The organism is Oceanimonas baumannii (assembly GCF_002245495.1).
Taxonomy (GTDB): domain Bacteria; phylum Pseudomonadota; class Gammaproteobacteria; order Enterobacterales; family Aeromonadaceae; genus Oceanimonas; species Oceanimonas baumannii.
The window spans coordinates 230,687-286,941 of sequence record NZ_NQJF01000004.1 but is presented as its reverse complement, the minus strand read 5'-3'; the positions used below and the strand labels follow the sequence as shown (position 1 = coordinate 286,941).

General features: G+C 56.8%; 55 protein-coding genes and 2 tRNA genes (1 of these 57 cut by a window edge). 40 read left to right on the top strand and 17 right to left on the bottom strand.

Annotated elements, in window-relative coordinates; all coding sequences use genetic code 11:
- Positions 1-51: 51 nt before the first annotated feature.
- From B6S09_RS06660 to nadA, 3 genes are all read left to right on the top strand, one after another.
- Positions 52-127: transfer RNA gene (locus tag B6S09_RS06660), tRNA-Val, on the top strand.
- Positions 128-158: 31 nt separating this feature from the next.
- Positions 159-234: transfer RNA gene (locus B6S09_RS06655), tRNA-Lys, on the top strand.
- A 128-nt stretch (positions 235-362) separates the two neighbouring features.
- Positions 363-1,424 carry a quinolinate synthase NadA gene (nadA, locus tag B6S09_RS06650; RefSeq protein ID WP_094277736.1) on the top strand — a complete coding sequence of 354 codons (1,062 nt, stop codon included), beginning with the start codon at positions 363-365 and terminating at the stop codon, positions 1,422-1,424.
- 67 nt (positions 1,425-1,491) lie between these two features.
- Here the strand turns inward: nadA and B6S09_RS06645 are convergent, their stop codons facing one another.
- The 5 genes from B6S09_RS06645 to B6S09_RS06625 all read right to left on the bottom strand — a co-directional run bounded on the left by B6S09_RS06645 (position 1,492) and on the right by B6S09_RS06625 (position 5,953).
- Entirely contained in the window at positions 1,492-1,851 is a 360-nt protein-coding gene (locus B6S09_RS06645; RefSeq protein WP_094277720.1) for a NirD/YgiW/YdeI family stress tolerance protein, read from the bottom strand.
- Positions 1,852-1,911: 60 nt separating this feature from the next.
- Positions 1,912-3,216 (bottom strand): ATP-binding protein, encoded by a 1,305-nt coding sequence (locus B6S09_RS06640; RefSeq protein ID WP_094277719.1) that lies wholly within the window; start codon positions 3,214-3,216, stop codon positions 1,912-1,914.
- Positions 3,213-3,869, bottom strand: coding sequence for a response regulator (locus tag B6S09_RS06635; protein ID WP_094277718.1), 657 nt, complete (start codon positions 3,867-3,869; stop codon positions 3,213-3,215). The genes B6S09_RS06640 and B6S09_RS06635 overlap by 4 nt, the downstream gene beginning before the upstream one ends.
- A gap of 127 nt (positions 3,870-3,996) precedes the next feature.
- Positions 3,997-4,992, bottom strand: coding sequence for a type I glyceraldehyde-3-phosphate dehydrogenase (gap, locus tag B6S09_RS06630; protein WP_094277717.1), 996 nt, complete (start codon positions 4,990-4,992; stop codon positions 3,997-3,999).
- Between the two features lie 157 nt (positions 4,993-5,149).
- Entirely contained in the window at positions 5,150-5,953 is an 804-nt protein-coding gene (locus tag B6S09_RS06625) for a DUF2989 domain-containing protein (protein WP_094277716.1), read from the bottom strand.
- Positions 5,954-6,096: 143 nt separating this feature from the next.
- Here B6S09_RS06625 and B6S09_RS06620 point away from each other — a divergent pair, with 143 nt between their 5' ends.
- The 13 genes from B6S09_RS06620 (at position 6,097) to B6S09_RS06560 (ending at position 17,205) form a co-directional block, all read left to right on the top strand.
- A complete protein-coding gene (locus B6S09_RS06620; RefSeq protein WP_094277715.1) occupies positions 6,097-7,533 on the top strand; it encodes a glyceraldehyde-3-phosphate dehydrogenase in 1,437 nt (478 codons plus the stop codon).
- Between the two features lie 102 nt (positions 7,534-7,635).
- Positions 7,636-7,914 carry a YeaC family protein gene (locus tag B6S09_RS06615; RefSeq protein ID WP_094277714.1) on the top strand — a complete coding sequence of 93 codons (279 nt, stop codon included), beginning with the start codon at positions 7,636-7,638 and terminating at the stop codon, positions 7,912-7,914.
- Positions 7,915-8,109: 195 nt separating this feature from the next.
- Positions 8,110-9,063: a YbgA family protein gene (locus tag B6S09_RS06610; RefSeq protein WP_094277713.1), complete on the top strand. Its 954-nt coding sequence runs from the start codon at positions 8,110-8,112 to the stop codon at positions 9,061-9,063.
- Complete coding sequence (locus tag B6S09_RS06605) at positions 9,053-9,892, top strand: MerR family transcriptional regulator (RefSeq protein ID WP_094277712.1); 840 nt, start codon at positions 9,053-9,055, stop codon at positions 9,890-9,892. Before B6S09_RS06610 ends, B6S09_RS06605 begins: the two co-directional genes overlap by 11 nt.
- Complete coding sequence (phrB, locus tag B6S09_RS06600; RefSeq protein ID WP_094277711.1) at positions 9,870-11,279, top strand: deoxyribodipyrimidine photo-lyase; 1,410 nt, start codon at positions 9,870-9,872, stop codon at positions 11,277-11,279. The genes B6S09_RS06605 and phrB overlap by 23 nt, the downstream gene beginning before the upstream one ends.
- Entirely contained in the window at positions 11,276-11,698 is a 423-nt protein-coding gene (locus B6S09_RS06595) for a nuclear transport factor 2 family protein (protein WP_094277710.1), read from the top strand. The genes phrB and B6S09_RS06595 overlap by 4 nt, the downstream gene beginning before the upstream one ends.
- Positions 11,695-12,426 (top strand): SDR family NAD(P)-dependent oxidoreductase, encoded by a 732-nt coding sequence (locus tag B6S09_RS06590; RefSeq protein WP_094277709.1) that lies wholly within the window; start codon positions 11,695-11,697, stop codon positions 12,424-12,426. The genes B6S09_RS06595 and B6S09_RS06590 overlap by 4 nt, the downstream gene beginning before the upstream one ends.
- Positions 12,419-13,666: an NAD(P)/FAD-dependent oxidoreductase gene (locus B6S09_RS06585; RefSeq protein WP_094277708.1), complete on the top strand. Its 1,248-nt coding sequence runs from the start codon at positions 12,419-12,421 to the stop codon at positions 13,664-13,666. The genes B6S09_RS06590 and B6S09_RS06585 overlap by 8 nt, the downstream gene beginning before the upstream one ends.
- Positions 13,663-14,382, top strand: a complete 720-nt coding sequence (locus tag B6S09_RS06580) for a DUF1365 domain-containing protein (RefSeq protein WP_094277707.1) — start codon at positions 13,663-13,665, stop codon at positions 14,380-14,382. Before B6S09_RS06585 ends, B6S09_RS06580 begins: the two co-directional genes overlap by 4 nt.
- 10 nt (positions 14,383-14,392) lie before the next feature.
- Complete coding sequence (locus B6S09_RS06575; protein WP_094277706.1) at positions 14,393-15,646, top strand: SAM-dependent methyltransferase; 1,254 nt, start codon at positions 14,393-14,395, stop codon at positions 15,644-15,646.
- Entirely contained in the window at positions 15,616-16,104 is a 489-nt protein-coding gene (locus B6S09_RS06570) for a DUF2878 domain-containing protein (RefSeq protein ID WP_094277705.1), read from the top strand. The genes B6S09_RS06575 and B6S09_RS06570 overlap by 31 nt, the downstream gene beginning before the upstream one ends.
- On the top strand, positions 16,101-16,583 hold the full coding sequence (locus B6S09_RS06565) for a chalcone isomerase family protein (protein ID WP_094277704.1): 483 nt from the start codon (positions 16,101-16,103) through the stop codon (positions 16,581-16,583). Before B6S09_RS06570 ends, B6S09_RS06565 begins: the two co-directional genes overlap by 4 nt.
- Position 16,584: 1 nt before the next feature.
- Positions 16,585-17,205 (top strand): DUF3833 domain-containing protein, encoded by a 621-nt coding sequence (locus tag B6S09_RS06560; RefSeq protein WP_094277703.1) that lies wholly within the window; start codon positions 16,585-16,587, stop codon positions 17,203-17,205.
- Here the strand turns inward: B6S09_RS06560 and yfbR are convergent.
- Positions 17,136-17,729: a 5'-deoxynucleotidase gene (yfbR, locus tag B6S09_RS06555; protein WP_094277702.1), complete on the bottom strand. Its 594-nt coding sequence runs from the start codon at positions 17,727-17,729 to the stop codon at positions 17,136-17,138. The genes B6S09_RS06560 and yfbR overlap by 70 nt on opposite strands.
- Before the next feature lie 68 nt (positions 17,730-17,797).
- On the opposite strand from yfbR, the gene B6S09_RS06550 reads away from it, so the two are divergent.
- Complete coding sequence (locus B6S09_RS06550) at positions 17,798-18,091, top strand: DUF1244 domain-containing protein (RefSeq protein WP_094277701.1); 294 nt, start codon at positions 17,798-17,800, stop codon at positions 18,089-18,091.
- A 195-nt stretch (positions 18,092-18,286) separates the two neighbouring features.
- Here the strand turns inward: B6S09_RS06550 and purU are convergent, their stop codons facing one another.
- The 3 genes from purU to B6S09_RS06535 form a co-directional block, all read right to left on the bottom strand.
- The gene (purU, locus tag B6S09_RS06545; protein ID WP_094277700.1) at positions 18,287-19,123 is read right to left on the bottom strand and encodes a formyltetrahydrofolate deformylase; all 837 of its coding nucleotides are present in this window, start codon (positions 19,121-19,123) and stop codon (positions 18,287-18,289) included.
- A 25-nt stretch (positions 19,124-19,148) separates the two neighbouring features.
- Positions 19,149-19,610, bottom strand: coding sequence for a YchJ family protein (locus B6S09_RS06540; protein ID WP_094277699.1), 462 nt, complete (start codon positions 19,608-19,610; stop codon positions 19,149-19,151).
- Positions 19,611-19,719: 109 nt separating this feature from the next.
- Entirely contained in the window at positions 19,720-20,673 is a 954-nt protein-coding gene (locus tag B6S09_RS06535) for an OmpA family protein (RefSeq protein ID WP_094277698.1), read from the bottom strand.
- A 364-nt stretch (positions 20,674-21,037) separates the two neighbouring features.
- Between B6S09_RS06535 and B6S09_RS06530 the strand changes: the two genes are divergently transcribed.
- The 8 genes from B6S09_RS06530 (at position 21,038) to B6S09_RS06495 (ending at position 30,109) form a co-directional block, all read left to right on the top strand.
- Positions 21,038-21,292 (top strand): helix-turn-helix domain-containing protein, encoded by a 255-nt coding sequence (locus tag B6S09_RS06530; RefSeq protein WP_094277697.1) that lies wholly within the window; start codon positions 21,038-21,040, stop codon positions 21,290-21,292.
- A gap of 151 nt (positions 21,293-21,443) precedes the next feature.
- Entirely contained in the window at positions 21,444-22,208 is a 765-nt protein-coding gene (locus B6S09_RS06525; RefSeq protein ID WP_166670259.1) for a M48 family metallopeptidase, read from the top strand.
- Positions 22,208-23,137 (top strand): ROK family protein, encoded by a 930-nt coding sequence (locus tag B6S09_RS06520; protein ID WP_094277695.1) that lies wholly within the window; start codon positions 22,208-22,210, stop codon positions 23,135-23,137. Before B6S09_RS06525 ends, B6S09_RS06520 begins: the two co-directional genes overlap by 1 nt.
- Positions 23,138-23,180: 43 nt before the next feature.
- Positions 23,181-23,792, top strand: a complete 612-nt coding sequence (gene bamJ / locus B6S09_RS06515; protein ID WP_094277694.1) for a BamJ family beta-barrel-assembly machinery protein — start codon at positions 23,181-23,183, stop codon at positions 23,790-23,792.
- A 144-nt stretch (positions 23,793-23,936) separates the two neighbouring features.
- Positions 23,937-24,749, top strand: coding sequence for a 4-hydroxy-tetrahydrodipicolinate reductase (gene dapB / locus B6S09_RS06510; RefSeq protein ID WP_094277693.1), 813 nt, complete (start codon positions 23,937-23,939; stop codon positions 24,747-24,749).
- Positions 24,750-25,141: 392 nt separating this feature from the next.
- Positions 25,142-26,278: a glutamine-hydrolyzing carbamoyl-phosphate synthase small subunit gene (gene carA / locus B6S09_RS06505; protein ID WP_094277692.1), complete on the top strand. Its 1,137-nt coding sequence runs from the start codon at positions 25,142-25,144 to the stop codon at positions 26,276-26,278.
- Between the two features lie 16 nt (positions 26,279-26,294).
- Positions 26,295-29,522, top strand: coding sequence for a carbamoyl-phosphate synthase large subunit (gene carB, locus B6S09_RS06500; RefSeq protein WP_094277691.1), 3,228 nt, complete (start codon positions 26,295-26,297; stop codon positions 29,520-29,522).
- A 383-nt stretch (positions 29,523-29,905) separates the two neighbouring features.
- Positions 29,906-30,109: a cold-shock protein gene (locus B6S09_RS06495; protein WP_094277690.1), complete on the top strand. Its 204-nt coding sequence runs from the start codon at positions 29,906-29,908 to the stop codon at positions 30,107-30,109.
- A gap of 62 nt (positions 30,110-30,171) precedes the next feature.
- Here the strand turns inward: B6S09_RS06495 and ansA are convergent, their stop codons facing one another.
- Both ansA and sppA read right to left on the bottom strand, forming a co-directional pair.
- Entirely contained in the window at positions 30,172-31,191 is a 1,020-nt protein-coding gene (gene ansA, locus B6S09_RS06490; RefSeq protein ID WP_094277689.1) for an asparaginase, read from the bottom strand.
- Entirely contained in the window at positions 31,192-33,027 is a 1,836-nt protein-coding gene (sppA, locus tag B6S09_RS06485; protein WP_094277688.1) for a signal peptide peptidase SppA, read from the bottom strand.
- 183 nt (positions 33,028-33,210) lie between these two features.
- Between sppA and B6S09_RS06480 the strand changes: the two genes are divergently transcribed.
- Positions 33,211-35,217: an NADPH-dependent 2,4-dienoyl-CoA reductase gene (locus B6S09_RS06480; protein WP_094277687.1), complete on the top strand. Its 2,007-nt coding sequence runs from the start codon at positions 33,211-33,213 to the stop codon at positions 35,215-35,217.
- 61 nt (positions 35,218-35,278) lie between these two features.
- On the top strand, positions 35,279-35,833 hold the full coding sequence (locus tag B6S09_RS06475; RefSeq protein ID WP_094277686.1) for an NAD(P)H nitroreductase: 555 nt from the start codon (positions 35,279-35,281) through the stop codon (positions 35,831-35,833).
- A gap of 48 nt (positions 35,834-35,881) precedes the next feature.
- Here B6S09_RS06475 and mobA read toward each other — a convergent pair whose 3' ends face one another.
- Positions 35,882-36,469, bottom strand: a complete 588-nt coding sequence (gene mobA / locus B6S09_RS06470) for a molybdenum cofactor guanylyltransferase MobA (RefSeq protein ID WP_094277685.1) — start codon at positions 36,467-36,469, stop codon at positions 35,882-35,884.
- A 156-nt stretch (positions 36,470-36,625) separates the two neighbouring features.
- On the opposite strand from mobA, the gene B6S09_RS06465 reads away from it, so the two are divergent.
- The 3 genes from B6S09_RS06465 to B6S09_RS06455 all read left to right on the top strand — a co-directional run bounded on the left by B6S09_RS06465 (position 36,626) and on the right by B6S09_RS06455 (position 39,569).
- Complete coding sequence (locus B6S09_RS06465; RefSeq protein ID WP_094277684.1) at positions 36,626-37,834, top strand: CynX/NimT family MFS transporter; 1,209 nt, start codon at positions 36,626-36,628, stop codon at positions 37,832-37,834.
- Between the two features lie 52 nt (positions 37,835-37,886).
- On the top strand, positions 37,887-38,726 hold the full coding sequence (locus B6S09_RS06460) for a DNA ligase (RefSeq protein WP_094277683.1): 840 nt from the start codon (positions 37,887-37,889) through the stop codon (positions 38,724-38,726).
- Between the two features lie 63 nt (positions 38,727-38,789).
- Positions 38,790-39,569, top strand: a complete 780-nt coding sequence (locus tag B6S09_RS06455; protein WP_094277682.1) for an NRDE family protein — start codon at positions 38,790-38,792, stop codon at positions 39,567-39,569.
- A gap of 76 nt (positions 39,570-39,645) precedes the next feature.
- Here the strand turns inward: B6S09_RS06455 and B6S09_RS06450 are convergent, their stop codons facing one another.
- Positions 39,646-40,965 carry a purine-cytosine permease family protein gene (locus B6S09_RS06450; RefSeq protein WP_094277681.1) on the bottom strand — a complete coding sequence of 440 codons (1,320 nt, stop codon included), beginning with the start codon at positions 40,963-40,965 and terminating at the stop codon, positions 39,646-39,648.
- 325 nt (positions 40,966-41,290) lie between these two features.
- Between B6S09_RS06450 and capB the strand changes: the two genes are divergently transcribed.
- From capB to nhaA, 5 genes are all read left to right on the top strand, one after another.
- Positions 41,291-43,030: a caprolactamase subunit beta gene (capB, locus tag B6S09_RS06445; protein ID WP_094277680.1), complete on the top strand. Its 1,740-nt coding sequence runs from the start codon at positions 41,291-41,293 to the stop codon at positions 43,028-43,030.
- Positions 43,031-43,057: 27 nt separating this feature from the next.
- On the top strand, positions 43,058-45,139 hold the full coding sequence (capA, locus tag B6S09_RS06440; protein WP_094277679.1) for a caprolactamase subunit alpha: 2,082 nt from the start codon (positions 43,058-43,060) through the stop codon (positions 45,137-45,139).
- Between the two features lie 108 nt (positions 45,140-45,247).
- Positions 45,248-46,189, top strand: coding sequence for a helix-turn-helix domain-containing protein (locus B6S09_RS06435; protein WP_094277678.1), 942 nt, complete (start codon positions 45,248-45,250; stop codon positions 46,187-46,189).
- Positions 46,190-46,407: 218 nt separating this feature from the next.
- Entirely contained in the window at positions 46,408-47,064 is a 657-nt protein-coding gene (trhA, locus tag B6S09_RS06430) for a PAQR family membrane homeostasis protein TrhA (RefSeq protein WP_094277677.1), read from the top strand.
- Between the two features lie 60 nt (positions 47,065-47,124).
- Entirely contained in the window at positions 47,125-48,456 is a 1,332-nt protein-coding gene (gene nhaA, locus B6S09_RS06425) for a Na+/H+ antiporter NhaA (RefSeq protein WP_094277676.1), read from the top strand.
- Between the two features lie 62 nt (positions 48,457-48,518).
- Here nhaA and B6S09_RS06420 read toward each other — a convergent pair whose 3' ends face one another.
- Entirely contained in the window at positions 48,519-49,484 is a 966-nt protein-coding gene (locus B6S09_RS06420) for a LysR family transcriptional regulator (RefSeq protein WP_094277675.1), read from the bottom strand.
- Between the two features lie 188 nt (positions 49,485-49,672).
- On the opposite strand from B6S09_RS06420, the gene B6S09_RS06415 reads away from it, so the two are divergent.
- Positions 49,673-50,611 carry a sodium-dependent bicarbonate transport family permease gene (locus tag B6S09_RS06415; RefSeq protein ID WP_243832751.1) on the top strand — a complete coding sequence of 313 codons (939 nt, stop codon included), beginning with the start codon at positions 49,673-49,675 and terminating at the stop codon, positions 50,609-50,611.
- Between the two features lie 275 nt (positions 50,612-50,886).
- Here B6S09_RS06415 and B6S09_RS18525 read toward each other — a convergent pair whose 3' ends face one another.
- The gene (locus B6S09_RS18525) at positions 50,887-51,018 is read right to left on the bottom strand and encodes a putative transporter small subunit (protein ID WP_211281087.1); all 132 of its coding nucleotides are present in this window, start codon (positions 51,016-51,018) and stop codon (positions 50,887-50,889) included.
- A 1-nt stretch (position 51,019) separates the two neighbouring features.
- Positions 51,020-52,699, bottom strand: coding sequence for a sodium:solute symporter family protein (locus B6S09_RS06410; protein ID WP_243832752.1), 1,680 nt, complete (start codon positions 52,697-52,699; stop codon positions 51,020-51,022).
- A gap of 424 nt (positions 52,700-53,123) precedes the next feature.
- On the opposite strand from B6S09_RS06410, the gene purE reads away from it, so the two are divergent.
- Both purE and purK read left to right on the top strand, forming a co-directional pair.
- Positions 53,124-53,618, top strand: coding sequence for a 5-(carboxyamino)imidazole ribonucleotide mutase (gene purE / locus B6S09_RS06405; protein ID WP_094277673.1), 495 nt, complete (start codon positions 53,124-53,126; stop codon positions 53,616-53,618).
- Positions 53,615-54,682: a 5-(carboxyamino)imidazole ribonucleotide synthase gene (gene purK, locus B6S09_RS06400; protein WP_094277672.1), complete on the top strand. Its 1,068-nt coding sequence runs from the start codon at positions 53,615-53,617 to the stop codon at positions 54,680-54,682. Before purE ends, purK begins: the two co-directional genes overlap by 4 nt.
- Before the next feature lie 60 nt (positions 54,683-54,742).
- On the opposite strand, the gene B6S09_RS06395 is transcribed toward purK, so the two are convergent.
- Positions 54,743-54,964 (bottom strand): hypothetical protein, encoded by a 222-nt coding sequence (locus B6S09_RS06395; protein ID WP_094277671.1) that lies wholly within the window; start codon positions 54,962-54,964, stop codon positions 54,743-54,745.
- Positions 54,965-55,115: 151 nt separating this feature from the next.
- On the opposite strand from B6S09_RS06395, the gene B6S09_RS06390 reads away from it, so the two are divergent.
- Both B6S09_RS06390 and B6S09_RS06385 read left to right on the top strand, forming a co-directional pair.
- A complete protein-coding gene (locus B6S09_RS06390) occupies positions 55,116-56,213 on the top strand; it encodes an efflux RND transporter periplasmic adaptor subunit (RefSeq protein WP_094277670.1) in 1,098 nt (365 codons plus the stop codon).
- A protein-coding gene (locus tag B6S09_RS06385) for an efflux RND transporter permease subunit (protein ID WP_094277669.1) crosses the window boundary here: on the top strand, positions 56,210-56,255 show its beginning. Its footprint extends 3,017 nt past the window's final position; the window shows 46 of its 3,063 coding nt (coding positions 1-46); its start codon is at positions 56,210-56,212; its stop codon lies beyond the right edge, outside the window. Before B6S09_RS06390 ends, B6S09_RS06385 begins: the two co-directional genes overlap by 4 nt.

Below are 56,255 nucleotides of genomic sequence, written 5' to 3'. Positions count from 1 at the left end.
CTTTTAATCAATTGGTCGCAGGTTCGAATCCTGCACGACCCACCAGTTCCCGGACGCTTAGCTCAGCCGGGAGAGCACCTCCCTTACAAGGAGGGGGTCACTGGTTCGATCCCAGTAGCGTCCACCATTCATGAAAATGAATAAGCCTCCGTTTATACGGGTCGTTAGCTCAGTTGGTAGAGCAGTTGACTTTTAATCAATTGGTCGCAGGTTCGAATCCTGCACGACCCACCATCCTCTGCGTTTTTCTTACATCATATTCCTATTCGTTTTTTCATCTCGTTAACATAGATTTGGGTTGCTTCGTCTTCGGCGGTATAATACCCGGAGTTTGTTATTGAATGGAGCATTGGCACATCGCCATGACTGAAGCCGCTGATATTGTCGAGTTTGACTACCCCTTTCCAGCCAAGCCGGCCCCGCTGAATACGGAGCAACAGCTTGAACTTAAAAATGAAATCAAATCCCTGCTGAAAGCCCGTAATGCAGTGCTGGTGGCGCATTATTATACTGATCCCGAAATTCAGGCGCTGGCCGAAGAAACCGGGGGCTGTGTGGCGGACTCCCTGGAAATGGCACGTTTTGGCAAGGAACATGAGGCACAGACCCTGATTGTCGCCGGCGTGCGTTTCATGGGAGAAACTTCCAAGATCCTCAGCCCGGAAAAAACCGTGCTGATGCCTACCCTGGAAGCGGAGTGTTCACTGGATCTGGGGTGCCCGGCCGATGAATTTGCCGCCTTTTGCGATGCGCACCCGGATCATACCGTAGTGGTATATGCCAATACGTCGGCAGCGGTCAAGGCCCGGGCTGACTGGGTGGTCACCTCCAGTATTGCGCTGGAAATTGTAGAGCACCTCGACAGCGAAGGTCATAAAATCATCTGGGCACCGGATCGTCACCTGGGTGCCTATATCGAAAAGCAGACCGGTTGTGAAATGCTGCGCTGGCAGGGGGCCTGTATTGTACATGATGAGTTCCGAGCCAAGGCGTTGAAAGAGCTGAAGGCTCAGAACCCGGATGCTGCGGTTCTGGTTCACCCGGAGTCACCACAGTCGGTAGTTGAGCTGGCCGATGCCGTGGGCTCCACCAGTCAGCTGATCCAGGCCGCGAAGGAGCTGCCTCAGAAAAAGCTGATTGTGGCCACCGATAAGGGTATTTTTTACAAAATGCAGCAGGCCTGCCCCGATAAGGAAATGGTGGAAGCCCCCACCGGCGGCAATGGTGCCACCTGTCGCAGCTGTGCCCACTGTCCCTGGATGGCAATGAACGGGCTGGTGGCTATCCGTGATGCGCTGAAAGAGGGCGGTGAGACCCATGAGATACGGGTTGATGAAGCTACCCGGATCAAGGCCATGATCCCGCTGGAGCGGATGCTGAACTTCGCCCGTGAACTGAAGATGAAGGTGAAGGGGAATGCCTGATCTGTCAGAGCATTAAAAAAGCCGAAGGCCTTGGCCTTCGGCTTTTTGTTATGTCGCTAGCGGTGGATTATGGGGCCAGCTCAACCCGGTCGACATCCAGCTCGGTTTCATTCCAGTCTTTGTCAATTTCTCCCCACAAGATCAGGGGTGTGTCCGGAGTTGCCTGAACGCCCCCCCAGTCTTCATTGTCGATTTCCACTATCAGGCTGCCACTGTCATCCTTAAAGCGATACTTCTCGTCACCCAGCGATTCGGTGATCACGCCAGTCAGGCGAACCTGGCTGTCGTCTCCCAGCTCCAGGGCCTGGGAAACACTGACTTGCTCGGTGCGGTCGGGTCCGGTGAAGCCACCAGTAGCGGCCATGGCGGTGCCAGCCAGCAAAGAAAATGTGCCTGCAAACAGCGTTACGATAAGAGATTTTTTCATCATCATGCTCCGTTGTGGTTGGTATAAGCCTGATAATAAGGATTAAACCTTAACGTAACCTTAAAGTGTGATGCTGAATCTGACACTGAGCCCTTGGGTGCCATCCTGACGAGCCCGAAATTCAAGGGTGCCGTTATGGGCCCGTGCTATTTGATGACAAATAGCCAGCCCCAGTCCGAGCCCCTGACTTTTGCTGTCGAGCCGGGTATGCCCCTGGTTCATGCTGGTGCGAAGTGGCTGGGGAATGCCGGGGCCGGTATCATTGACCTCCAGTACCATGGTGTTACTTCTATGATAAAGGGCAACTTCCACCTGTATTCCGGCCGGACAGTGCCGGCTGGTATTGGTCAGCAGGTTATCAAGCAGAATACCCAGCAGGGTTGGCTCAACCCGGGCCTGTATGTCCTCCAGCCGGCTGCTCAGGGTCAGCTGACCGGGAGCAAGCCGCCGGCTGAAGTGCTCCAGTACCGGTTCCAGTATCGGTTTTACCGGCATGCAGTCGAATTGATGATGCCAGCGCCCCTGGTCGAGGCGTACCAGCAGCAGCAGTTGCTCAACGACTTTGGCCATACGATCAATTTCTGCACGAATGGCGGGTGTATCCGGCTGGTCACAGGCCAGTTCCAGCTTGAGGGTGGTCAGCGGGGTGCGTAATTCGTGAACCAGATCGCCGGCAAAACGACGCTCACGTTCCAGCACATCGGCGATATCGGCCATTAACTGATTAATTCGGTCGCTCAGTAATGCAACTTCCCTGATAGGAGAAGCCAGTCTTAAGGGGGCCAAATCATTGGCTGAGCGCTGTTCCAGCTGACGTACCAGGTGGGAGAGGGGCCAGAGTATCAGACCAACCAGGGCAGCCAGAAGCAGCAAGGTGAAGCCGCTGCCTGCCAGCGCCGGTGTAATGATATCTTCGGCAATTTCTCCTTGCAGTTCCCGGTACAGATCATTGCGCCGTAGCAGCTGCACCAGTATGGTCTTGTGCCGGTATTGCCGGCCACTCCATTCGTGTCCGTCAAACTGAAGTTTCACTCGTCCGCTGTCAATGCTGGCTGGCCATTGCTGATAGCTCAGGTTACTGATCAGCTGTTGTCGTTGTAGATCCGTTACCGTAATCAGCAGGGTTTCTTCATCGTCGTGCCTGAATGTACGTGCAAGCAGGCTCTGCAGCTCGGTATCAGACATGGCTCCGGGGGTAGCAGCCATCAGCCGTGCGATTACTTCAGCCTGATGCTTAAGATCTTCATCGAGCAGATCCCGGAATTCGTGGTCGGCCACCCTGTAGGTAAGATAGATGCTCAAACCGGATCCGAACAGGATGGCTACCGCCAGGGTCAGCGCCAGATAACTAAGACGCAACTTCATAATGAGGCCAGCCGATAGCCCTGACCGCGAACCGTGACCACCCGCTCACGGCCAAGGCGTTTGCGTAACGAATGAATATGTACATCGAGGGTGTTGGAATCACCGCCATTGCCGGTACCGTACCATTGCTGCAGCAGACGTTCCCGCGGCACGACCCGGCCTTTGGCCATGATAAGAGTCTGCAACAGTCTGTGCTCCATGGGGGGAAGAGTGAGCGGGTCACCGGACAGGATGAAGGTATCGGTATGGGGGGTGTATTCGAGTGCGCCAGCTGTTATTACTGGGTGGGCAGAGCCGGCGCTGCGGCGTAATAAAACACGAATACGGGCCAACAGTTCATCGGCTTCAAACGGTTTGACCAGATAGTCGTCAGCGCCGGTATCCAGCCCCTGAACCCGTTCATCCAGCTGATCCCGGGCCGACAAAATTAATACTGGCTGGGTATGTTGATGACGGCGGAATTGCTGCAGCCAGTGCAAACCATCACCATCCGGCAAGCCCAGATCGAGCAGCACCAGATCGGCATCGGTCACGGCAAGGTACTGTTTTGCCGCAGACAGGGTTCTGACCCACTCGAGCCGGTAATGGGGCTGTAACAGTTTAAGCAGTGCTTTTCCCAGTGCCAGATCATCTTCAATCAGCAGTAACAACATGGTGGTTCCTGTGTATCGGGGCAGTATTCAGGATGGAATCATTCACACCATCATGGTACTGCAGAGTGAGGTCAGGTATGTAAAAAGCGGCCTTAAAGGCCGCCTGTTGCTGAAACCGGTGTCGTTGTTACCTGGAAATATGGGCGATCAGATCCAGCACTTTGTGGGAATAGCCCACTTCATTGTCATACCAGGCAACCAGTTTGACGAAGTTATCATTCAGTGCAATGCCTGCTTTGGCATCAAATACTGCTGCACAGGGCTCACCCAGGAAGTCGGTAGAAACCACGGCGTCTTCGGTGTAGCCGAGAATGCCGTTCATTTCGTTTTCAGATGCCGCTTTGACCACCGCGCATATCTCTTCGTAGCGGGCGGCTTTTTCAAGACGCACGGTCAGATCAACCACAGAAACATCTGGCGTCGGTACCCGGAATGCCATGCCGGTGAGTTTGCCCTTGAGGGACGGAATAACTTTGGCGACGGCTTTGGCGGCACCGGTGGATGAAGGGATGATATTTTGCCCAGCCGCACGGCCGCCACGCCAGTCTTTTGCTGACGGACCATCGACGGTATTCTGGGTGGCCGTAGTGGCATGCACCGTGGTCATCAGGCCTTCGGCAATCCCAAAATTATCATGAATGACCTTGGCCAGGGGAGCCAGGCAGTTGGTGGTGCATGAGGCATTGGAGACAATATCCTGACCGGCATAATCAAGGTGGTTTACACCCATTACAAACATGGGCGTCGCATCTTTGGAAGGACCGGTCAGGACTACTTTTTTGGCGCCGGCCTGAATGTGCTTGCGGGCGGTTTCATCGGTAAGAAATACCCCCGTGCCTTCGGCCACGACGTCTACGCCTGCTTCACCCCAGTTCAGATTGGCGGGATCCCGTTCCGACGTTACCCGTACAGTCTTGCCGTTAACAATCAGCTGGCCGCCTTCCACTTTCACATCCCCCTGAAAGCGGCCATGAATGGAATCGTATTTCAGCATATAGGCCATGTAATCAATATCGAGCAGGTCATTAATGGCAACCACTTCAATATCGTCCCGCTCGCAGGCAAGGCGAAACACGAGACGTCCTATGCGACCAAACCCGTTAATACCTACTTTAATAGTCATATGTTCACCTGAAATATCATGGAAAAATCGGCTTATAAAGATGATGGTAGTAAAGTTACAAAGTTAACGATGCCAGTCAACGGCATGCGCGCTTGAAACTTATCCCTGATCATTATTTTTGAAAATTTATTTCAAAGGGCCGGGTGTCCCAGGTGACTCAGTGTCCGGAGGCAGCCTGGTACCGACCCTGGTGCAGCTGTTCCTTCAGCATTTCTGCCCGCTCTATCATGGCCTGCTGCTGTTGCTCACTAAAGCGGGCATAAGGTTCCATCTTATTCCAGTTTGTCATGTCGTCATCATAAAACTCATTAAGGACCCGGCTCCAGACCCAGGCCTCTTCATAGCGGCGCTGGCTGATATAGAGACTGGTCAGACTTGCCAGCAGATCGCTGTTAGGCCGGATCCCCGCGGGGGTCAACTCCAATGAGCGTTGCAGGGCACGCTCTGCCGCCGGGGGATCCTGATGCAATAAAAATCCGGCCAATGCCTGTTGCAGATCAGGCTGCTGCATTTCGGGTCTGGCTGCCTGCGCGATAAAGTCACGGCGGGCCATCCTGTCACCATGATGCTCCCAGCGCCATAATTGCAAATAGGGATAATCGGATGACGCCGTGCTGCCTTCCAGCCGGGCCAGTTCGGCATCAATGTCAATAATGGTCTCTACTTTGGTATTTTTACGTTCATGCCGTTTGGTATATTGCATATCCAGCAGGGGCTCCAGGCAGCGCTGATAACTGTCCAGAGCGCTCATTATCAGATAACGGCTGGCGTCACCGGGGCGTTCGGCATTTTCATAACGTGCTTCAACCAGTTTGTCCCGTTCTTTGCTACACCAGCTGTCGGTATGTAAATCGGCACAAAACTGAGGGAAGCGACTGCACAGGCCGTTGTTGCGATCTCGCTCACAGCCTGTTAATAAAAAGGTTCCCGTAAGCAGGAATAACAGGGTTTTGGTTCTCATTTCGGTCTTTTGGTGCTCGGCTCCGGTCTGGTAATCATACCCCCTATCCACTAAAATGCCCTCGCCTGAAAGCTTATAAGCAGCAAGTTTTATGTTTGCTGTTCATTCCAATAACGGTTACGTGAATTAAAAGGATCCGGTCGATGACCCATGAGAGTTACCTGTCCGCCTGGCAACAGAGCCAGGAACTGGCAGAGTCCATGCAGCCCCTGATTGGCAAACTGTATCGCAACCAGGGCGTGGAAACCTGCGTCTATGCCCGCCCCCTGCTGAACGCTTCTACCATTGACATTCTCAAGGCTCACCGCGTGGTGCGTCGTCACGAAGGCCAGCCGCTGCCGGTCAGCCAGAGCTACCCGGTGCTGAAAGCGCTGAGTGAGATGGAACTGGCCCCGGCCAGCATCGACCTGGGCAAACTGGCGGTTCGTTACTGGAAAGATCATCAGGACGAGTCCGGCCTGGCCGACTTCCTGAACGCCGAGCTGGCTCCGGCCCTGAACGCCGACAGCGATGCCAAGCCTACCGATGTGGTGCTGTACGGCTTTGGCCGTATCGGCCGCCTGCTGGCCCGCCTGCTGATCGAGCGTGCCGGCAGCAACAACGGCATGCGCCTGCGCGGCATCGTGGTTCGTGGCAACGGCGACGATCTGGAAAAGCGTGCCAGCCTGCTGCGTCGTGACTCCGTACACGGTCCTTTTAACGGCTCCATCGAAGTGGATGCCGACAACAACGCCATTATCGCCAACGGCACCTACATTCAGGTGATCTACGCCAACAGCCCGGAAGAGATCGACTACACCCAGTACGGCATTCACGATGCCCTGGTGGTCGACAACACCGGTAAATGGCGTGACGAAGCCGGCCTGGGTCTGCACCTCAAGGCCAAAGGTGCCGCCAAGGTGCTGCTGACCGCGCCTGGCAAGGGCGATATCAAGAACATCGTGTTCGGTGTGAATGACAACATGATCCAGCCGGAAGACCGCATCATGTCTGCTGCTTCCTGCACCACCAACGCCATCACCCCGGTACTGAAGGCGGTAAGCGACGCCTATGGTGTGAAGAACGGTCACGTTGAAACCGTGCATTCCTACACCAACGATCAGAACCTGATCGACAACTACCACAAAGGCGATCGCCGTGGTCGCAGTGCCGCTCTGAACATGGTACTGACCAGCACCGGTGCGGCTTCCGCCGTGGCCAAGGCGCTGCCTGAGCTGAAGGGCAAACTGACCGGTAACGCCATTCGCGTACCGACTCCGAATGTGTCCATGGCCGTGCTGAACCTGAACCTGGAAAAAGCCACCACCGTGGAAGAGCTGAACGAGCACCTGCTGCAGGTTTCTCTCGACTCTCCGCTGCACAACCAGATCGACTACAGCACCAGCAGCGAGCTGGTGTCTACCGACATGGTGGGTTCTCGCTTTGCCGGTATCGTTGACTCTCTGGCCACCATCGTTGAAGGTGACCGTGCCGTACTGTACGTATGGTACGACAACGAATTTGGCTACAGCTGTCAGGTTATCCGTGTGATGCAGAAAATGGCCGGTATCGAACTGATGGATCTGCCCGCGCGCGGCTGATCGCATTTTTGCAAACCGGTAACGAAAAGGGGAGGCTGATGCCACCCCTTTTTTTGTTTACGGTGGTAGATTAGGCACTATTCAAAAGCAGGAGGATCCTTCATGTCATCGTTTCAGCAAGCCATTGCCGCCATGCCCAGAGAAGTGTATGAGCGGCTTAAAACCGCCGTTGAGCTGGGAAAATGGCCCGATGGTTCGGTACTGACTCAGGAGCAGAAAGAAAACAGTATGCAGGCGGTCCTGGCCTGGCAGTCCATGCACAATGATAATCCCGAACATATGACCATTGGCAAGGGCGGTGAGCTGGTGATGAAAACCAAGGCCGAGTTGCGGCGCCAGTTTCGTGATGAAGAAGAAATTATGCGCAGTAAATTAAATTAAACCTTGTCGCCCGGGTGTATCCCGGGCAATGTTCTGCTTATCCCCAATCCCCAATCCCCAATCCCCAATCCCCAATCCCCAATCCCCAATCCCCAATCCCCAATCCATTTTTCTGAGATATTTTATTGTACAAACTTGATCTGTTTGTACAACTAGCGCTATGTTAAATGGCATGGTTGTACAAGAGAGTTAGATATGTACAAGTTTGATCCCCATATTATCCGGATTGGTATCAGTGGTTGCCTGACAGGCCAGAAGGTACGCTTTGATGGCGGTCATAAGCGCTCGGACTTTTGCACCGAACAGCTGGCTGAATTCGTGGAGTTTGCACCGGTTTGCCCGGAAATGGCCATTGGCCTGGGAACACCGCGCCCCAGTATCCGATTGATAGGAGGGGAGGGACAGGTGATTGCCCAGACAGCAAAGGGGGAAGATGTCACCTCTGCATTGCGTGACTATGGCCGCACTATGGCTGCCCGGTTTGAAGGACTGAGCGGGTATGTATTGTGTGCCAAGTCGCCCAGCTGTGGCATGGAACGGGTGCGGGTCTATCACCAAAGCGGGCAGGGTAATGCCAAGGAAGGAGTGGGCATTTACGCTGCCGAAATTATGAAGGCATTACCACTGCTGCCCTGTGAAGAAGACGGCCGGCTCAACGATCCTGTGCTGCGGGAAAATTTTGTGAATCGGGTTTATGCCCTGCACGACTGGCAGTGCCTGTTATTCAGAGGGCTTACTCCGTCACGGTTGATCGCATTTCACAGCCGCTACAAGTATCTGTTGATGGCCCATCACACAGACAGCTATCAGGAACTTGGGCGATTACTGGCAGACTTGTCGGAAAACCCGGAAGAAAAGGCTGAGCAATATATTCATGGTCTGATGAATGCCTTGCGTATGCGGGCCAGTCGCAAGGGACACACCAATGTGCTGCAGCATCTGCAGGGCTATTTTAAACGTCAGCTCAGTTCCCGGCAACGTCAGGAACTGGCCCGAACTATTCATCAGTACCGGGAAGGCATTCTGCCACTGTTGGCACCCATCACCTTGCTGCGCCATTACCTGGAAGAACATCCCAACGACTACCTGCGCCAGCAGGTATATCTTAATCCGCATCCGGAGGCATTACGACTGCGTTATGGCATCTGAGCCCCAGTACCCCATTCGGGAAGTATCCCGTTTAACCGGTATTAATCCGGTAACCCTTCGCGCCTGGCAACGCCGCTACGGTCTGCTTAAGCCGGCGCGTACCGATAAGGGCCACCGGCTCTATTCCGATGAAGACATTATCCTTATTCGCCAGATCCTGCATTGGCTGGAGCAGGGGGTCAGCATTGGTCAGGTAAAGGGGTTACTTAACCATCCTCAACCGGTGGAAGAAGGTTCCAACTGGGAGCTGGCCCGGCAAAGCTTGCTGGCAGCTGCATGTGAGCTGAATATCGGGCGGCTGGAGGCTGAGTTGAATGAACTGGCCAGTCTGTATCCGGCCGAGTTGCTGCTGCGCCATGTTATTCGTCCCTGGCTGCTGAATCTGACACAGCTGGAGAGGCCCGATGCTCAGCTGATTGAGCAAAGTGCCACAGCTTTGTTGGCCAGAGTATTTACCCAGTTGTTGACCATCAAGACCGGCCTGCGAGTGGCGGTGGCACGGGCGGGGCAGTGTCATGAGCTGGCCGGCCTGCTGACCTGTTTTGAATTACAGGGGCTGGAATGCCGCAGTGTCTATCTTGGCCATCCTGAGCCACTGCAGTTACCCCTGTCAGCCGGCCGTCTGCAATATGATGCGCTGATTGTGGTGCTGGGAGGAGGGCTGACTCAAAGCTGGTTCTCCGAGCGTGTGCACTGTTGGCCCGAGCATTGTTTCTTTACCGGTGAACTGGGGCAGGTTTATGCAGAGCAGGGCTGGCTTGAATGTCCTTATGAAACGACCGTCAGCGAGCTTGCGAGGAAACACGATGCAACATTTGGTCTGGTTTAGAAACGACCTGCGTACCGCCGATAATCCGGCCCTGCATGCTGCCATGCAGGAAAGCGACAGCGTGCTGGCGGTTTATATCGATTGCCCCGGACAGTGGCGCGAGCATGGTAACAGTCCCATTCAGCGGGATTTCCTGAGCCGTAACCTGCAATCGCTGAGTGAGGCGCTGGCAGAACTGGGTGTCTCTTTGTCAGTGCTGGAGTGTGATCGTTTTGACGAGGTGCCGGCACTGTTATCGGCTTTTGTGAAAGAGCAGGAAGTGGATGCTCTCTATGCCAATCGTGACATAGGTATTAACGAGCGTCGCCGTGACAAGGCCGTGCAACAGCAACTGAATATTCCGTGCCGGGTGTTTAACGGCGACTGCGTGATAAACCATGGCAGCATTGCTACCCAAAATGGCGAGATGTACAAGGTATTCACGCCCTACTCCAGGGCCTGGCTGAGTACGCTCAAAGCTCAGGGATACCGTTTGCTGCCTGTGCCGGAGGCGATGAGCAGGGCATGCAAGGCCGTTAAGGTGGCGTTGTCCGGAGAGATGAAAGACAGCAGCGACTGGCATGCCGGTGAACCGGCTGCGCAGCAGGCTCTTGCCCATTTTTGTGCGGAAAGTCTGGCCGGATACGGAGAGCTGCGGGACTATCCGGCTGTAGAGGGGACCAGTCGTCTTTCTCCTTATCTTGCGCTGGGCATACTGTCTCCCAACCAGTGTTTGGCAGCCATTGAGGCTGAGTTGGGCGCATTACCCTTTGGCAAGGGAGAACAGGGCTTTAGCTGGCTGAATGAAATTATCTGGCGGGAATTTTATCGCCATCTGCTGGTGGCTTTTCCCCGGCTCTCCATGAACCGGGCTTTTAAGCCCGAGACCGAAGCACTGCAATGGAGCCAGGGAGATGATGTGTTCAAGGCCTGGTGTGAAGGGCAAACCGGTTATCCCATTGTAGATGCGGCCATGCGCTGTCTTAAAAGTACCGGCTGGATGCATAACCGGTTGCGCATGATAGTGGCCAGCTTTCTGACCAAGGACCTGCATATTGATTGGCACCGGGGCGAAGCCTGGTTCATGGCCCACTTGATCGACGGCGAACTGGCTGCCAACAACGGCGGTTGGCAGTGGGCGGCAGGTACTGGTGCCGATGCCGCACCTTATTTTCGCGTGTTTAATCCGGCGACCCAGAGCGAACGGTTTGATGCCAGCGGCGATTTTATCCGCCGCTGGGTGCCTGAACTGGGAGACGTGCCGGCAAAATACATTCATGCGCCTCACGGTTGGCTACGCGAACACCGGCGTGAAAGCGACTACGCATCACCTGTGGTCGATCACGCCCGGGCACGAAAATATGCCATTGCCATGTTCGATGCTTTGAAGGACAAGGAGGAGTCATGAGCCCGGCTCTTGATGCGTTTTGCCGACTGTATCAAAGCTTGTCACCTGAGCAGCTGCAGGAGCTGCGTCATGTGTATTCCGATGATGTGCTGTTTGCAGACCCGGCTCACAATATCCGTGGCATCGATGCCCTGGTTGCTTATTTCGAGGGCTTGTTTGAACGGGTGCAGCAATGTCGTTTTGACATTATTCAGGTCATGGAGCAGGACGGTGAGGCCTATGTGCGCTGGGAAATGCACTTTACTCACCCTCGTCTCAATAGTGGACGGCCGGTTAGTGTCCCCGGTGTTAGCCACCTGTGTTTTGCCGAGAGTGTGTATTACCACAGAGACTTCTTCGATCTCGGTACCATGCTTTACGAGCGCTTGCCGTTACTGGGCAATTGCATTCGTGCGCTGAAACGGAGGCTGAATCCATGAAGCGGGTATTGGTTACCGGTGCCAGCTCCGGCATTGGCCTGCAGCTGGCCACCGACTACCTGGCTGACGGCTGGCAAGTTGTGGCCTGTGGCCGCAATAAAAGCAAGCTGACTCAGGCGCTACCCGGTGAAGGGGTGGAATACGGTGTGTTTGACATTAATGACCGCGAGGCTGTCAGGATGGGGCTGAGCACGGTGGCTCCGGTGGATCTGGCCATTCTCAACGCCGGTACCTGTGAATATGTGGATGACGCCCATGCCTTTGATGCTGACCTGTTTGAACGGGTGGTGCAGGCCAACCTGATTGGTACTGCCAATTGTGTCGCGGCGGTGTTGCCGCGTATTAAAACTGGTGGTCGGCTGGCGCTGGTGAGTTCTGCGGTCACTTTTGTTCCGCTTACCCGGGCCGAAGCCTACGGTGCCTCCAAGGCCGGAGTGGATTATCTGGCCCGCACTCTGGCAGTGGATCTGAATTCCTCACAAGTGGCTGTGAGCCTGGTACGGCCGGGTTTTGTGGATACGCCTCTGACGCAGAAGAACGACTTCCCCATGCCTGGCCGTGTCAGCCCGGTGCAGGCCAGCCGGATCATTCGTTCCGGTCTTGCCAGAGGTAAACATGAAATCACTTTTCCCTCTGCGTTTATTGTCACTCTGAAATTACTGTCGTGGCTGCCTTACGGATGGTGGCTCAGCCTGGCCCGTCGTATGAAAGGGAATACTTATGAGTAATATTGCAGTGATAGGCAGCGGTATTGCCGGTCTGACATCGGCCTGGTTGCTGAGCCGGCAACACAAGGTGACCCTGTTTGAAGCCAATGATTATCTCGGCGGTCACACCGCCACGGTGGACGTGTCATTGAATGGCCGAACCTATGCGGTAGATACCGGGTTTATTGTATTCAACGACCGTACTTACCCGCGTTTTCAGCAGTTACTGGCTCAGGCCGGGGTTAAGGCCCGGCCTGCTGAAATGAGCTTCAGTGTGCAGCAGGCGGCGACCGGACTGGAATATAACGGCCATACCCTCAACACCCTGTTTGCTCAGCGGAAAAATCTTCTGAACAGCCGTTTTTACCACTTCTTGCTTGAAATTGTCCGTTTCAACCTGTTGTGCAAGCGGGTGCTGAAGCAAGGCTCTCTCAATGATGGAGATACCTTGGGGCGTTTTCTTGCGCAATATGGCTTTTCTGACTTCTTCGCCGGCCATTATGTACTGCCCATGGTGGCAGCTATCTGGTCATCGTCGCTGGCTGACAGTCGTGATTTTCCGTTGGCCTTCTTTCTGCGTTTTTTCAATCATCACGGCTTGCTCAACCTGGTGGACAGACCCCAGTGGTATGTGGTGGAAGGAGGTTCACGCAGCTATATACCTGCTCTGGTACAGGGCGTGCAGGAGATACGCCTTAACACTCCGGTCCAGTGGGTACAGCGGGTGGAAAATGGAGTAAAGATCACCACTGCTGCCGGCAGCGAGCACTTTGACGAGGTGATAATGGCCTGCCACTCGGATCAGGCCCTGGCGATGCTGGCCGATGCTTCTGAGGCAGAGCGGAAAGTGCTGGGTGGCCTTGAGTACCGGAATAACGAAGTGGTGTTGCATACCGATATTCGTCTGCTGCCAGCAGAACGCAGGGCGTGGGCAAGCTGGAATTATTATCTCGATGGCGGCGAAGACGCGCTGCCTGCGGTCACCTACAACATGAATATTCTGCAGGGTATTGAAGCCGGTGAAACGGTGTGTGTGACCCTGAATCGCAGTGAAGCTATTGCCCCCGAATGCATTCTTCGCCGGTTTACTTATGCTCATCCGGTTTATAACCGCGATGCCATTGTGTCTCAGCGCCGGCGCCAGGAAATATGTGGCCATCGTCATACTCATTTTTGCGGGGCTTATTGGTACAACGGGTTCCATGAGGACGGTGTGCGTAGCGCCCTGGACGTATGCGAACGTTTTGGGGTGCATCTATGAACCTGAACAGTGCCATTTATACCGGGGTGGTGCGACACCGGCGCTACCGTCCCCGTGCCCATGCCTTCAGTTACGGTCTTTATATGCTGGCGCTGGATCTGGATGAGCTGGCTGAGCTGGCTGCTGTCAGCCGCTGGTTTGCCCTTGAGCGTTTCGCCCCCCTGAGCTTTCGCCGCAGTGACTACCTGGGTGATCCCAAGGAGCCGCTCAAGCAATCGGTATTGGCGGAAGTAGCCCGCCTTGGTGGCGAGATCAATAACCTGAACCGCGTGAAGATGCTCGGGCAGGTACGCTGCTTTGGTATCTATTTCAGCCCGGTGAACCTGTTTTTCTGCTACCGGCAGGGCGAGGCCCGTTATTTGCTGGCGGAGGTGCACAACACCCCCTGGAATGAACGCCATTGTTATCTGGTGGATTTGAAGCAGTCCGGCGTTACCGAGAAGGCGTTTCATGTCTCTCCGTTTATGAGCATGAACATGCAGTATCACTGGCGGATTGTTCCGCCGGCAAGGCGGACTCTGGTTCACATAGAGAACCGTAATCCTGAATTGTTATTTGATGCCACGCTGGCCCTGCGTCGAAACCCATTCAATGCACTTGCGCTGAAAGCAGCACTGCGGCAGTGGCCGCTGATGACACTGACAGTGGTACGCGGCATTTACTGGCAGGCTCTGAAATTGTTTTTAAAACGAATCCCTTACCATTCACATCCTTGAGGACGCCAAGATGGAAACAACCCTGACCCTAGCAGCCCCCCGCCGTTTGGATCGATGGGCCCGTAACCTGGCATTTTCCTTATTACCGGGGCTGAAAAATGCCGGACTGACTGTACTCGATGGTGATGATCATTTTTTCTTCGGTGATGCACGCTCGGCATTGCAGGCAGAAATTCAGGTAGTGGAACCCCGTTTTTATCGCCGTTTGCTGAGCGGAGGCAGTATCAGCGCCGCTGAAAGTTGGGTTGAAGGGGACTGGTTCAGCCCGGATCTGACTAGTCTGATACGGCTGTTTGCCCGTAATACCCACGTGATGGATCGGCTGGAACGCCGGCTGGGCTGGCTTACCTGGCCCTGGCTACGGCTGTCACACTGGCGGAACCGCAATTCAAAAGCGGGTAGCCGGGCCAACATTGCTGCCCATTACGATTTGGGCAATGACATGTATGAACTTTTTCTCGATCCGCAAATGCAGTATTCATCAGCGGTTTTTCCAAGAAACGGCTCGTCGCTGGAGCTGGCTCAGGAGTATAAGTTGCGGCTGATCTGCTCCCGGCTGGAGCTGAAGCCGGGCGATCATTTGCTGGAAATTGGTACTGGCTGGGGTGGGCTGGCCTGTTATGCCGCCCGTCATTATGGCTGTCGGGTCACGACCACCACTTTGTCTGAAGCGCAGTTTGAGTATGCCCGCGTCCGGATTAAGCGTGAGGGGCTTGAAGACAGGGTGACGCTGTTGCTAAAGGATTACCGGGAACTGACCGGCCAATATGACAAGCTGGTATCAGTGGAGATGATTGAAGCCGTTGGCCATGAGTATCTGCCGGAATATTTCCGTATGCTTGACCGATTGCTCAAGCCCGATGGTCGCCTGCTTATTCAGGCCATTACTATTGCCGATCAGCGTTACCGGCAATACCGTAAAAGCGTGGATTTTATTCAGCGTTACATTTTTCCCGGTGGCTGTCTGCCTTCGGTCGGCGAAATGTCCCGTCACCTGCGAGAGCAAACGGATATGAGTCTGGTGCGGCTACATGATTATGGCTGGCACTATGCTGAAACTCTGCGGATCTGGGCTGCACGTTTTCAGCAAGCGGCTCCCCGTCTTTCCCGTTTGGGCTACAGCGATGACTTTCAGCGGTTATGGGCTTTCTATTTTGCCTACTGTGAAGGCGGTTTTCTGGAAGGCACCATTGGCCTTGCTCATTTTGAAGCAGCCAAGCCCGGAGCGAGATCATGTCGGCATGGCAATGGACCCAACTTATAGCCTTTGAAGGCTTCTGGTTGCTGGCGGTGGCCGGACAAAATGCCTGGGCCTGGCTGGCCCTCTGTCTGCTGCTGATACATTTTTTATTCACTCCCAGCCGGCGTGCCGATCTGCGTGTGCTGTGGCTGGCCGCTTTGGGATGCGGGGTGGATGCCTTGCTGACGTTTGGCGGAGTGTTTTCCTTCAGTCACTGGCCACTGTGGCTGGGTGTTTTGTGGGCAGGATTTGTGCTGACCCTGGGCCACAGTCTCGTTTGGCTCAGACGCTTTTCTTTGCCTTGGCTGGCACTGTTCGGGGCAGGGGCGGGAGCCAGCTCCTATCTTGCCGGCTGGAAGCTGGAAGCCGTGGTTCTGCCACTGGGTTTCTGGCCATCGGCATTGATCCTGGGTGTTATCTGGTCGGGACTGTTGCCTCTGCTGGTGATGCTTGACCGACGACTGCGGAGAATTGAACCATGAAAACACTTTGTTGCATGCTGCTCTTGCTGGTGTCATCGGTAGCGGCCAGTCCCGTGGGTGATCTTACCCTGGTGGGTCAGGGAAGAATGAGCTGGTTGTTCTGGGAGCTGTACCAGGCCCGCTTTTACAGTGAAAGTGGTCATTATCAGCCGGGACAATATCCTCAGGCATTATCCTTGCGTTATCAGCGTAATATCGACAATGACGATTTGATCACCGCCACTGTGGAGGAGTGGCAGCGGTTGGGGGTGGAATGGAAACGGGAATGGCCCGGACAGCTGGCGAAAATATGGCCTTCGGTGCGTACTAATGACGAACTGGTACTCAGAGTGGATGAGGATGGCACCAGCCGGTTTTACTTTAACTGGCAACTGGTAGGTAGCATGGGGGATCCGGACTTTGCCCCTGCCTTTTTGGCCATATGGTTTTCAAGCGACAGCCGTAATCCAGGACTGACCCGGAAGCTGAAAGGGGGATGATATGAAAATATTACTGATGATACTGACTCTGGTGCTGGCTTCGCTACTGGCCTCCTGCAGCAGTAAAATCGAAGATTATGCGGGCACCACGCCGGCGCTGGAACTGGATGAGTTCTTTCGTGGAGAGCTGGTGGCTTTTGGTATGGTTCAGGATCGCTCCGGAAGGGTGTTGCGCCGCTTTAAGGTGGACATGGTGGCCAGCTGGAAAGACAACCAGGGCATATTGGAAGAAAACTTTGTTTATGACGACGGAGAGCGGCAACGCCGGACCTGGAGGCTGGAAAAGCATGCCGATGGCCGTTATACCGGCACTGCCGGTGATGTAGTGATTCCGGCTGAAGGGCGCACCCGGGGTTATGCCCTGAACTGGCGTTATACCCTGGCAGTACCGGTTGATGGCAGGGTGTGGAATATCGATTTCAATGACTGGATGTATTTGCTGGATGAAGACCGCCTTATCAACCGGGCCGAAATGACCAAGTGGGGCTTCAACGTCGGCGAAGTCACCCTGTGGATTGAGCGAAAATCCGATAGGAATGATTCACTCATACCTCAGAAGTCCGGGGTGGAGATTTCATCCAGTGAAAGAGAGAAGCTGGGCACGAATACGTCAAGAAAATAACGGATCTCATCGTTCATGCGCTCGTTCAGCATGGTGGTGAGCCGTTCCCGGGCTTTGGCAAACTCCCGGTTTCCTGCCGACAGCTCTTCTTCACACTTGAGGTAGGCGCAAAGAATGTCGGCGGACTTCACCAGATGACTGTAGTCATCTTCCCCATGGCCGCACAGTAACGGTTGATAGGCCGTGCGCAGCTCGGCGGGCAGCATGGCAAGCAGGCTTTGTTCGGCGTTCTGTTCGATCGCCTTGTAAGCGGTAGCAATCTCGTGGTTAAAGTACTTAACCGGAGTGGGCAGATCACCGGTCAGCACTTCGCTGGCGTCGTGGAACAGGCCTCGCATGGCGGCGGTCCCCGGATCCAGCTGCCCACCAAACAGGGTATTTTTTATCACAGCCAGGGCATGGGCTACCATCGCGACCTGTAGGCTATGTTCGGCCACGTTTTCAGGATCCGTATTACGCATCAGCGGCCAGCGCTGAATGAGCTTCATGCGTGCCATCTGGGCAAAAAAGTGACTGCGATTCATGCTGCTGCCTCATGAGGTTTGCGGGGCTTGCCGCTATAATGGCACTTCAATAGCCAATGGAGAAGATCATGGACAAGCAAACTCAGACCGAGTTGGAAGCTGCTGCTTTTCGTGCCCTGGTGGCCCACCTGGACAAGCGTAAGGATGTACAGAATATTGACTTGATGAACCTGGCCGGCTTTTGCCGCAATTGTCTGAGCAAATGGTATCTGGCTGCCGCCGAGGAGCGGGGCGTAGATATGAATTATGATCAGGCCCGGGAACGGGTATATGGTATGCCCTATGGCGAGTGGAAGGAAAAATATCAGCAAGAAGCGACCGCTGAGCAGAAAGCTGCTTTTGAGAAAAGCCACAAGTCATAGCTGTAAGCGGTCGGCTTTAAGCTGGGAGTCGCTTTGCATTGTCTGCAGGTACGGTACAGTACCTGCAGATTAATTGCTGGTTATCCAAAGCTGGCAGCCTAGTATTTACAAGCATGGTTGAGAGCCACCAAACACCGCCATTTCTAGCTTACGGTTTACAGCTCTCAATAGCTTTCAGCTCCCCGAAGGGGATGATTATTTAAATACCACGGTGCGGTTGCCGTAAACGAATACCCTTTCTTCCAGCACCAGGTTCAGTGCCCGGCTCAGTACCGACTTTTCTACGTCCCGGCCGGCTTTGGCCATGTCTTCAGCCGAGAAGGCATGACTGACATGCGTCACGTCCTGTTCGATAATCGGACCCTCGTCCAGATCGTCGGTAACAAAGTGAGCAGTGGCACCAATCATTTTTACACCCCGCTCATAGGCTTGCCGGTAAGGGCTGGCACCGATGAAGGCAGGCAGGAAGGAATGATGGATATTGATAATGCGTTTTGCATAACGGGCCACAAAGTCCGGGCTGAGAATACGCATATATTTGGCCAGCACCACATAGTCGGGATCGTATCGGTCAATGATTTCAATCAGGCTGCGTTCGTGCTCGGTCCGGTTCAGTCCTTCGTGGGACACGGTATGATAGGGAATGCCGAACTTTTCTGTCAGCCCCTGAAGGGTGTCGTAGTTACCGGCCACCGCCACAATATCGATGTTCATGGCACCACTGAAGTATTTCATCAGTATATCGCCAAGGCAGTGTGCTTCACGGGTCACCAGAATAACCACTCTTTTGCTGCCTGCCGGTACCAGTCGGTTCTGACCTCCTTCTGGCAATGCATCATTCAGATCAGCCAGTAACGTGACATCGTTAAAGCGGCCTTCGAGCTCAGTGCGCATAAAGAAGTGGCCATTATCATGGTCAACAAACTCATCGTTGCGCACGATATTGAGCTGATGCTTATAGCAGATATTGGTGATCTTGGAGATAAGCCCACGAGCATCGGGACAGTGGCTCAGCAGTATTTTTCGTTCCATTATCTTCTTCTTGTTGTTTAAAGTCTTAGCGCCGGTTACAGCAGTGTTTGTATTTTTTGCCGCTGTGGCATGGACAGGGCTGATTGGGGCCGGTTTTTGGTGGATTATGCAGTCCGGAGTGATACACCCAGCGGCCTTCAAAGCGAACGAAACGGGAGCGTTCGTGCAGTAACACCACCCGGTCATGCTCACGGTAGCGAACCTTGAATTCTACTTCACCTTCAGTATCGGCAGGTGTGCCACGGGAAAAGACGATGTTCAGTCCCAGCCATTCGGTACTGAGGCCTGACTCGCGCAGTGTGGCGGCATCCAGCTTTTCGAGGGTATCAGGGTGCCAGGTATGCACCAGATACTCACCTGCTCCGGTACAGTAGGCACTGTAGCGGGAGCGCATCAGGGTAAGAGGGTCTGGGGCCTCGAGCCTGCCTTCCAGAAAAGGCTGGCAGCAGTCCGGGAACGGCTGCTTACTGTCACAATGGCATTGCATCACGTTTGGAATAAAAAGAGAAAAGCAAAGTATGCCAGAATCAGAAGGAAATTGAGAAAAACAAAACGGCCCCTTGGGGCCGTTTGTGACAGACTTGGCAAAGCCAGGTTTATTCGACGATTTCAACCTGAATGCTTGCCTGGCCTTTGGCATCTACGCGACGATCGCGCTGACGCTCTTCTGCGCTTACACCCTGAGCCAGCTCACTGCCGTACCAGGCGGTCTGAATGTTTTCAGCAGCCACGCCACGCTTTACCAGATAATCTTTGGCAGCCAGCGCACGGCGCTCAGACAGCTTGCGGTTGTACTCGGCTTTACCCAGACGGTCGGCGTAACCGGCCAGTTCGATCTGGTAGTTCGGGTTTTGAGCTGCAAAGCTGGCAACTTCGTCCAGAGTGGCACGGGAGTCGGCAGATAGTGCAGAGCTGTCAAACGCGAAGTATACGGAGCCATCGGCGGTGACGGTGCGGGTTTCATACGTCACTTCAGGCTGCGGCTGAGGAGCTACCGGAGCAACAACAGGCGCTTCTGCCTTGCGACGGTTAGGGTGCAGAACGAATTCAACCATCACGTTGTTTACATCGCTCTCATAACCGTTGTCGGCCATGTCACCCACGTCTTCAATGCGGCGATAACGGGCCTGAACGTCTACCAGATCGGTTACCTGGTAGGTAATACCAAGGCCTGCCATGGGGGAAACACCCTCATGGTTAATGGCACGTACTGAACGCCATCCCCAGGCACCAGCTTCACCAAAAACTGACAGCTTTTCAGTCAGCGGTAAACGGCCGATAGCGGACAGACTGATGTTGTGAGTGCGGGTTGCGCCGCCGTTGAACAGGGTATAACCCAGTTCGGTACCAAAGTACTGGTTAAAGTTGTAACCACCAAAAGCATTAATAGCACCGGTTTCATCTTTTACTGCGGGCAGATGATCCTGAATGTCTTCAAAGTTAGCAAGACCTGCACCACCACCCAGGTACCAGTCATTAGCCATTACGCTTGAAGACATACCGGCAGCAAGTGCCATTGCTAACATTGTAGGAGCCACTGTCTTTTTCATTTTTTGTTCCTCATTCAAATGAGTTTTTTGAGAGGGTGTGCAATTGCGCATACTGATTAAGGGTATGCCAATTTCAGGATGCAAAAACTTGGCATCATCCACATACCCACGCGAAGCCAGATTAGCGTGTTTGACAAAGACTAACAAGGTGTTGGGATAAGTGACGAACGGGATTTTACAGAGTTCGTTAATGAAGAAGAAGTTTTATTCCTGGCCAACGCGGTATTCAGGTGTCGTTCAGCACGAGAGTGTCAGTTTTTTGAATAAAAATCAGCCAGCTCATAACGAGTCTGTTGACTGGTGTTAAACTGAGTAATGAACGCATATGTTTGTCGTAATATGCAGAACGAGGAGTAGCAATATTATGAATCCTGATACCAGTCTGGTCGGAAGAAAAATCCGGCAAATCCGCGAGGCGATGGGGCTCAGCCGGCCCAAGTTTGCCGAGCTGCTTCAGGTTCCGCCCACCACACTGAAAAACTATGAACTGGGTTATCGGGAGGTGGGGGGAGCCTTTCTGGTTGCCCTGTCGCAGCACCCGGAACTGCACAAATATACCCTGTGGTTACTTTCTGGCAACACAGTGCCAGAAGCCGGGCAGGTGAGTCCGGAAGTGTGACATTTTCTGACGTTTGAGGCCGGTCGCAGAGGCCTCGCTTCATATTTGAGCCCTGTTTGTCTTTGATGGCTTGTGTGCGCCGGGAACTATGCTAAAAATGTTCGCCTTTTTGTATTGCCAAGAGGTTTTGCCGGTGCGTGCCATCATTATTATGCTTGCTCTGGGTGTGCTGTCTGCCTGCACTCAGTCTCCCACCGGTCGTAATCAGGTGCTGCTGTTTTCCGAGCACGATATGCAAAGGCTGGGGGAGCAGTCTTTTGCGGACATCAAGGAGCAGGAAAAAATCAGCCGTCATGCTGGCCTTAACCGCCTGGTGCAGTGTGTCACCCGGCAGCTGGTTGCGGAGGTTCCCGGCAATGGTCAGTGGGAAGTGGTGCTGTTTGACTCAAAACAGATAAATGCTTTTGCGCTTCCCGGGGGGAAGGTGGGGGTATATAGCGGGTTGCTCAAGGTGGCAGATACTCAGGATCAACTGGCGGCTGTTATCGGCCATGAGATTGCCCATGTGCTGGCGCAGCACAGTAACGAGCGGGTGTCCCGTACTCAACTGACAAACATTGGCCTCAATGCTGCCGGTGTGGCTTTAGGGCAGTCTGGAATGCGTGAGCCGGCCATGGCGGCACTGGGCCTGGGGGTACAGGTGGGTTACCTGCTGCCTTATGGGCGAGAGCAGGAAGCCGAGGCCGATCGCCTTGGTCTGCAGCTGATGGCCAGAGCCGGGTTTGATCCACAGCAGGCTATTACTCTGTGGCGTAATATGGCCGCGGCCGGATCCGGCAGTCAGCCACCGGAAATATTGTCGACTCATCCGTCTCATGGCACCCGAATCGAAGGACTGTCGGGTTTGCTGCCTGAGGCAAACAACCTTTATATGCAAGCCCGAGCCCGCGGCGTACAACCGGCCTGTAATTACTGATGCGCTACGGATTCGATATTGGCGGAACCAAAATTGCCTTTGCCGTTTATAACGAACAGCTCACCTTGCTTGAGTCTGAGGTGTATGCCACCCCCGCACACGATTATGACGCTTTTCTGGCACTGATCACCCGCTTGGTTTTGCAGGCCGATGCCCGGTTTGGCTCGCAGGCGAATGTAGGACTGGGCTTTCCCGGGGTGCTGGACGGGCGGGGGAATATACTGGCGCCGAATGTGCCGGCCATACATGGCCGAGATCTGTTATCCGATCTGCAACAACGGCTGAACCGCGCGGTATATGGCGATAATGACGCCAACTGTTTTTTGTTGTCGGAATATCATGGCGGGGCGGTCTCCGGCAGCCAGCTGGCGCTGGGGCTGACGCTGGGGACTGGCATGGGCGGGGCATTGATTTACGAAGGACGTCTGGTAAACAGTGACCGTGCCGGCTGTGGTGAGTTTGGTCATGGGCCGGTGGGAGCCGATGTACTGCTCCGTCATCCGGGTTTACCTCTCTATCCCTGCGGCTGTGGCCGTATTGCCTGTCTGGAAACCTATGTATCCGGCACCGGTCTGGCCCGGTTGTACCGTCACTTTGGCGGGCATGAGTGTGACGGTAAGGCTATTATTGCGGCCTGGCTGCGGGGCGAAACCGAAGCGAAATGCTGTATGGACACTTATTTCGATGTGCTGGGGGCAGGGCTGGGTACCTTGATGACCCAGCTCGATCCCGATGCTGTGGTGTTGGGCGGCAGCCTGGGCGAGACAACCTGGCTGCATGAGGCTCTGGCTGAGCGCCTGCCGGCATATATGATGAAGGGTATCGAGCCGGCTCCGGTGCGGCCACCGGTATTCGGTGGTGCGGGCGGAGTGCGGGGGGCGGCATTATTGGCCGGGCAGCCGGATTTGCCGTTCAGCTCACCGGTGTAATTTGTTAGCATTGGGTTTTGCACCTAAAAACAGAGGGAATTCCATGTCGTCTTACGAGACAGTAGAACAGAAAGCCAGCTATGGCATCGGCCGTCAGATTGGTGATCAACTGGCCCAGCAGCCGTTTGAAGGGCTGAATATTGCCGCCGTACAGCAAGGTCTGGCTGACTCCCTCAACGGTGAAGATTTCGCCGTATCGCGGGAAGACATCAATGCCGCCTTTGGTGTGATCACCGAGCGCATGAAGGCCGAGCAGGCGTCCCAGTCCGCCAAGGCTAAAGAAGAAGAAGAAGCTTTCCTGGCCAGCAACGTCGCCCGTGACGAAGTGCAGCAGACCGAGTCCGGCCTGCAGTACGAAGTACTGACCGTTGGTGAAGGTGCCACACCTGCCGCCACCGACACCGTGCGTGTTCACTACCACGGGACCTTTGTAGATGGTTCCGTGTTTGACAGCTCCGTGCTGCGCGGTGAGCCGGCCCAGTTCCCGGTAAACGGTGTGATCAAGGGCTGGGTTGAAGCCCTGCAGATGATGCCGGTTGGCTCCAAGTGGAAGTTGTTCGTACCTCATCACCTGGCCTACGGTGAGCAGGGTGCCGGCTCCATTCCGCCGTGCTCCACTCTGGTATTTGAAGTAGAGCTGCTTGAGATCGCCTGATCCAGCGCAGTCTGAAAAAAACCGGCAGCTGCCGGTTTTTTTATGGGCGCTTTCTGGTCTGTTACAATTTGCAAGGCATGACCATTCTGGCAAACTGCACAGCATTCATATCATCACGCATAGCTACAGATAAGGAAATACAAAATGAGCAATCCGGTTCGTATTGCCATTGCCGGTTGTAACGGCCGCATGGGTAAGGTTCTAATTGAGTCCGTTACCAACAATGCCGGGGTGGTGCTGACCGCTGCCATTGAGCATGCCGGCTCCAGCGTATTGGGTGCTGATGCCGGCGAGCTGGCCAATGTGGGCCGGCTCAATGTCCCGGTCACTGCCAGCCTGGCCGATGTGATTGATAACGTCGACGTTATCATCGACTTCACTCGTCCGGAAGCCACCCTGGCCAATATCGCCCTGGCACAGGAGCACGGCAAGCGGCTGGTGATCGGCACGACCGGTTTCACCGATGAGCAAAAGGCCGAGATCCAGGCCGCCACCACCAGCACCGCCATGGTGATGGCCTCCAACTACAGTGTAGGGGTTAACCTGGTGTTCAAGCTGCTGGAACAGGCCGCCAAGGTGATGGGCGATTATACCGACATCGAAATTATTGAAGCGCACCACCGTCACAAGGTGGATGCACCGTCTGGTACCGCGCTCAGCATGGGTGAGGTGATCGCTGATACGCTCGGGCGTGATCTCAAGCAATGTGCTGTATACGGCCGTGAAGGCATTACCGGTGAGCGGGATCCGAACACCATTGGCTTTGCTACCATTCGTGCCGGTGATGTGGTGGGCGAGCACACCGCCCTGTTTGCGGATATCGGTGAGCGGGTGGAGATTACCCACAAGGCGTCCAACCGGCTGACCTTCGCTAATGGTGCTGTGCGTGCTGCGGCCTGGATTGCGGCCCAGCCTTCCGGTTTGTTTGATATGCAGGATGTGTTGGGACTGAAATAATCAAAAATACTGTTTGTCGTTCATACCGGCCTCGAAAAGGTCGGTATGATTTCTATTTTAAATTTTATTGTCCGTTGATTTAATTTAATTTTTTCTTATTTTTTGTTTTTATCATGATACTTTTCATCTGATGTGATGAAGCCGTTGTTTTTGTGATTCTTTTCTATCCCCTCGTTTCTTCTATGCATATATCCTGAATACTTATGCTGATGGCGATCGATTTTTAGACTTTCGATGTTTTGTAACACGAAAAAGTTTGTCGAAAACGGCGCATCCGGATAAAATAAACAGAATTTGCCCAGTATTAGCCGAGATGCAGTAAATTTTTTTTGCCTGTACCTCGGGACAGCCAGGTAAATTGTTGATTTATAAGAATTAACTTGGAGGTTGTCTTGAATTACTCAGCGCTGCTCGTATTGGAAGATGGCTCGGTCTTCCGCGGTACAGCCATTGGCGCCGACGGTTGTGCCGTTGGTGAGGTGGTATTCAACACGTCAATGACGGGATACCAGGAAATCCTTACCGACCCATCCTACGCACGCCAGATCGTCACGCTCACTTATCCTCATATAGGCAATACCGGCACTAACGCCGAAGACGAAGAGTCCGACCGGGTTCACGCCCAAGGGCTGATTATCCGCGATCTTCCGCTGATCGCCTCCAACTTCCGCAATCAGCGCACTCTGTCTGACTATCTCAAGGCTCACAACATAGTGGGTATTGCCGATATCGATACTCGTAAGCTGACCCGTATTCTGCGTGAAAAAGGCTCTCTGGCCGGTTGTGTGCTGGCTGGTACCAGCCTGGATGAAGCCAAGGCACTGGCCGAAGCCAAGGGCTTCCCCGGTCTCAAGGGCATGGATCTGGCTAAAGAAGTGACCACTGCCGCCGCCTATGAATGGCGTGAAGGCAGCTGGGAGTTGGGCTCTGGCCACCGCCAGCCCACTGACGCCGAACTGCCCTATCATGTAGTGGCCTACGACTTCGGTGCCAAGCGTAACATTCTGCGCATGCTGGTAGACCGCGGTTGCCGCCTGACCGTGGTGCCGGCTAAAACCCCGGCTGCCGACGTGCTGGCAATGAAGCCGGACGGTATCTTCCTGTCCAACGGCCCCGGCGACCCCGAGCCTTGTGATTACGCCATCGAAGCCATCAGGACCTTCCTGGAAACCGACATTCCGGTGTTCGGCATTTGCCTTGGGCACCAGTTGCTGGGTCTGGCCAGTGGTGCCAAAACCGTGAAAATGGGCCATGGCCACCACGGTGCCAACCACCCGGTGAAAGATCTGGATCGCAACGTGGTGATGATTACCTCCCAGAACCACGGTTTTGCGGTCGACGGCAATACCCTGCCCGAGAACCTGCGAGCTACCCATGTGTCGCTGTTCGACGGCACGCTGCAGGGTATTCATCGTACCGACAAGCCGGCGTTTTCCTTCCAGGGGCACCCGGAAGCGAGCCCGGGCCCTCATGAGGCAGCCAACCTGTTCGATCACTTTATCGAACTGATCAAGAAATACCGCGCATAAGGAGTAGGGTAGAGTCATGCCAAAACGTACAGACATACAGAGCATTCTGATCCTGGGCGCAGGCCCCATCGTGATCGGCCAGGCCTGTGAATTCGACTACTCCGGTGCCCAGGCCTGTAAGGCCCTCCGCGAAGAAGGCTATCGCGTCATTCTGGTGAACTCCAACCCGGCCACCATTATGACCGATCCGGAGATGGCCGATGCCACCTACATCGAGCCTATCGACTGGCAGGTGGTGCGCAAAATCATCGAGAAGGAGCGTCCGGATGCGGTACTGCCCACCATGGGTGGTCAGACCGCGCTGAACTGCGCTCTGGAGCTGGAAAAGCACGGTGTACTGGAAGAGTTCGGTGTGGAAATGATCGGCGCTACCGCCGATGCCATCGACAAGGCCGAAGACCGTTACCGCTTCGACAAGGCGATGAAGAGCATTGGTCTGGAATGCCCCCGTGCCGGTATCGCCCACAACATGGACGAAGCCTACGGCGTGCTGGATGAAGTGGGTTTTCCCTGCATCATCCGCCCCAGCTTTACCATGGGCGGCACCGGCGGCGGCATCGCCTACAACCGGGAAGAATTTGAAGAAATTTGTACCCGTGGTCTGGATTTGTCGCCGACCAACGAGCTGCTGATTGACGAATCCCTGATCGGCTGGAAAGAGTACGAGATGGAAGTGGTGCGGGATCGCAACGACAACTGCATCATCGTGTGTGCCATCGAAAACTTCGACGCCATGGGCGTGCATACCGGTGACTCCATCACAGTCGCTCCGGCTCAGACCTTGACCGACAAGGAATACCAGCTGATGCGCAACGCCTCCATGGCGGTGCTGCGTGAAATCGGTGTGGAAACCGGCGGCTCCAACGTACAGTTTGGCGTTAACCCGAAAGACGGCCGCATGGTTATCATCGAGATGAACCCGCGTGTATCCCGCTCTTCCGCCCTGGCGTCCAAGGCCACTGGTTTCCCCATCGCCAAAATTGCCGCCAAGCTGGCCATCGGTTACACCCTGGATGAGCTGCAGAACGACATCACCGGTGGTCTTACCCCGGCGTCCTTCGAACCGGCCATCGACTATGTGGTTACCAAGATCCCGCGCTTCAACTTCGAGAAGTTTGCCGGTGCCAACGATCGCCTGACCACCCAGATGAAGTCCGTGGGTGAAGTTATGGCCATTGGCCGTAACTTCCAGGAATCGGTACAGAAGGCCCTGCGTGGCCTGGAAACCGGCATGAACGGTCTTGACCCCGTGGTTGACCTGAACGATCCGGAAAGCCTGTCCCGCATTCGTCATGAGTTGCAGGATCCGGGTGCCGAGCGCATCTGGTACATCGCCGATGCGTTCCGTGCCGGCATGAGTGTGGACGGTGTGTTCAAGCTGACCAACGTTGACCGCTGGTTCCTGGTACAGCTGGAAGAGCTGGTGCAGCTGGAAGAGCAGGTCAAGGAAGTGGGCCTGGCCGGCCTGAACGCCGATTTCCTGCGCGCTCTCAAGCGCAAGGGCTTTGCCGATGCGCGTCTGGGCAAGCTGCTGGGCGTGGCCGAAGGCGAAGTGCGCAAACTGCGTCACCGCCATGAAATCTTCCCGGTGTACAAGCGGGTGGATACCTGTGCCGCCGAGTTCGCTACCAACACTGCCTACATGTACTCCAGTTACGACGAAGAGTGCGAGGCCAATCCGTCCGACAAGGATAAGATCATCGTACTGGGTGGCGGCCCCAACCGTATCGGTCAGGGCATCGAGTTCGACTACTGCTGTGTACACGCCTCACTGGCGCTGCGCGAAGACGGTTACGAGACCATCATGGTCAACTGTAACCCGGAAACCGTGTCTACCGACTATGATACTTCTGACCGTCTCTACTTCGAGCCGGTCACTCTGGAAGACGTACTTGAAATCGTGCGCGTAGAGCAGCCCAAGGGTGTGATCGTGCAGTACGGCGGTCAGACCCCGCTGAAACTGGCCCGGGCCCTGGAAGCGGCTGGTGTGCCCATTATTGGCACCAGCCCCGACGCCATCGACCGCGCCGAAGACCGTGAGCGGTTCCAGCAGGCAGTAGACCGCCTGGGCCTCAAGCAGCCCCAGAACGCGACCGTGACTGCCCTGGATCAGGCGGTAAACCTGGCCGTGGATATCGGTTACCCGCTGGTGGTACGTCCGTCCTACGTACTGGGCGGTCGGGCCATGGAAATCGTTTATGACGAGCAGGATCTGCGTCGTTACTTCAACGAAGCGGTGAGCGTGTCCAACGAATCGCCGGTACTGCTGGATCGTTTCCTGGATGATGCCACCGAGGTGGATATCGACGCGATCTGCGACGGCAAGGACGTGGTTATCGGCGGCATCATGGAGCACATCGAGCAGGCCGGCGTTCACTCCGGTGACTCCGGTTGCTCGCTGCCGCCCTACACCCTGAGCCAGTCCATTCAGGACGAGATGCGCGAACAGGTGCGCAAGCTGGCCCTGGAACTGGGCGTGGTGGGTCTGATGAACGTGCAGTTCGCGGTCAAGGGCAGCGACATTTACCTCATCGAGGTTAACCCCCGTGCCGCCCGTACCGTGCCCTTTGTGTCCAAGGCCACCGGCGTGCCCCTGGCCAAGGTGGCTGCCCGAGCCATGGCCGGCAAGTCTCTGGTTGAGCAGGGTGTGACCGAGGAAATTATTCCGCCTTATTACTCCGTCAAGGAAGTGGTGCTGCCGTTCAACAAGTTCCCCGGCGTTGACCCGCTGCTGGGTCCGGAAATGCGTTCCACCGGTGAAGTCATGGGCGTGGGTGAAACCTTCGCCGCCGCCTTTGGCAAGGCTCATCTGGGTGCTGGCAAGGCAGTGCCGAAGGAAGGCCGTGCCCTGCTGTCCGTGCGTCACAGCGACAAGCAGCGGGTGGTTGACCTGGCCGCCAGCCTGATTGAGGCCGGTTATCAGATTGACGCCACTCACGGCACCGCCGTGGTACTCGGTGAAGCCAACATCAACCCGCGTCTGGTGAACAAGGTTCACGAAGGTCGTCCTCATATTCTTGATCGCATCAAGAACAACGAGTACACCTATATCGTGAATACCGCCGAGGGTCGTCAGGCCATCGAGGACTCCCGTCAGCTGCGCCGCGGCGCCCTGGCGCAGAAGCTGTCCTACACCACCACCCTGAACGGGGCTTTTGCCACCGTCATGGCGATGGCGCACGACGCGACCGAGTCGGTGATTTCCGTACAGGAAATGCATGCCCGGGTGGCTGAAGGCAAATAAGCCATTCGTCCACACTACGGTTAAAAGGCGCCTCAGGGCGCCTTTTTAATAACTACAGTGTCTGAAGCCATGCTGATAGTTGGCCAAAGGAGCCATTTCCTGACGTGTTTTTGGCCCCTTCATGGTGGGTAAACGAGCAGGAAGCGGTATCAGCCAGAACTTGCCGCCACTATGCTGTATAAAAAACACTCAAATCTTTGTCGATAGTGTTTGACGCGCTCTCTCAACTGCCGTAGAGTACACCTCAGCAAGATTCTCAAGTCAGTGCAGCATCAGTACATTGTTGGTCCCTTTCGGTTCTTCAGTTTCCAGGCTTCCCTTATTTGATATTTATTGCGTCTTCGAGCATTTGCTCATTCATATGTTTAAAAAGGTAAGTACACATGGCTACTGGCACTGTAAAATGGTTCAACGAAGAGAAAGGTTTTGGTTTCATCACTCCGGCTGACGGCGGCAAAGATCTGTTTGCCCACTTCTCCGCGATTGTTGGCGACGGTTTCAAAACTCTGGCCGAAGGTCAGCAGGTATCCTACACCGCCACTCAAGGCGCCAAGGGTCCTCAGGCATCCGAGATCAAGGTGCTGTAATCGACTTACACCGTCGATTTTCTTAAAAAACCCGCTTCGGCGGGTTTTTTTGTATCGGCTGTTCAGCTTGCTGTTGGTGTCAGTTCGCCGCGCAGGCTTTGTCCCATCAGCGTTCTTATTTTGTCGGACGGCAGTGCTTTGCTCAGCAGGTAATGCAGTTTGGTCAGTGCCGCTTCCGTGGTCATGTCATAACCCGAAATGACCCCGGCGTCGGCCAAGGCCTTGCCGGTGGCGTAACCTTCCATGTTGACCGAGCCGCGCAAACACTGGGTGAGGTTGACGATGATCACACCCCGGGCTGAGGCCTCGGTGAGCAGGCTCAGCATGGCCTCGTTCTGGGGCGCATTGCCCACCCCGTAAGACAGCAGCAGCAGGGCCTTGACCGGCTGGCGCAGCAGATTGGCAATGACTTCGGCGCTGATCCCGGGATAAAGGGTGACCACGCCAATGGGTTGAGGCGTGATCGGGCTGACTGTCAGCGGCTTGCCACAGCCCTGGCTGAGGGTACCGGCGTCAAGGCTGATATGTATGCCGGCGTTAAGCAAGGGGGGGAAGTTGGGCGAGTCAAAGGCGTTGAAGCCGTCGGCATGCACCTTGCTGGCCCGGTTGCCCCGGTAGAGCCGGTTATTGAAAAACAGCCCGACCTCATGAATAGGGTACTCGGCGGCGATATAGAGGGCGTTAAGCAGGTTGTTGCGGCCGTCGGAGCGTAGCTCCACCAAGGGAATCTGGGAGCCGGTGACAATGACTGGCTTGTCCAGATCCTCAAGCATGAACGACAGCGCCGAGGCGGTAAAGGCCATGGTGTCGGTGCCGTGCAGCACCACGAAGCCGTCGTACTCATGGTAATGGGCACGAATGTCGTCGGCGATACGCTGCCAGTCGGCCGGGGTCATGTCCGATGAATCAATCAATGGATCATATTCACTGATGTGATAGGCCGGCATTTCCGGGCGGTGCAACTCAGGAGTCGCAGCCAGGCTGTTGGTCATAAAGCCCGCCAGGGGCACATAGCCCTTGGCGGATTTCTGCATTCCAATGGTCCCGCCGGTGTAGGCAATATAGATTTTTTTTCGGCTCACTTAAAACTCCTGGCATTCTACGCACAGCACATACTGGCCGCGAATGTCGTTAAAACGGGACAGGGTGTCCAGCTCTTTGCTCAGTTGTTCGCCAGCCGGACGCAGTACTTCAGGCAGGGTGCTTTGCAGCAGGGTGCCGGTATCAATGTTGGAGTCCAGTAGTTGCGACATCAGCAGTTCCTTAGGAGAGCGGGGCAATTGCACCGGCTTGATCCGGTATTCATTGATGCCGGCAAGTTCGGCAGCCCCGGCCAGGGCATCTTCCAGATAACCCAGCTCGTCCACCAGTCCGAGGGCCTGTGCATCGGTACCGGTCCACACATGTCCCTGCGCCGCCGCTTCAACCTGTTTCGGCTCCAGTTCACGCCCGTTGGCGACCAGCGTGACGAATTGATCGTAAGTGTGCTCTACGCCAAGCTGGATAAGCTCCTGTGCATGCTCGGGCAGGCCGGTGGTCAGCCCTGCTCCGACAAAGTCGGTGGTGCCCACACCATCGGTATTCAGCCCCAGTTTTTTCAGGGCATCTTCAAAGGTAAGAAACAGGCCAAACACACCAATGGAGCCGGTGAGGGTGGTGGGGGAGGCATAGATTCTATCGGCGTCGGCAGCAATCCAGTATCCGCCCGAGGCGGCCGTGCTGCCCATGGATACCACCAGCGGTTTGCCGCTTTCCTTGAAGCGCAGCAGAGCCGCACGAATTTGTTCGGCCGCAAAGGCGCTGCCGCCCGGGCTGTCGATGCGCAGCACCAGTGCATTCAGTTCGTTGTCTTTACGGGCACGGTCAATTAACTGGGAAAGCAGCTCGTCATTGATGGTATTGGGGGCCGGCTCGCCGCCCATGATCGCGCCGCTGGCAGTGATCAGGCCAATGGCCGGGGCCGTATTTTGCTCGGTGGGGCGGTGCGCCAGATAATGACTGACGCTCAGGCTCTGATAGGTGCCGGCACCATGATCCCAGCCCGCCACCTGGCCTATCTGCTTCAGCATGTCGTGGCGGCTGGCCAGCTTGTCTACCAGCCCCTGCTCCAGGGCATAGCGGGCCGGATCACCACCTACGGCACGAAAACGGCTCAGCAACAGTTCCTTGCCCGGGCTGATATGATCGGCGGGAATATCGCGCAAGGTGCTGACATTATCTTGGTAATGCTGCCACAGCTGGCCCAGCCAGCGCAGGGCATCTTCCCGGCTTTCAGCAGACATATCGTCCCGCAGATAGGGCTCTACAAAGGATTTGTAAGTGCCGACCCGGAACACATGGGGGGTGATATCAAAGCGTTCAAAGGCGGACTTGTAATGCAGCCGGTAGACCCCCAGCCCCTGAATGGTGACGGCACCGGCCGGGTTCAGCCAGATTTCATCGGCATGGGCGGCCAGATAATATTGCCCCTGGGTGTAATAGTCACCGATGGCATACACCGGCTTGCCCGATGTTTTAAAACTTTCCAGGGCGGCACCGATTTCATCCAGCTTGGTGAGGCTGGATTCACTCATGTTCTGCAGCTTTAGCACCACCGCCTTGATGCTGTTATCGTGACGGGCGGACGCCAGCGCACTTTTAATCTGCTCAAGGGTCAGCGGAGGTGGGGCGTCGTCACCGGCCAGCCACTTATTGACCAGCAGACGCGGGCTGCTGTGCAGATCCTGCTCCAGCACCGGGCCATTGATATCCAGGGTCAGGGCTGCGGTGGCAGGTAGGGCCGGAACCTCATCTTCACTGAAAAACAGAATAAACAGTGCAAACAGGCCGAGCAGAAAAAACAAATTAACAATCAGGGCGCGAAATACGCTCAGTACGCGTCCGAGCGTGCGAAATATCCACTTAATGGCAGACCACATAGCAGAGCCTTAAACAAGAGGGTCGAATCCGTCCATTATGGCGTCAGCATGTGCACAATGCTATGACCGGCTGTGGCATTCGAAGGTCGCTTCACGAAAAAAGCAAGTTAAACGCTTGTTTGAAAAATACGCCTGTATCTCCTAATTTGATGGTGTCGTTGTGTCATTGCCCGAGAGCCTTGTATGTCCGATTTTCCTCATTTGCTGGCCCCGCTGGATCTGGGCTTTACCACCCTGAAAAACCGGGTGATCATGGGCTCCATGCACACCGGACTGGAAGAGGCCCGGGGAGGTTTTGACAAGCTGACTGCGTTTTACCGGCAGCGTGCCGAGGGAGGAGTGGGGCTGATTATTACCGGTGGCATTGCTCCCAGTCTGCGTGGACGGCTTACTCCCAGCGGGGCCCAGTTAAGTTTTTTCTGGCAGAAACAACGTCACCGCAAGCTGACGCAGGCTGTGCATGAGGCCGGCGGTAAAATTGCGCTGCAAATACTGCATGCCGGTCGTTATGCTTTTCATCCGTTTGCCGAAGCCCCCACCGCCGGCAAGGCACCTATAGGCCGGTTTGACGCCCGTGCTATGAGCGGACGCCGTATTCGCCGCTGTATTACCGATTTTGCGCAGACCGCAGCACTGGCGCAGCAAGCCGGTTATGACGGTGTGGAGATTATGGGCTCGGAAGGGTATCTCATTAATCAGTTTTTGTGCCCGCGTACCAATAACAGAGACGATGACTGGGGGGGCAGCAGTGCTAACCGCCGGCGGCTGGCGCTGGAGATTGTGCGTGCCGTACGGGGACGAGTGGGGCAGCATTTCATTGTTATCTTCCGTTTGTCCATGCTCGATCTGGTGGAGCACGGCTCCACTCTGGAAGAAGTGATCACACTGGGGCTGGCGCTGGAGCAGGCCGGCGTCACACTCATTAACACCGGTATCGGCTGGCATGAGGCGCGTATTCCCACCATTGCCACCAGTGTACCGAGAGCCGCATTCAGCTGGATCACAGAGCGGGTAAAAAAAGAACTGAGCGTGCCGGTGGTGGCCACCAATCGCATCAATACGCCGGAGGTAGCGGAATCTATCCTGGCCTCGGGCCAGGCGGATCTGGTGTGTCTGGCCCGCCCCTTTCTGGCGGATGCCGGCTTTGTGGCCAAGGCAGAAGCCGGCACGCCGGAACGCATCAATACCTGCATTGCCTGTAATCAGGCCTGTCTGGATCAGGTATTCCAGGGGCAGCGGGCGACCTGTCTGGTCAATCCTTTTGCCTGTTATGAAACCGAACTGGTGAGCAGGCCCGCCGCCCGGCCCAAGTGGCTGGCTGTGGTCGGGGCCGGTCCGGCGGGACTGGCATTTGCCTGCACTGCTGCCGAACGGGGCCACAGGGTGACGCTGTTTGAGCAACGCCCGGAGATTGGTGGCCAGTTCAATTTTGCCCTTCGTATTCCCGGCAAGGCGGAATTTGCCGAGACCCTGCGTTATTTTCGTTATCGCCTGAATGCTGCGGGTGTCACGCTGAGACTGAACACGCAGGCGACCGTCGATATGCTGGCAGGCTTTGATGATGTGATCCTGGCATCGGGCGTGCGCCCGCGGATGCCGGACATTGACGGAATGGATCATCACAGTGTGGTGAGTTATTCCCGGGTTTTAAGCGGTGAGGTGACTCCCGGAGGCCGGGTTGCCATTATCGGTGCCGGTGGCATTGGTGTGGATATGGCACAGTTTCTGGTTGCTGCAGAGGAGCCGTTGCTGCAGGACTGGCTGGCTCAATGGGGAATTGACCGTGCGTATCAGGAGCCGGGAGCACTGATGTTACCTCACCTGCCCAAGGCGGCACGGCAGGTGTGGTTGCTGCAGCGTAAGCCGGGCGAGCCCGGACGGGGGCAGGGAAAAACGACCGGCTGGATACATAAAGCCGGGCTGCGCCAATATGGTGTGCACTTGTGGGGCGGGATACGTTATTCCCATATCGATGATGACGGCCTGCATATCAGACGCAATGGAGAGTCGGAGTGTCTGGCTGTGGATCATATTGTCCTGTGTGCTGGTCAGGAGTCTGAGCGGGGATTACTGGCAGTGCTGGAGCAGGCCGGTATGACCGTACATTTGATCGGCGGAGCTGAGGTCGCCGCAGAGCTGGATGCCCGTCGCGCCATACGCAGCGGCACCATGCTTGCGCTGAGGTTGTAGAAGGCTTTATGCCCGGGGCGCGGGCTGCTAAGGTAGCGCGGTCTCAAAACAGGAGAAAACAATGGACGCACAGGAACTGTTACTGAATCGCCACTCCAACCCCCGCCTGATTGAACCGGCCCCGGCCGGCGAACAGCTGGACATGCTGTTTCGTGCCGCCCTGCGCGCGCCGGATCATGCCGGCCTGACTCCCTGGGAATTTATTGTCTTTGAAGGCGAACAGCGCCGGGCTCTGGGTGATGTGCTTGCTGCTGCCGCCGCTGCTCAGGGAGAAACCGAAGATGCCATTAACAAGGCCCGGAATGCGCCGTTGCGGGCTCCGATGGTGATTACTGTGGTCGCCAAGGTAAAAGCGCACGACAAGGTGCCACGCCTGGAGCAGGAGCTGTCAGCGGGCTGTGCCCTGATGGCCATGCAGATGGCGGCTCAGAGCATGGGCTTCAACGGCATCTGGCGTACCGGCTGGTTTGCCTTTGATCGGGGTGTGCATCAGAGCCTGGGGCTGAATGAACAGGATCAAATCGTGGGCTTTTTATACCTTGGCACGCCTGAAGTCGAAGTACGCCGTCTGCCCGAGCGGGATCCGGCGCAGTTTGTACGTTATTTCGGCCGCTAAGCAAAAGGGATAAAGGCCATGTTACTTTAATGGCCTTTATCCTTCTTTTTATCCCCCTCTGCTTTCCAGTTCCAGCAGCGCCTGGGGCGTGTTCAGGTTGTCAAACGCGTCAGCCTCATCACTGAAATCTACCGTTATCAAGCGGTGGCGCTCATACCACAGCTGCAGCTTGCGATCCCCGCCATCCAGATAGTTGCATAACGAGGGCAGCAATGACTGATGAATAAGGGCTGTGGCGGTATGCAGCCGGGCGCCATCATCCACTACGGCGATATCATCGTGTCGGTGCACGGCGGCACACAGGCGGGCGGCCAGGTCGTCCGGCACCAGCGGGCTGTCGCAGGGCACAAATAATACCCATTCACTGGGAGCGTGGTTCAGTCCGGCCTGAAACCCGGCCAGTGGCCCGGCAAAATGATAGTCATCGTCGGGAATAACGGGAGCCAGGCCCCGGTAATGTTCCAGGTTACGGTTGGCGTTAATCAGCACCTGTCCCACCTGGGGTGTCAGCCGCCCGAGCAGGTGGCTGACCAGTGGCTGGCCCCACAGGGGCAGAAGCCCCTTGTCGGCACCCTGCATGCGCAGGCCTCGGCCACCAGCCAGGATCACGGCAGTAATATGTCGGGGATCGAGCATTATCCATTCCAGTTAAATGATTTTATTATGAATTTTAACCTGCCAGAGTATAAATCGTGAGTATCAGAGTCACACTACCGGGACATTTTAATGACTTGAGCCCCGGCATTATCACTTTTACCATGAGTGGCTTGTCATCAATAAGGTATAACAATAATGAGCACTCCCTCTGTTGCCGATGATCCCTTTTACGGGCGTCCTTTTGTTTCTGCTATGGCTGTCATGGCATTGCTGCTGGCGGCGGCCAATCTGCGTGGTGGTCTGGTGGTGGTCGGCCCGCTGGTGGAGCAAATCCGGGCCGGCCTGAACATCAGTGCCGGTGCCTTCAGTCTGCTGACCACCTTGCCCCTTATCTGTTTTGGCATTATTTCCTTGTGTGTGCCGGCGCTGTCCCGGCGCTGGGCACCTCAGACACTGGCCATCGGCGGTTTGCTGCTCATCAGCCTGGGTGTCATGCTGCGGCTGGTAGACAGCTTCGTGGTGGTCCTGCTGGGCACCTTGTTTCTGGGGGCAGCGATTGCCCTGCTTAATGTATTGATCCCGGGGCTGGTCAAGGCATTCTTTCCGCGCCGGGTCGGATTGATGACCGGCCTGTATTCCGTCACGCTCAGCATGGGTGCCGGCCTGGGGGTGTATCTGGCGGTGCCATTGCTGGAGCGGTTCGGTCACTGGCATTATCCGGTGGCGCTGTGGGCATTGCTGCCGGTTATTTGCGCGCTGTTCTGGCTGCCGATGCTCAGGGTAAAAGGAGTTGGGCGGCCGGCCCACCCGGTTAAAGTGAGCCTGTGGCGGGATAAAATGGCCTGGGCCATTACTTTTTACATGGGGCTACAGTCATTTTATTTTTATTCCATGGCCACCTGGCTGCCTAAAATTCTGCTGGAGAGCGGACTGGACGCCAACGAGGCGGGAACGGCCACCGCGTTGATCAATCTGGTGAGCATTCCGTTTAACTTTCTGGTGCCGATCATGGCGGCGCGACTGGCCAGCCAGCACCGTCTGGTGCTGGGTGTTTTTCTTGCCTCTTTTCTGGGTGTCGCCGGACTTTGGTGGCAACCGGCCGCAGCTCCTCTGCTTTGGGCCTCGCTGATCGGGGTGGGCTGTGGCGGCTCCCTCAGCCTGGCATTGTCATTTTTCGTATTGCGGGCGACGAATACCGCACAGGCCACGGCGCTTTCGGCCATGGCTCAGAGCATTGGTTATCTGCTGGCGGCCGCCGGGCCAGCAGTCCTTGGCCTCATGCGGGACTGGGAAGGTGCCTGGCAAACGGCCTTGATATTGATGCTGGCACTGCAGCTGTTGCAACTCGGATGTGGGTGGTTTGCTGCCCGGCCGGTGAAGGTGGTGCCGGATCAGGACAAATAATGCGCTTTGTTGTTAACCGGCTAGACTTTTCCGGATAACAAAGGAGCACACGATGAAAATGGTTTCCCTGGTATTGCCACTGCTGTGGCTGACGCCGTCGCTGCCGGTACTGGCAGCAGAGCCGCCGCTGCAACTGGCGGCAGAATATGCCCCGCATCATCATCCGGCTGAGTATCTGGTCAGTGAAAAGCTTGATGGGGTGCGGGCATGGTGGAATGGCCGTGAGCTGATATCCCGCAGTGGCCATGTCTTTGCGGTGCCGGACTGGTTTGTGGCGGACTTTCCCGGTACTCCTCTGGACGGTGAGCTCTGGCTGGGGCGGGGCCGGTTTGCCGAGCTGTCGGCGGCGGTGCGCCGTTATCAGCCGGTTGAGCGGGAATGGCGTGATATCCGTTTTATGGTGTTTGACCTGCCTGCCAGCACATTGCCTTTTGAGCAGCGCGCGGCCTTGCTCGAGCAACAGCTGGCGGCACTGAAGGTGCCCTGGCTGCAATGGGTGGAACAACACCGGGTGGCGGATGCTGCGGCGCTGGCCATCCTGCTCGAACAGGTGACGGAGCAGGGTGGAGAAGGCCTGATGTTACGCCACCGCACCAGCAGCTATCAGTCCGGACGAAACCAGGACTTGCTTAAGCTCAAGCAATTCCAGGATGCCGAAGCCACCGTGCTGGCGCACTTGCCGGGGCAGGGGAAATATGCCGGTATGATGGGCGCCTTGCTGGTAGAAACAGACGATGGGCGTCGTTTTAAACTGGGCACCGGTTTCAGCGATGAACAACGGCGCAATCCGCCGCCCCCGGGTTCGCAGGTAACGTACCGTTATCGCGGTGAAACGGCGACCGGTCTGCCCCGGTTTGCCAGCTTCTGGCGGGTACGTGCCGATGCGCCCTGACACTGGAGTAAGCGAGGGCAGCGGAGTAAGGTGGGGGCAGGTAGATGAATGAGGAGTCCGGTTTTGTGTTTGATTGCCCTTGACTGGCAACCCGCCAGCGGCCGCTTGCTGGTTTTGGCCAACCGGGATGAATTTTACGCCCGTCCCACGGCGGCCGCCGGCTGGTGGCCGGTGCAGCCCGGGCTCTGGGCCGGGCGGGATCTGCAAGCTGGAGGTACCTGGCTGGGTATTACCCTGCTCGGGCGTTTTGCGGCACTGACCAATGTGCGTCAGGGAGCACCACAAACCGGACGGCGTAGCCGGGGAGAGCTGGTGACCGGTTTTCTGACTGGTAAGCAGTCTCCCGCTGGTTATCTGCAGCAGGTGCTGGCCAGGGGAGAGGATTATGCCGGTTTTAACCTGCTGGTAGGGGATCTGCTCAGCAGTGAGCTGTATTACGGTGGCAACCGTCCCGGCGGTGAGCCGCGTGTGCTGAGCGCCGGTGTGCACGGCCTCTCCAATGCCGTGCTGAATACCCCCTGGCCCAAGACCGAGCAGCTCAAACACGGGCTGGCCAGGTTTGCTGCCCTTGATGACGGTACCGCACTGGCCTTGCTGAGCGATACCTCGCCGGTGCCGGATCATGCCCTTCCCCGCACCGGTGTCAGCCTGGCGCTGGAGCGCCGGCTGTCGCCTGTATTTATTTCCGGTGATGATTACGGCACCCGGGCTCAGACGGTGTTGCGCATTGAACAGGGACAGGTACGTGTGCTGGAGCAGAGCCGTGGACGGCAAGGGCGATTACTCGGTATCCGGCAGGCCGGGTGGCGGTTGCGGGAAAGGGAATGTGCTGTTCATGATTAATCGGAGGCAGGAAGTGCTTCCCGGTGAGGGGGAGTCATGCCGGGGGAGCGGCATGACTCCACCCGGCGCGTAGGTATCAGTCTCCGGTCAGGACCGGCGCAGGCTGATAGCGGGTGAACAGCCGGTAGCAGACGAAGGCACCAAGGAAGGTGACCGGAGCCGACCAGGCGGCAAAGGGTTCACCTGCTTCCATGCAGGCCACGCCCAGGCCGGCCGCCACCAGCCAGGCACTGATGCCGGCCTTGTGCAGACGCGGCGCACTTTCTTCATGACACAGCGGATGGGGCTCAAAGCGAATATGGCTGAGGGCCAGTCCGACCCAGGCCACTACCAGAATGCCCTGATAGGCCAGTGCCTGCAGAATGAAAGAGAACACGTCGGTCAGCATCAGCAGATAGACAATAGCGCCCACCAGTACTCCGCAAGCCAGCTTGGGCAGCCGCAGGCCACTGGCCTTTTCCACAAAGCTCTGCAGATTTACCGTGGCCAGGTAGAAGTTGGCGGTATTTATCCGGGTCTGGCTGACCCACACAAAGGCCAGGCCCCAGAAGCCCATCAGCTTGAGCAGCGCCAGCACCACGGACACCTCGGTCACCGGACCGTCGGTGGGAATGCTGGCGGCCAGAAAGATGCCGGCCATGCCGTTAAGTACAAAGGTGAACAGGTAAAACGGCAGCCCGAAGTTGATGGTGGCATGGTAGCCGCTGTCTTCTTTGCGGCCCAGGCGGGCATAATCGTAGGTGTACATCATCAGGATCCACACCCCCATAAAGGTGGTGAAGCAGCGCCACCAGCCGTCGGCGGGGGCGCCACCTTCCGGCCCGAGTTCCAGCCAGGCGTGGCTGTAGCCATATTCGTTCAGCGCCATCAGCACGGCGGCGGCCAGGCCAATCAGATAAAAGGGCAGTAACAGGCCGTTGAGCTTGTCCAGCCACCGTTGCACGCTGCCCAACACCAGCGGCACGCTGTACAGCACCACCAGCAGGTAGGCCTGATTCAGGCTGAGGGAGGGAAAGTATCCCTGAATGGCCACGGCGATCACCGAGCCTTCAAATACCCCGTAGTAGAGTGCGGTGGCGAAAAAAATCAGCGTGGCCAGGGCAGCCCCCGAGCGCCCCAGCAGGGTCTGGGAGAACAGCCCCACTGACAGGCCGGTGCTGATGGCATGGCGTACCAGCACGCCGTTAATCAGGGCATAACAGAAGGCGGACAGCGCCAGCCCCGCCAGGGTATTCAGGGTACCGTAGTTGATGGCCAGGGTAGCCGCGACCACCAGCCAGAACATGGCACTGCACACTGACCACCAGGCCATGGTCAGGCCAAAGCGGGGCATGCGTGCTGAAGAAGGGACTGGACTGCGGGTAAAGTCGGGATCCGGACTGGACAGGTTTGCCATGGTGAAGCTCCTTTTCGTGGCTGTTTGGGTTTAACGTTTGTTAACACCTTGTTATTAGTGCGCAGCTTAAAAGAAACCGTTAGTCACATACTTGCACCAAGGTGCCCCCGTTTTTGTGTTTCCGTGCACCAGAGAGCCGGTACTGTCGCCGCCATTCTCTGGTGTCGTGATGGCGCGGTGACGGTATGGTTGCGCTGTCAGGCAAAAGCTGGTGCGCCCAGCGTCAATTCGGGTGGGGATTGTCACTTTTATACTGGCGCTGTAAACGAGTTGTAACTGCTTGTTAACGACCCAGTTCAGCCAGTCATAAAACGGAAGGTAGACAATGGCCACACATGTAGATCCAATCACCCTGGCGGTGGTGCGCGGAGCGCTTGAAACCACCCAGCGGGAAATGACCCTCACTCTGGAAAAAACCGGCCGCTCCAGCGTGTTCAACCTGGCCCATGATTACAGTAACGCCCTGTTCGATCATTTTCCCGAGATGATCCTGCAAGGTCAGGATATCCCCATTCACCTGGGCTCACTGATCCCGGCGATGAAGGCGGTCGCCGAGCATTTTGGTGACGACATTCACGAAGGTGATGTCATCTATCACAACGACCCGGCGTACAAGGGCAGCCATATTCTTGACTGCTGTATGTATAAACCTGTGTTTTATCAGGGCGAGCTGGTGTTCTGGACGGTGTGTAAGGGCCACCTGACCGACATCGGCGGCCCTGTGCCCGCCGGCTACAACCCGGATGCCAAGGAAATTTACGCCGAGGGGCTGCGTATCCCTCCGGTGAAGCTGTGGGAAAAAGGCAAGCGCCGGGATGATGTGATCAACCTGCTGCTGACCAACATGCGCGCCCGTCGGGATCAGGAAGGTGATATCAACGCCCAGTTCGGTGCCTGTCGGGTGGGTGAGCGCAACCTGATGGCGCTGCTCGACAAGTACGGGGTGGCCACGGTGCAGGCCTGTATCGCCGAGCTGAAGGACATGGCCGATCGCCAGATGCGCACCCTGGTGCGAGAGGTACCGGACGGTGTTTACCGGGGCAGCGCCGTGCTGGAAGATGCTGGCCATGGCTTTGGTGAGATGGAGATCACCAGCACTATTACGGTGAGCGGAGATCAATTGCATATCGAAGTACAAAGCCCGCCTCAGATCCCTTACTTTATCAACTCCTACGAGGGCAACTCGCTCTCCGGTGTTTATCTGGGACTGATGATGTTTGCCCAGCTGCCACCGCCTTACAACGAGGGTTTGTACCGTTGTGTCACCGTGGATCTGGGAGCCAAAGGCACCTTGTGTAATGCGGTGGAACCGGCACCTCACGTGAACTGTACCACCACCCCGATGGAAACCCTGACCGATGCGGTTCGTATGGCGTTGGAGCAGGCGGCACCCGAGCGGGTGACGGCATCCTGGGGTCATGCCAGTGGCATTAATATTGCCGGTATTGATCCGCGCAGTGGCGAGCAATACGTCACCATGGTACTGGCCTCCATTATCTCTGGTGCCGGTGCCACTCAGGTGATGGACGGCTGGCATGCGGTGGGGCCGCTGTGCTGCTTTGGGGCGCTCAGCTCCGGCGATATTGAACTGCTGGAATACTCCTATCCCATCATTATTCACCGTTACGGGCTGGAGCAGGACAGCGGCGGGGCTGGTAAGTACCGGGGCGGTTCAGGCACCGCCTGGGAAGTGGAGCCCAGAGGTCACGACATGCAGGTGATCGCCTTTGGTGAAGGCCGGCAAATTCCTACCATGGGTGCGGCGGGAGCCGAAAACCGGCTGCTGGAGCCCAAGCTCGGCAAGCTGGTGGTTTCCCGGCCCGGTGACCAGCAGGTACACAAGCACAACACCATGCTCACCATCAAACCCGGCGAACGGGTCACCAACATCAATCCGGGTGGCGGCGGTTATGGCCCGGCCTTTGAGCGGGACCCGAATGCGGTACTGGAAGACGTGCGCAACGGCCTGGTATCGCGGGAAGCGGCTGAGCTGGAATATGGCGTGGCGCTTAACCCCGACTGTCTGAGTGTGAACTGGGCGGACACCGAGCGCCTGCGTGGCTGAACTCATTAACTGGTAAGGAAACTGATTATGCGTAGCAAATATCGTCTGGGCGTGGATGCCGGCGGCACTTTTACCGACTTTGTACTGGCAGAAAATGACGGCCGCATTCGTGTGTTCAAGAGCCCGTCCACCCCGGAAGACGGCACCATTGCCATTCGCCATGGCCTGGGACAGATTGCCGAAGCCCTTAACAAGCCGGTGAGCCAGATAGTGCAGGAGTGCGATCTGTGCATCAACGGTACCACGGTGGCGCTGAACGCCCTGATTGAGAAAAAAGGGGTCAAGGTGGGCCTGCTGTGCAGCAGTGGCCATGAAGACAGTATCGAGATCCGCCTGGGCCACAAGGAAGAGGGATACCGTTATGAAGCGGATTTCCCGCCGGCTCATATGATAGTGCCACGGCATTTGCGCCGGGGTATCGGCGGCCGTTTCCTGGCCGATGGCACCGAGCACTCTCCGCTGGATGAGCAGCAGATCCGCGAGGCGATTGCCTATTTCAAGGAACAGGAAGTGGAGAGTGTGGCCATTTCCTTTGTCTGGGCGGTGCGCAATCCGGCCCATGAGCGTCGTGCCAAGGAGCTGGTAGAAGAGCTGCTGCCCGGGGTGTTCGTCTGCACCGGCAGTGAGGTCTATCCGCAGATCCGGGAATACACCCGTACTTCCACCACTATCGTTAATGCCTACCTGAGTCCGGTCATGCGCCGTTATGTGGAACGTATTGACGACTACTTCAAGAGTCTGGGGGCCCGTTATCCGGTGCGTTACTTCCAGTCCAACGGTGGTCTGGCCATTGGTGAGGCCATGCAAGGGCGGGCGGTGAATGCCATCAACTCGGGGCCGGCTTCGGCACCCCAGGCGGGACTCTATGTCGCGCAGCCTTTCGGCATTGAAAACGTGATCACCGTGGACATGGGGGGCACCTCGTTCGATATTACCCTCACCAAGGACAGTCATACCAACCTGAGCAAGGATATCGACTTCCTGCGTTACCGTATCGGCGTGCCCATGATCCAGGTGGAAACCCTGGGGGCCGGTGGTGGTTCCATCTGTCAGGTGGATGAATATGGCATGTTGCAGGTGGGCCCGGAGAGCGCCGGTGCCACGCCCGGTCCGGTGTGCTACGGCAAGGGCGGTACCCGCCCGACGGTAACCGATGCCAACCTGGTGCTGGGTTATCTGAACCCGGATGCCGTACTGGGCGGCACCATCCGGCTGAACCGGGAAGCAGCCTGGCAGGCGGTGAAAAAACATGTGGCCGATCCGCTCGGCATCAGTGTGGAAAAGGCCGCCTACGGCATCAGCACTATTGTTAACCTCAACATGGTTAACGGTATCCGCAGAGTGTCCATCGAACGGGGCTATGATCCGCGTGACTTCGCTCTGGTGTGCGCCGGCGGTGCCGCCGGTATGCACATTACTGCACTGGCCGAGGAGATCGGCAGCCGTACCGTGCTGGTGCCCAAGGTCGCCTCGGTATTCTGTGCCTTCGGTCAGATTATTTCAGATGTGCGCTACAACTATCTGGCTTCGGAGCCCATGCCTATCCACCGGGAGGCGGATCTGTCCACCCTCAACGGCCGTTTTCATGATCTGGAGCGCCAGGGCACCGAACACCTGCTGGCTGACGGCTTCCAGCTCGGTGATATCAGCCTGAGCCGCAGTGTGGAAATGCGCTATCAGGGCCAGATCCACGAGTGTCCGGTGGAGATCCCCGGTGGCGAGATCACCCCGGAAACGGTAGAGACCATGCTGGAGGCCTTCCACCGTCGCCACGAGGAGCTGTATACCTACAGCGAGCCGGGTAACCCGGTAGAGCTGGTAAACATCGAATCGACTCTGACCGGGCGGGTGAGCAAGCCACCGGTGCAGCAGCTTGCTGCCGCGGGCAAGACCCTGCCTGATGCCCTGATTGGCCACCGGCCCATGCTGTTCGATACTGAAGGCCACTGGATTGAAACCGGCGTGTACAGTGGTGAGCGGCTGGACGTAGGGCTGGAAATCATGGGCCCGGCGGTGGTGGAAGAGCCCACCACCAATATTGTGGTGCGTCCGGGCTGGTGCCTGGTGCTGGAGTCCAATAACTGTTACCGCTTGACCCGCATGAGCTAGGCTTATTCCTTAGTCACATGGGTCTTGTGATTGCCGCCGGTCCGGGTTTACCATGGGCCGGCGGTTTTTTGACCGGACCAGACGCAATGGACTTGCCAAGGAGCGATCATGCATTCATGCCATCTGACCAACCTGCTGCCGGTACAGGAGCGGCAGGATTACTGGCGTGGGGTGATAGGAAACACCTATTTTGATTTGGCCCTGCGCTTTACCGAGCAGCAGCATTTTTACGGCCAGCTGTGGCGTTGGGATGTAGCCCCCTTCGGCATTTCCTTTCTCAGTACCTCGCCCACCTGTTACCGCCGGCTCAAGCAGCATATTAACCAGCATGAAGACCATCATTTTCTGATCACCATTCCCGAAAGACACGAAGTGCACTTCAGCCAGGAGCGGCGTAGTGTTCGCTGCCGGCCTGGCGGATTTATTCTGGAACGCAGTGACAAGCCGTATGAATTTGAATACGGCCGGGACAACAGCTTATGGGTTGTTCGGGTACCCGGCTCGCTGTTGCGGGCCCGGCTGCGGCTGCCCGAGCGTTATCTGTTCAGTGAATTTGATCGCAGCCAGGGTTTGGGGGCGGTGTTTTTCGACTATTTTCGCAGCATTACCAACCAGGTAGCCTATCTGGATGATCGGCAGGCGGCGGTGCTGATGCGCCAGTTGATCGAACTGTTCGCCCTGGCGGTGGAAGGGGATCCCCGCGCTATTTCCAGTGATGACAGCAGTCTGCGCCAGGTGCATCTGCATCGGGTAGAGCAGTACATTCGTGAGCACATGCGCGAGCCCGGGTTAAACCCCGAGCAAGTAGCCGCCGCCTGTGGTATTTCCACCCGTTATCTGCACAAGTTGTTTCAGGGGCAGGAATTCAGCGTTAGTCAGTGGATCCGTGAAATGCGCCTGCAGGGTGCCGAGGCGGAGATCCACGCCGCCGGCCCTGGCCGCACTCTGGCCGATATCGCCTACAAGTGGGGTTTTAACGATCAGGCCCACTTCTGCCGTTGCTTTAAGGCCCGCTTCGGCATGACCCCCAGGGCGGCCCGGCGAGGCTAGTACGATCTCGCTGTCCATTGCCTTGACCAAGGGCTGGAGTGGTACATTAGGCCATCAGAGGTGTACCTAATACACGCATTGTACGTGATCGGTGCTGGCGGATGTATCCTGAGTGCATGAGCCTGGTTCCGGCGCTATGCTAAACAAGGCTGGCGTGTTTTTTCAGGCATTCTGCATCGACCAGCACTGGCATTTGGCCAGCCGCGCAGGTAACCAACATGTTCTTATCAGGCCCCAATCCATCGCGCGAGCAGTCACCTGTTGAAGAACTGGCAAACAGTATCAGTCATGCTCTGGCGCTCGCCGCTATGGTGTTGGGCACTCCCTGGCTGATTATAAACAAGGTGCGTTACGGCAGTGTGGCCGATGTGGTGGGCGCCAGTGTCTTTGCCTCTACGGCCATGTTGCTGTATTTCTCCTCGGCGCTTTATCACTTGCTGCCTCCGGGCGGAGTTAAGCGGATGTGCCGGCGTATTGAGCATGCTGCAATTTTTCTGCTTATCGCCGGTACCTACACTCCGTTTACCCTGGGGGTGCTGCGGGGCACCAGGGGCTGGCTCCTGTTCGGAGTAATCTGGGGGATGGCGGCTGCCGGTATTGTGCTGAATATGATGGCAAAACGCCCTCATCCAGTGGTAGCCACCGGTCTTTATCTGGTAATGGGATGGTTGATTGTGCTGGCCGCCAGGCCGTTGTTGTCAGCCCTGTCTGCACCGGGTCTATTTTGGCTTGCGGGCGGCGGTCTGTTCTACACCCTGGGCGTGGTGTTTTTTGCCACTGATGCCAGGCTGCGCTTTGGCCATTTCATCTGGCACCTCTTTGTGATGGGGGGCACCCTGTGCCATTACTTTGCGATCCTGTGGTATGCGAGCTGAGCATGACCGGCAATCCATCACCATGGCGGACGAGCCACGCCCCTGGCGGGGAGCCCCGTTATGAAGGTTGATTTGAAAGTATCCTCCAATACAACTCGGTTGCCCAAAGTACTGGTCGATCGGCTAACAAATCCCTTTGCTCGTTTTGTTCAGGTTGAGACAACCGCCGGGGCCATGTTGCTGCTGTTCACCCTGGCCGCGTTGGTGATTTCCAATTCGCCCTGGGCCGCTTCTTTTGAGCATTTTTGGGAGTTGCCGGTCGGCTTGACCGTCGGACCGGTTGCACTTGTTCGCTCCCTGCGTGAGTGGATTAACGATGGCCTGATGACGCTGTTCTTTTTTCTGGTGGCACTGGAGCTCAAGCGCGAGTGGGTGTTGGGAGAATTGAGCCGGCCACGAGTGGCGGCCTTGTCGGTCGCTGCCGCCTTGGGGGGGATGCTAGTGCCGGCGATTATCTATCTGTTTTTTCAATATGCCCAGCCCGGCCAGCCGGGCTGGGGCACCGTGATGGCGACCGATACGGCGTTTGTGATCGGTTGTCTGGCCCTGCTGGGCTCGCGTATTCCTCAAAGCTTGCGCATGTTTCTTCTGTCGTTGGCGATTGTGGACGATATTGGCGCCATTCTGGTGGTGGCCATCGGCTACAGCAGTGACATCGACTGGCTGCTGCTGGCCTTGGCCGGGCTGGGCCTGGTGGTGATCGGGTGCATGTCGAGACTCGGTATTCGCGGTTTTCCGCTTTATGTTCTGATGGGCGGGCTTATCTGGTTCGTGGTGGATGCCTCGGGGGTACATGCCACCATTACCGGGGTCATACTTGGCCTGATGACGCCCGCTCGTCGTTGGGTTAGCGACACGCGTTTGTACGCGATTCTGAGCCAGGTGGTGGCGCATCCCTCTGACAGCGAAGGCAGTGGGGGCGGACACACCAAGGACAGGGAGACCCTGAAGATGGCAGAAATGGCCGCTCGTGAAACCCTGTCGCCGGTAGAGCGGCTGGAAATGGCACTGCACCCTTGGGTGGGGTTTGTCATCATGCCCCTGTTTGCTTTTGCCAATGCCGGGCTGGCACTGTCCTTAAACCACCTAGGGGGGCCGGTGACACTGGCGGTGTTTATGGGGTTTGTGCTCGGCAAACCGACAGGAGTTTTGCTGTTCAGCTGGCTGGCGTTGCGGTTGCGCATTGCGATTTTGCCCCCCGGGCTCAGCTGGCCTCTGCTGGCTGGTGGAGGCTTGCTTGCCGGTATCGGTTTTACCATGGCGTTGTTCATCGCCGACATGGCGTTCGATCAGAGTCTGATCGACAGCGCCAAGCTGGGGATTTTTCTTGCTTCCGTGTGTTCGGCACTGGCGGGGCTGGCAGTGTTACGCTGGTGGCCAGCCCGGATTTAAATTTCTACCTTACATTCACATTACAGCGGTTTGCGAAAGCCAGAAGAGGCCAACCGTCATGTTCATGGCGACAGGTATGGAGCGTCGCTGCCGATATGGCCCAGCAGAGCAGCCAGATCGTTATGAATGTAACGCTCGTCCACGCAGCGGGCGAGGTGCTCGTTCACAAAGTGCACGAAGTTGGCGGCGGGGTAGGGCAGGCGACGGTTACCGTGGCACACCAGATACCAGTAACTGCCAAGGGGAAACTCGGTCAGCACCGGGCGGCCCAGCCGGTGTTCGCCTTCCGCCAGGGTGTGTTCGGACAGCACTGCCAGCCCCAGACCCTGCTCCACACTCATGCGAATGACTTCATTGCTCTCTATCTGCATCACCCGTTTCAGTTGCAGGTTGCGGCTGCGTAGCCATTCTTCGAATACCAGCCGGGTAGCACTGCCCGGCTCCCGTAGCAAAAAGCGCTCGTTGAGCAGTTCGGCAAAATTCACCGGTGGTTTCTTTACCGCCCAGTGATCCGGCGGCGTGATCATCACCAGCGGATTATGAATAAAACGGCCACTCAGGGTGTGCTCACCGGTGGGAGGATGGCTGAATAAATAAACATCGTCCTGCTGGTGGCGATGGCGTTCCAGAATATAGCCCCGGTTGCCGACACTGATGGAGACTTCCACCCCCGGAAACTGGCGGTTAAAGGGCCCCAGCAGGCGGGGCAAAATGTATTTGGCAGTGGTGACCACGCCAATGCTGAAGCTGCCCCGGGTGCCCTGGCGGGCGTCTTTCAGAAAGCCACCAAAGTCATCAAAGCGGGACAGGGCATCGAAGGCGGCGTGATAGAGCTCTGTGCCGATAAAGGTGGGCTTCATCTGGCTGTCCAGCAGTGGTTCACCCACTGCCTCAGCCAGCCGCTTGAGCTGTTGTGACACCGTGGGCTGGGTCAGATGCAGCTGGGCAGCGGCCCGGGATACCGAGCCCAGCCGCACCACAGCCACGTATACCTGTAGCAGGCGAAAGGTCAGGTGACGCACATTCATTGATGATTATCTATATATAGGTCAGTTAACATTTATTGGTAACTATAGCGCTGCCGGCGCACAATGTCCCCACTTGTCAAACCCGGTTTCGGCCGGCACTCGCTTACAGTCCGTTTTCCTTCCTGCCGGCAGACTTTGCGCTCTGCCGCAGGTCCGGCTGTGCGTGTGGCTAATCAAACAGAAGAGGAATGAATATGCCGGATATAGTGGTGGCGTTTTTTGCGCTGGGGGTTGTGGCGGGGCTGGCCCGCTCGGATCTGAAGGTGCCCAAGGCGGCTTACGATACCCTGGGCATTTTGCTGATGCTCACCATCGGTTTTAAGGGCGGTCTGGCGTTGCATGGCAATCTGCACTGGCAGCTGGTACCAGAGCTACTGGCGGTGGCCTCACTGGGGGTATTGATACCACTGCTGTCTTACCCGCTGGCACGCCGGTTGCTGCGCCTGGATCAGGCCAACAGCGCCAGTCTGGCTGCTCATTATGGGTCGGTGAGTGCCGGCACCTTTGCGGTCGCGCTGGCCTATGCTCAGACCCTGCAACTGGAAATCGCCCCGGAAACCACCCTTTATCTGGTACTGCTGGAATTGCCTGCCATTATCGTGGCTATCTCTCTGTACAAGCGGCTGGCGGGGCAGGGCGGCGCCAGCCGCAGTAGCAGCGTCTGGCATGAGGCGCTCACCAGCCGGGGTGTGGTATTGCTCACCGGCGGTGTGCTGATTGGTTACTTTTACGGTCCGGAGCGGGCGGCACCGGTGAGCGAGTTGTTTATTCATGCTTTCAAGGCGCTGCTGGCGCTGTTTTTGCTGGAAATGGGCCTGTGTGCTGCCAAGGCACTGACCCCCGTGCCCTGGAAGCGCTGGCCGGTGATGCTGTTTGCTCTGGTAGCGCCCCTGGCTTTGGCCTGCCTGGGCGCGCTGGCGGCCACGGTGCTCAACCTGCCGGCGGGCAGTGCCCTTATTCTGGTGGCACTGGTGGCCAGTGCCTCTTACATCGCAGCGCCGGCCGCCATCGGGGCTTCCATTGAAAAGGCCGATATCGGCCTGGCGATGCTGGCATCGCTGGCGGTGACCTTTCCTTTTAATGTGCTGGTGGGCATACCGCTTTACGCTCGCTGGTTGGCGGCTTAGGCAGCTTATCACGTGAAACCCCGCTGCCGCTTCGTTTAACTTGCTGAGTGGTTACCAAGTATTAACTGGCGACTCGTTGTTTTGCAGGGAGGACAAAGGGTAACTGCTTCGCTGTGTCCTTCGTGCCAAGGATGGCGCGACGGAGCCTACAGGGATGTATTCACGGCGTGTCGGAGAAGCAGTGTGCTTTGTCCGACGGTGCAGGGGCTTTCAATTACCTCCTGATCAAATAAAAAGCGGACCTTAAAGGTCCGCTTTTTGCTGTCCGCAGTGGCTTACACTAGCTCGCGGTTTTCCTTTTTGGCGGCGATCACGTCTTTCCATACGCCGCGGCAAATCTTGATCAGCACCCAGAGGGTGAGGGCGGGCCAGATCAGAATGTAGGCCCCCAGGGTCAGTTCGGTCATCTCAGGACTCCTTGGCAAGGTGAGTGGGTTGGACGGCAGCCGGGCCGGCATGCTCGGAACAGTCGTCGTAGTTGTCCACGCGCTGTTTAATCAGTTCAAAGTCAAACTTCTGGTTATCCAGCAGGCTCACCACCACACACACCAGGGTGCTGACGCCATAGGCCACCAGAGAAGACAGCAGCACGGTATATTCCCGCAAGAAGCCGGTGGAGAAATACATCAGCGCCAGACCGGAGATAATGCCGGCAATAAATCCAATGTGGCGGCCAAGGAAACCAAATGCCATCAGGCCGATGACCACACCACCGCCGATGCTGGCCAGCAGTTCAAACATCATGGCAACGGCACCGGTCATTTCCAGTAATTCAAAGCGGGCCACGCAGAACATGATCAGGGCGGCAATCACCGAGGAGGTAAAGGCAAGATTGGTCACCCGGTTCCAGAAGCAGCTGGCGATCACCGGGAACACAATGGCTCCCCAGAGCGCACCCACAAACACCAGCATCACCAGAATATCGAGGGAGAAGCTGGCAAAGATAATGCCCAGCATGGTGGCCACTACCATGGTCAACCGGCCGATAAACAGCATGCGTTTGGGGCAGGCCTTGCCCTTGGCAATGTTCTTGCCATACACGTCGGCCATGATGATGGCGGACAGGGCAGACAGATCCGAGTCGGCGGTGGACGACAGCGAGCCAATCACCAGAATAAAGAACAGACCAATAAACACCGGCGGCAGATAGCTGGACACCATTTGTGGGATCAGGTTGTTCATATCCCCGTCCAGCGGCTCAACACCGTTGCTCAGCGCCATCAGGCCAATCATGCCCAAGCCAATCACGATGGCCCCGTAACCCAGGGTAGCGGTCAGGAAGGTGGGTTTGATGTGTTTTTCGTTCACGGCAAACAAGCGCTGGGAAATGGTCTGGTTACCAATGGCATAGGCCAGCACTGCGACAAAGTAGGGTGCACCTTGGTGCAGAATGGCGTCGGTAGAGAACAGGTTGGCCTGTTCGGCGGTCAGATTGTCAAACCCGTTCATGACTTCGGCCGGGCCGCCCATGGCAAACAGCACGGCGGGAATGATCACCACGGCAATGGCCATCAGGGCAATCAGCTGGGCAAAATCGGTCAGTACGGAAGCGCGAAAACCCGACCACAGGGTGTAGCTGAGTACGCCCACACCGGCAATCATCACGCCGGTCTGGAATGACAACGGTGACAGCACTGACACCAGGGCCCCGGCAGCGGTGAAGTTCACCATCAGGCTGATAATGCTGCCCAGCAGGTTGGAAAAGGCCAGGATCAGCTGGCTGGAGGATCCATGCCGGGCATGAATAACTTCGCCCAGGGTATGGGCCCTGGGAGCCAGGGCACGAAAGCGGCGGCCAAAGGGGTAAATGAACAGGATCATCAGCGCGCCCCACAGGCCATAGTGCAGCGGGCCTGACACCCCGTAGGTGTAACCTGAGGTGGCGGCGGCGTAAAAGGAAGCCGCCCAGATCCAGGTGGCGGTCATGCTGGCTGCCCCCATGCCAAAACCCACGCTGTGGTTGGACACCATAAAGGCGTCGGTATCTTCCTGCTCTTTTTTGATGAAGGTGGTAATAAGGTAAGTACCGCCGTAGAAGGCGGCCAGCAGCAGTAATACAGTGGTGCTGGAAAATTGATAGAGTTCCAAGTTCCTCTCCCTGTCTTGTAGAAAACACAGACGTGCACGGGCAAACACGCCAAAGGCGGATTGCAGGTGCAGGTTGGACGACCTGGCTGACGGCAACGGACGTATGGAACCGGCTGGGGTTCAGAAAACAAGTTGACGGTTTGTTTTGCGGTGAAGCGAGGCGCTTCTTAAAGACGTTGGCGTTAGCCTGGTATTGTGCGGTCGACGGCACGGATGCGTGCGTCAGGGTAAAGCTTCTATAGCGCCCATCATAAGGCGTTCACCTCCTTGAAAATTATACGCTTAAGCTTGAACGGCCCATACCTTAACGACTAGGTCAGGTATTGTCCACCCTTTCACTGGCCGCAAAACCGTGCTTTCGGTATAATCCGCGCTCCCCCAGATCCACCAGATATATGCTGAACGTTGTTGAACAGGAGTAGTCATGCAAGCAAAAGTTGCCGTCATCATGGGCTCAAAGAGTGATTGGCCCACCATGCAGGGCGCTGCAGAGATCATGGACAAGCTGCAGGTACCCTACACAGTGGAAGTGGTGTCGGCGCACCGCACCCCTGACAAGTTGATGGAATTCGGTGAAAAGGCCGTGGAGCGTGGTTACCAGGTCATCATCGGCGGTGCTGGCGGCGCTGCCCACCTGCCGGGCATGGTGGCGGCCAAAACCCGCCTGCCAGTGCTAGGCGTGCCGGTACAGAGCAAGGCCCTGAGCGGCCTCGACAGCTTGCTGTCCATCGTGCAGATGCCCAAGGGCGTGGCCGTGGGCACCCTGGCCATCGGCACCGCCGGTGCCTTCAACGCCGGCCTGCTGGCTTGCCAGATGCTGGCCAACCACGACGCCGAACTGGCCGAGCGGCTGGAAAGCTTCCGCAAGGAACAGACCGATACCGTACTGGGCAATCCCGATCCGCGGGAGGATGCATGAGCCGTATCTGGGTACTGGGTGCCGGCCAGCTGGGCCAGATGCTGAAACATGCGGGCATGCCCCTCGACCTGGATGTGCGTCCGGTTGATATTGAATCCGAAGAAACCTTTCCGCTGCAGTCCCATGAAAAGGTGACCGCCGAGCGTGAGCAATGGCCTGAGACCGCGGCTACCCGCCAGCTGTCGGCCCACCCGGCGTTTGTTAACCTTAATACTTTTCCCGTGCTGGCCGATCGTTATACTCAGAAATCACTGATCGACAAGCTGGAGCTGGCCACTGCGCCCTGGCAACTGGTAGAAAATGATACCAGCGCCGAGGATCTGCACGCAGCCCTGGGTGAGCGGGTGCTGCTCAAGCGCCGTACCGGTGGCTACGACGGCCGTGGCCAGCACTGGCTGCGTGAGCCGGGCCAGGATGCCATTCCCGATGACTGGCACACTCAGGCCATTGCCGAGCAGGCCATCGACTTTGATGAAGAAGTGTCCGTTGTGGGTATGCGCGGTGAAGACGGTCAGTGCTACTTTTATCCGCTGACCCTGAACCTGCATGTTAACGGCATTCTACTGGGCTCGGTGTCGCCGCTGGCGCGGCTGGCTCACCTGCAGGACGAGGCCGAGCGCATGCTCGGCACCCTGATGAACGATCTCGACTATGTGGGTGTGATGGCGATGGAGTGCTTCCGTGTCGGTGATCACCTGCTGATCAACGAACTGGCCCCCCGCGTGCACAACAGTGGTCACTGGACTCAGGCTGGTGCCAATATCAGCCAGTTTGAGGCGCACCTGCGTGCCGTCGCTGGCCTGCCGCTGATTGCCCCGACCGTGAAGAATACCAGCGTCATGGTTAACCTGGTGGGTACCGAGCGCAACAACGACTGGCTGTCGGTGCCCGGTGCCGAGTTGTACTGGTATGGCAAGGAAGTGCGCCCGGGGCGCAAGGTCGGGCATATTAACTTTTGCCTGAGCCACCCTGCCGCGACCCAGGCCGCACTCGACCAACTGGAGCCCATGTTGCCTGCGAGCTATGGCATTGTGCTCGACTGGCTGCGCAGTCAGCTGAACTGAGTACAGCAACAAACCCGGTTAAGGCCCCGCTTCTGCGGGGCTTTTTATTGGAGCTTGGCGCTACACCAGCGGTTGCCTCATTCGGTCCTGCGCGATAAGGCGAGTCACGTAGGCAATTTTGAATAATGCGGCAGTCAGTACCAGCGTTAGGTGCATAAAAACGGTGGCACCGACCGGCAATGACCGTTCACCCAGCCAGGCGATGCTGAGTGAGCCGCAGAACAGCACCAGAAACACCACCATGGAACGATTGGCCAGGGCCAGCAAACGTTGATTACTCATAGGTGGTTAACCAGATATCTATTTGTGTGCACACGACGCCTGACTGACTTCCCAGTCAATAACTGTGCTGATTTTTTGAACTGTATCAAGGCTGTCTGAGCCATGATCAACTTGATATGCTGAGAGATAACGCGGGATGAACGGAAATAACATGGCATCAACGGCTTGGCGTAAGCGGGTAACCAGTAATAAAAAGCTGGTTTGGGGAGGGGCGGTGCTGGCAGTGGTGCTGTTCTGGCTGTGGCGGGGCACGCTTTATCAGGCTGCCGAGCAGGCACCTGAAGCGGCGGCTGGCACCTCCGTGCCAAGTCCGGCAGTGACGGTGCAGGTGCAAAATATGCACGCCGGGCCTTATCAGCCTCTGCTGAAGGTGCAGGGGCAGCTGCAGGCCCTGCATCATGTTGTGGTGCGGGCCCGTACCGAGGGGGTGGTGGAGCAACTGGCAGTATTGGGGCAAGCGGTTGCGGAAGGCGATAAGCTGCTGACTCTCAGCATTGATGATCGCCGGGCCAGTCTGGTCCGTGCTGAGGCGGAGCGGGCCTTGCGGGCAGCCGAGCTGCAAGCCGCCGAACGTCTGCAGCAAAAAGGCCTGATTGCCGCCACCGAGCTGCTGATGCGCCGCTCCGCCGATGCCCAGGCGGCCGCGGCCCTGACCCAGGCCAGGCTGGCACTGGATGACAGCCGGCCCATTGCACCTTTTGTCGGTATCGTTGATGTCCGTCATGTCGAAGCAGGAGACTATGTGGTTGCCGGCGATGCCTTGCTGACCCTGGTTAATGCTGACGAACTGAAACTGACGGCCTATGTGCCTCAGCAGCAAGTAGCCGGCCTGAGGCCGGGACTGCCGGTCACTGCCAGCTCGCTGGATGGTCGTGAGCTGGCAGGAACGCTGACCTTTGTGGCGGTTGCCGCCGATGCGGATACCCGCAGTTTTGCGGTGGAGGCCCGCTTTTCCAATCCGCAGGCGTGGCGTCTGGCAGGGGCCAGTGCCGAGCTGAACATCAGTCTGCCGGTGCGGCCGGCCCATCGTCTGTCTCCGTCGCTGCTGGCGCTGGATGAGCAGGGGCGCACCGGTGTGTATGTGGTGGATACGCAAAACCGGCTGCAATTGCTTCCGCTGACCGTACTGGCCATTACCCCGGATGAAGCCTGGGTGACCGGCCTGCCTGATCAGCTCAGAGTGGTCACCCGGGGGGCTGGCTTTGCCGGTATCGGTGACGCGGTGATGGTGCAGGAGACGGCGCAATGAGGACCCTGATCCGGGCTGCCGTTTATCGCAGTCGCGCTACGC

What these genes read in the sequence shown, in the direction of transcription:
- capB (WP_094277680.1), top strand. Translation starts at nt 41,291, where the DNA reads ATGGCCACACATGTAGATCCAATCACCCTGGCGGTGGTGCGCGGAGCG.
- B6S09_RS06465 (WP_094277684.1), top strand. Translation starts at nt 36,626, where the DNA reads ATGAGCACTCCCTCTGTTGCCGATGATCCCTTTTACGGGCGTCCTTTT.
- B6S09_RS06435 (WP_094277678.1), top strand. Translation starts at nt 45,248, where the DNA reads ATGCATTCATGCCATCTGACCAACCTGCTGCCGGTACAGGAGCGGCAG.
- B6S09_RS06570 (WP_094277705.1), top strand. Translation starts at nt 15,616, where the DNA reads ATGTCGGCATGGCAATGGACCCAACTTATAGCCTTTGAAGGCTTCTGG.
- B6S09_RS06495 (WP_094277690.1), top strand. Translation starts at nt 29,906, where the DNA reads ATGGCTACTGGCACTGTAAAATGGTTCAACGAAGAGAAAGGTTTTGGT.
- B6S09_RS06595 (WP_094277710.1), top strand. Translation starts at nt 11,276, where the DNA reads ATGAGCCCGGCTCTTGATGCGTTTTGCCGACTGTATCAAAGCTTGTCA.
- carB (WP_094277691.1), top strand. Translation starts at nt 26,295, where the DNA reads ATGCCAAAACGTACAGACATACAGAGCATTCTGATCCTGGGCGCAGGC.
- B6S09_RS06540 (WP_094277699.1), bottom strand. Translation starts at nt 19,610, where the DNA reads ATGCAATGCCATTGTGACAGTAAGCAGCCGTTCCCGGACTGCTGCCAG.
- purE (WP_094277673.1), top strand. Translation starts at nt 53,124, where the DNA reads ATGCAAGCAAAAGTTGCCGTCATCATGGGCTCAAAGAGTGATTGGCCC.
- gap (WP_094277717.1), bottom strand. Translation starts at nt 4,992, where the DNA reads ATGACTATTAAAGTAGGTATTAACGGGTTTGGTCGCATAGGACGTCTC.
- B6S09_RS06625 (WP_094277716.1), bottom strand. Translation starts at nt 5,953, where the DNA reads ATGAGAACCAAAACCCTGTTATTCCTGCTTACGGGAACCTTTTTATTA.
- B6S09_RS06460 (WP_094277683.1), top strand. Translation starts at nt 37,887, where the DNA reads ATGAAAATGGTTTCCCTGGTATTGCCACTGCTGTGGCTGACGCCGTCG.
- capA (WP_094277679.1), top strand. Translation starts at nt 43,058, where the DNA reads ATGCGTAGCAAATATCGTCTGGGCGTGGATGCCGGCGGCACTTTTACC.
- trhA (WP_094277677.1), top strand. Translation starts at nt 46,408, where the DNA reads ATGTTCTTATCAGGCCCCAATCCATCGCGCGAGCAGTCACCTGTTGAA.
- B6S09_RS06565 (WP_094277704.1), top strand. Translation starts at nt 16,101, where the DNA reads ATGAAAACACTTTGTTGCATGCTGCTCTTGCTGGTGTCATCGGTAGCG.
- dapB (WP_094277693.1), top strand. Translation starts at nt 23,937, where the DNA reads ATGAGCAATCCGGTTCGTATTGCCATTGCCGGTTGTAACGGCCGCATG.
- yfbR (WP_094277702.1), bottom strand. Translation starts at nt 17,729, where the DNA reads ATGAATCGCAGTCACTTTTTTGCCCAGATGGCACGCATGAAGCTCATT.
- B6S09_RS06615 (WP_094277714.1), top strand. Translation starts at nt 7,636, where the DNA reads ATGTCATCGTTTCAGCAAGCCATTGCCGCCATGCCCAGAGAAGTGTAT.
- purK (WP_094277672.1), top strand. Translation starts at nt 53,615, where the DNA reads ATGAGCCGTATCTGGGTACTGGGTGCCGGCCAGCTGGGCCAGATGCTG.
- B6S09_RS06535 (WP_094277698.1), bottom strand. Translation starts at nt 20,673, where the DNA reads ATGAAAAAGACAGTGGCTCCTACAATGTTAGCAATGGCACTTGCTGCC.
- B6S09_RS06645 (WP_094277720.1), bottom strand. Translation starts at nt 1,851, where the DNA reads ATGAAAAAATCTCTTATCGTAACGCTGTTTGCAGGCACATTTTCTTTG.
- B6S09_RS06550 (WP_094277701.1), top strand. Translation starts at nt 17,798, where the DNA reads ATGGACAAGCAAACTCAGACCGAGTTGGAAGCTGCTGCTTTTCGTGCC.
- B6S09_RS06605 (WP_094277712.1), top strand. Translation starts at nt 9,053, where the DNA reads ATGGCATCTGAGCCCCAGTACCCCATTCGGGAAGTATCCCGTTTAACC.
- phrB (WP_094277711.1), top strand. Translation starts at nt 9,870, where the DNA reads ATGCAACATTTGGTCTGGTTTAGAAACGACCTGCGTACCGCCGATAAT.
- B6S09_RS06635 (WP_094277718.1), bottom strand. Translation starts at nt 3,869, where the DNA reads ATGTTGTTACTGCTGATTGAAGATGATCTGGCACTGGGAAAAGCACTG.
- B6S09_RS06520 (WP_094277695.1), top strand. Translation starts at nt 22,208, where the DNA reads ATGCGCTACGGATTCGATATTGGCGGAACCAAAATTGCCTTTGCCGTT.
- B6S09_RS06590 (WP_094277709.1), top strand. Translation starts at nt 11,695, where the DNA reads ATGAAGCGGGTATTGGTTACCGGTGCCAGCTCCGGCATTGGCCTGCAG.
- B6S09_RS06580 (WP_094277707.1), top strand. Translation starts at nt 13,663, where the DNA reads ATGAACCTGAACAGTGCCATTTATACCGGGGTGGTGCGACACCGGCGC.
- B6S09_RS06395 (WP_094277671.1), bottom strand. Translation starts at nt 54,964, where the DNA reads ATGAGTAATCAACGTTTGCTGGCCCTGGCCAATCGTTCCATGGTGGTG.
- B6S09_RS06620 (WP_094277715.1), top strand. Translation starts at nt 6,097, where the DNA reads ATGACCCATGAGAGTTACCTGTCCGCCTGGCAACAGAGCCAGGAACTG.
- purU (WP_094277700.1), bottom strand. Translation starts at nt 19,123, where the DNA reads ATGGAACGAAAAATACTGCTGAGCCACTGTCCCGATGCTCGTGGGCTT.
- B6S09_RS06575 (WP_094277706.1), top strand. Translation starts at nt 14,393, where the DNA reads ATGGAAACAACCCTGACCCTAGCAGCCCCCCGCCGTTTGGATCGATGG.
- nhaA (WP_094277676.1), top strand. Translation starts at nt 47,125, where the DNA reads ATGAAGGTTGATTTGAAAGTATCCTCCAATACAACTCGGTTGCCCAAA.
- B6S09_RS06585 (WP_094277708.1), top strand. Translation starts at nt 12,419, where the DNA reads ATGAGTAATATTGCAGTGATAGGCAGCGGTATTGCCGGTCTGACATCG.
- B6S09_RS06640 (WP_094277719.1), bottom strand. Translation starts at nt 3,216, where the DNA reads ATGAAGTTGCGTCTTAGTTATCTGGCGCTGACCCTGGCGGTAGCCATC.
- B6S09_RS06390 (WP_094277670.1), top strand. Translation starts at nt 55,116, where the DNA reads ATGGCATCAACGGCTTGGCGTAAGCGGGTAACCAGTAATAAAAAGCTG.
- B6S09_RS06530 (WP_094277697.1), top strand. Translation starts at nt 21,038, where the DNA reads ATGAATCCTGATACCAGTCTGGTCGGAAGAAAAATCCGGCAAATCCGC.
- mobA (WP_094277685.1), bottom strand. Translation starts at nt 36,469, where the DNA reads ATGCTCGATCCCCGACATATTACTGCCGTGATCCTGGCTGGTGGCCGA.
- sppA (WP_094277688.1), bottom strand. Translation starts at nt 33,027, where the DNA reads ATGTGGTCTGCCATTAAGTGGATATTTCGCACGCTCGGACGCGTACTG.
- bamJ (WP_094277694.1), top strand. Translation starts at nt 23,181, where the DNA reads ATGTCGTCTTACGAGACAGTAGAACAGAAAGCCAGCTATGGCATCGGC.
- B6S09_RS06420 (WP_094277675.1), bottom strand. Translation starts at nt 49,484, where the DNA reads ATGAATGTGCGTCACCTGACCTTTCGCCTGCTACAGGTATACGTGGCT.
- B6S09_RS06475 (WP_094277686.1), top strand. Translation starts at nt 35,279, where the DNA reads ATGGACGCACAGGAACTGTTACTGAATCGCCACTCCAACCCCCGCCTG.
- B6S09_RS06525 (WP_166670259.1), top strand. Translation starts at nt 21,444, where the DNA reads ATGCTTGCTCTGGGTGTGCTGTCTGCCTGCACTCAGTCTCCCACCGGT.
- B6S09_RS18525 (WP_211281087.1), bottom strand. Translation starts at nt 51,018, where the DNA reads ATGACCGAACTGACCCTGGGGGCCTACATTCTGATCTGGCCCGCCCTC.
- B6S09_RS06480 (WP_094277687.1), top strand. Translation starts at nt 33,211, where the DNA reads ATGTCCGATTTTCCTCATTTGCTGGCCCCGCTGGATCTGGGCTTTACC.
- nadA (WP_094277736.1), top strand. Translation starts at nt 363, where the DNA reads ATGACTGAAGCCGCTGATATTGTCGAGTTTGACTACCCCTTTCCAGCC.
- B6S09_RS06610 (WP_094277713.1), top strand. Translation starts at nt 8,110, where the DNA reads ATGTACAAGTTTGATCCCCATATTATCCGGATTGGTATCAGTGGTTGC.
- B6S09_RS06415 (WP_243832751.1), top strand. Translation starts at nt 49,673, where the DNA reads ATGAATATGCCGGATATAGTGGTGGCGTTTTTTGCGCTGGGGGTTGTG.
- B6S09_RS06560 (WP_094277703.1), top strand. Translation starts at nt 16,585, where the DNA reads ATGAAAATATTACTGATGATACTGACTCTGGTGCTGGCTTCGCTACTG.
- B6S09_RS06450 (WP_094277681.1), bottom strand. Translation starts at nt 40,965, where the DNA reads ATGGCAAACCTGTCCAGTCCGGATCCCGACTTTACCCGCAGTCCAGTC.